This is a genomic window from Streptomyces collinus Tu 365 (assembly GCF_000444875.1).
Classification (GTDB): domain Bacteria; phylum Actinomycetota; class Actinomycetes; order Streptomycetales; family Streptomycetaceae; genus Streptomyces; species Streptomyces collinus_A.
Map to the genome: position 1 here is coordinate 6,010,435 of NC_021985.1, position 57,671 is coordinate 6,068,105.

Below are 57,671 nucleotides of genomic sequence, written 5' to 3' on the forward strand. Positions count from 1 at the left end.
ACTGCTGCCGCCCTACGCCAAGAAGCCCCACCTCTTCCCGCGCAAGACCCACCAGGTCCTCGCGGGCCCGCCGGTGGACCTCTCCCGGTTCTACGACCAGGAGATGACCGCCGACCTCCTGCGCGAGGCCACCGAGGTCATCATGGCGGCGATCACCCGCCTGCTGGAGGAGATCCGCGGCGAGAAGGCCCCCGAGACGCCCTACGACCCCCGCCGCGAGCGGATCGAGCAGCGCCGCAAGACCCGGGCGCAGGCGGAGCGGGCCTCCTTGGCCGGCAGCGAGGACGCGCCCGACGGCGGGACGGCCTCGCTCACCGGGGCGGAGACCGCGCCGGCCGGCACGGAGGTACCGGGCGGCGGCAGCGAAGAGGAGAGCGGCAAGTGAGCAAGCCTGTCCGGGTGGCCGTCATGGGCACCGGCTCGTGGGGCACCGCCTTCGGCATGGTCCTCGCCGACGCGGGCTGCGAGGTCACCTTGTGGGCCCGCCGCACCGAGCTGGCCGAGGCGGTCAACTCCACGCGGACCAACCCCGACTACCTGCCCGGCGTGGAACTCCCGGAGAACCTGCGCGCCACCTCCGACGCCGCCGGGGCCCTGCGGGACGCCGACTTCACCGTCCTCGCCGTCCCCTCCCAGACCCTGCGGGCCAACCTCGCCGAGTGGACGCCGCTGCTCGCGCCCGGCACCGTGCTCGTCTCCCTCATGAAGGGCGTCGAACTCGGCTCCGCCATGCGGATGAGCGAGGTGATCGACGACGTCGCCAAGGTCGGCGCCGACCGCATCGCCGTCGTCACCGGCCCCAACCTGGCCCGCGAGATCGCCGCCCGGATGCCGGCCGCCGCCGTCGTGGCCTGCACCGACGAGGAGGTCGCCCGGCGCCTCCAGGCCGCCTGCCACACGTCGTACTTCCGGCCGTACACCAACACCGACGTGGTCGGCTGCGAACTCGGCGGCGCGGTCAAGAACGTCATCGGGCTCGCCGTCGGCATCGCCGACGGCATGGGCCTCGGCGACAACGCCAAGGGCTCCCTCATCACCCGCGGCCTGGCCGAGACCACCCGGCTCGGCATGGCCCTCGGCGCCGACCCGCTGACCTTCTCCGGCCTCGCCGGCCTCGGCGACCTGGTCGCCACCTGCTCCTCGCCGCTCTCCCGCAACCACACCTTCGGCACCAACCTGGGCCGGGGGATGACGCTGGAGGAGACCATCGCGGTCACCCGGCAGACCGCCGAGGGCGTCAAGTCGTGCGAGTCCGTGGCCGATCTCGCCCGCCGGCACGGTGTCGAGATGCCCATCGCCGAGACGGTCGTCGACATCGTGCACGAGGGCAAGCCGCCGGTGGTCGCCCTCAAGGAGCTGATGTCGCGCAGCGCGAAGCCGGAACGACGCTGAGCGACGCCCCTGCGTCGACGCTGTATCGGGGCTCTGCCTGCGGGTACGCTCAACCCGATATGAGCACCGAGAACCTCCCCCAGAGCCCTGAGCAGCCGTCCCGCAAGCCGCGCGTGGCCGTCGTGTTCGGCGGACGCAGCTCCGAACACGGGATCTCCGTGGTCACCGCGGGCGCCGTCCTCAAGGCCATCGACCGGACGAAGTACGACGTTCTGCCGATCGGCATCACCCGGGACGGCCGTTGGGCCCTGACGGCCGACGAGCCCGAGCGCATGGCCATCACCGACCGCCGGGTGCCGGCCGTCGAGGAACTGGCGGAGTCCGCCGACGGCGGCGTGGTGCTCCCCGTCGACCCGCACAACCGCGAGGTCGTCTACACCGAGCCCGGCGCCGTGCCCAAGGCGCTCGGCGAGGTCGACGTGGTCTTCCCGGTGCTGCACGGCCCCTACGGCGAGGACGGCACCCTCCAGGGCCTGCTGGAGCTGTCCGGGGTGCCCTACGTGGGCTCGGGCGTGCTCGCCTCGGCCGTCGGCCAGGACAAGGAGTACATGAAGCGGGTGTTCACCTCCTTCGGGCTCAAGGTCGGCCCGTACGTGGTGATCCGCCCGCGCGAGTGGGAGCAGGACGAGTCCGCCGCCCGCAAGAAGATCATCGACTTCGCCGGTGAGCACGGCTGGCCGCTGTTCGTGAAGCCCGCGCGCGCGGGCTCCTCCATCGGCATCACCAAGGTCGACGACCTCTCCGGCCTGGACGAGGCGATCGCCGAGGCCCAGGCGCACGACCCGAAGATCCTGGTCGAGGCGGCCCTGCGCGGCCGCGAGATCGAGTGCGGCGTGCTGGAGTTCGAGGACGGCCCGCGCGCCTCGGTCCCGGCCGAGATCCCGCCGCCCCAGGAGCACGCGTACTACGACTTCGAGGCCAAGTACATCGACTCCACGCCCGGCATCGTCCCGGCCCCGCTGACCGGCGAGGAGACCGCCGAGGTGCGGCGGCTCGCGGTCGAGGCCTTCGACGCGGCCTCCTGCGAGGGCCTGGTCCGCGCGGACTTCTTCCTCACCGAGGACGGCGAGTTCGTGATCAACGAGATCAACACCCTGCCCGGCTTCACGCCGATCTCGATGTACCCGCAGATGTGGCAGGCCACCGGCATCGGCTACCCGGAGCTGGTGGACCGCCTGGTGCAGGCCGCGCTGCGCCGCTCGACCGGGCTGCGCTGACCGCGCGCCCGCACCGGCCCACCGTCAGCGCATGGAGGCGATCCCCTTGGGGATCGCCTTCCCGACGGAGGGCGCGAGGCCGGTGAGCACCGGCGTCGCGTCCTGTCCGGACATCCCCCGGGGCAGGCTCACCTGCACATAGGCCACGCGGTTCGCCGTGGTGAAGCGCCAGGTGCCGTCGTCCCGCTTCTCCATCAGCCAGTCGACGCCGTCCACCCCGCCCGCCACGGCGTCGGGGTCCCCGCCCTCGGCCACCTTCGGGTCCACCATCTTCGGCGGCCGCCGGACACCGCAGCGCAGTATGATCGCCGGGCTTCCCCAGCCCGCCGTGTAGGCGGACCGGGGCTCGGGGTCGTCGCGGCCCCGTCCGTCCAGCTTCTCGGGCAGCGCCCGGTGCAGGTCCCGGCAGACCCCGGCCGTCTTGGCGTCGGGGCTGGGAACCGCCACCGTGGCGCTGTCGTCCGCCGAGGAGCAGCCCGCGACCGCGATCAGCAGCGCGGGTGCGAGCAGGCCGAGGGGCCGGTGACGGAAGATGTTCACCGGCCAAGGGTAGACGGGGGCTACAGATGCACGACCGGGCAGGTCAGGGTGCGGGTGATGCCGTCCACTTGCTGGACCTTGGCGACCACCATGCGACCCAGGTCGTCGACCGTGTCGGCCTGGGCGCGCACGATGACGTCGTACGGTCCCGTCACGTCCTCGGCCTGGATCACACCAGGGATCTTGCTGATCGTCTCGGCGACGGTCGACGCCTTGCCGACCTCCGTCTGGATCAGGATGTACGCCTGTACCACGGAACCTCCAGGGCGGCCACGAGGATCATGTGGGGAAAAGGAACGCCACGGTATCGCGTCGCCGCTCCCCGCGGGGAGACCCAGCGGGGACCGGGCTTGCGCGCCAGGGTGCAGGCACGACAGAAGTTGACGGTCACCTCGACGGTATCGGGGACACTGATGACGCGCGACCGGGCACGGACCGGCACAGAAGGGGCTTGAGGGCAATGAAGGGCACAGTGGGTGAGCTAGGTGAGTTCGGGCTCATCAGGGAGCTGACCTCCCGTCTCACCACCACCCCGGTGGTCCGGGTCGGCCCCGGTGACGACGCCGCGGTGGTCGCCGCGCCCGACCGCCGGGTGGTGGCGAGCACCGACATCCTGCTGGAGGGACGGCACTTCCGCCGCGACTGGTCGACGGCCTACGACGTCGGGCGCAAGGCGGCCGCGCAGAACCTCGCGGACATCGCCGCCATGGGCGCCGTGCCGACCGCGCTCCTGCTCGGCCTGGTCGTCCCGGCCGAACTCCCGGTCACCTGGCCCACCGAGCTGATGGACGGCCTGCGCGACGAGTGCCAGGTCGCGGGTGCCGCCGTGGTCGGCGGTGACGTCGTGCGCGGGGACACCATCATGGTGTCGATCACCGCGCTCGGTGACCTGCGCAACCAGGAGCCCGTCACCCGTGGCGGCGCCCAGCCCGGCGACCTGGTGGCCGTCACCGGCTGGCTCGGCTGGTCCGCGGCCGGCTACGCGGTGCTCTCCCGCGGCTTCCGCTCCCCGCGCGCTTTCGTGGAGGCCCACCGGCGTCCCGAACCGCCGTACCACGCGGGCCCGGCCGCCGCCGCGCTCGGCGCGACCGCGATGTGCGACGTGAGTGACGGGCTGATCGCCGATCTCGGGCACATCGCGGAGGCCAGCTCGGTCCGCATCGACATCCGCTCCGGGGCGATCGACATCCCCTCGCAGATGAACGACATCGGCCAGGCCGTCGGCGTCGACCCGTTGCAGTGGGTGCTGACCGGGGGAGAGGACCACGCGATAGTGGCGACCTTCCCGCCCGACGCCAAGCTGCCGGCCCGCTGGAAGGTCATCGGCGAGGTCCTCAACCCCTCGGCGCTGCCCCAGGTCACCGTCGACGGGGCGCCGTGGACCAGCAAGGGCGGCTGGGACCACTTCGGGGACCTGGAACCGTGATCCCGCGCGTGCTCACGGTGGCGGGCTCCGACTCCGGCGGCGGAGCGGGCGTCCAGGCCGACCTGAAGACGATGCTGGCGCTCGGCGTGCACGGCATGAGCGTGATCACGGCCGTGACCGCGCAGAACTCCCTGGGCGTCCAGGGCGCCTGGGAACTGCCGGCGGAGGCCGTACGGGCCCAGTACCGCAGCGTGGTCGACGACATCGGGGTCCAGGCCGTGAAGACCGGCATGCTGGCCTCGGCCGAACTGGTCGAGGCGGTCGCCGAGTTGATCGCCGGCACGGACGCGCCCGCCGTGGTGGACCCGGTCGGCGTCTCCAAGCACGGTGATCCGCTGCTGGCCGCCTCCGCGCTGGACTCGGTGCGCACCGCGCTGCTGCCGGCGGCGACCGTGGCCACCCCCAACCTGGACGAGGTGAGGCAACTCACCGGGGTCGGGGTCGAGTCGGAGGACGATCTGCGCCGGGCCGCGGCGGCCGTGCTGGCGTACGGGCCGCGCTGGGTGCTCATCAAGGGCGGGCACCTGGCGGGCGACGCGGTGGACCTGCTGACCGACGGCTCCGCCGAGCACTGGCTGCGGGCCCCGCGCCACGACAACCGGCACACCCACGGCACCGGCTGCACGCTCGCCTCGGCGATCGCGTCGGGGCTGGCGAAGGGGCTTTCGGTCCCGGAGGCGGCCCATGCGGCCAAGGAGTACGTCACCGGGGCGATCGCGGCCGGGTTCGCCCTCGGAGCGGGCATCGGACCGGTCGACCACGGCTGGCGCACGCGCACCTGAGCACGGACGGCGCCGGGCGCGCGGTACGGATCGGATCAGGGCATCCGATCCGGCGATGTCGGATCAGGCGATGTCCGATCAGGCAATGGCAAAAGCCGGCCCACCCGGAGGTGGACCGGCTTTGTGCAGCGAACCGAACAGTGGCCGCGCGCTCAGCGGTAGCGTCAGCGCGAGACCTTGCCGGCCTTGATGCACGAGGTGCAAGCGTTCACGCGCTTCGGCGTCCCGCCGACCACGGTACGCACACGCTGGATGTTCGGGTTCCAGCGGCGGGACGTACGGCGGTGCGAGTGCGAGATGTTGTTGCCGAAGCCCGGCCCCTTGCCGCAGACGTCGCAGTTGGCAGCCACGGGTCACTCCAAAGACTTCAGATGCACTTACGGTTGATCCCGGCATGCCGGGATCGAGATCATAAGACCTGAGACCTTGAGTGGCGTTGCCAGGGGGAATGGCCCGATCAGATCGGGCAACCGGAGCAGCATACAACGACTGCGTCCGTACAACGAAACTACCATGGCGACTCAGCGCCCCGCTCCCGGCCCTCTTCCGGAGGGCACCCCTCCGGGGTCTACGCTGCGTCCCACGTCCAAGCAGCTCAGGGAGGCGCAGGTGGCGCAGGCGCCGCAGACACTCGATGCTCTCGCGGTACGCACCTGGTGCGGTCTGGCGCTGCGGGCACTGGGGCGGGCCCGCGAGGAGATCGACGCCATCAACGTCTACCCGGTGGCCGACGGCGACACCGGCACCAACCTGTACCTGACCCTGGAGTCCGCGGCCACCGCCGTCGAGGCCGTCTTCGCCGGGTACGGGACGGGCTCGGCGGAGCCGTCCCTCGCGGACGCGGTGCGCGCCATGGCCCACGGGGCGCTCATCGGGGCCCGCGGCAACTCCGGCACGATCCTCGCGCAGCTCCTGCGCGGCATGGCGCAGGAGCTCGCCGGCGACTCCCCGCACGGGCAGGACGGCACCGGCGGCACCGGCAGTGCCGACAGCACCCCGGGCACCTCCGGTACGGACGGCGCGGGGCTGCGGCGGGCGCTGCGGCGGGCCGCCGACTCCGCGCGCGAGGCCGTGGCCCATCCGGTCGAGGGCACCGTGCTGACGGTCGCCTCCGCCGCCGCCGAGGCCGCCGAGGCCGCCGCGGGCGACTGCCGGGCCGTCGCGCGGGCGGCCTACGAGGGCGCCCGGGCCGCCCTGGCGGCCACCCCCGGCCAGCTGACCGTGCTGCGCCGGGCGGGCGTCGTCGACGCGGGCGGCCGCGGACTCGTGGCCGTACTCGGAGCGCTCGTGGAGGCGTGCACCGGGGAGGCGGTCCGCGAGACCCTGCACGCCGCGCAGGCCGCCACCGACGCGCACGCGCGCGTGACGGGCGTCCCCGGCGGCGCCGGGGCCGGGCCCTGGGTCCGCGCGGAAGCCGCCGCCCACGCGGAAGCCGCCCCCCAGGAGGAACCGCACCCCGGCGCGGCCACCGGCACGGGCGGCTCCACTCCCGCGTCCTGCGCCGACGCCACCGGGACGGGCGGCCCCGCCTTCGAGGTGATCTACCTGCTGGAGGCGGACGACACGGCCGTGGCCCGGCTGCGCGCCCGGCTCGACGCCCTCGGCGACTCCCTCGTCGTGGTCGGCGGCGACGGACTGTGGAACGTCCACGTCCACGTCGACGACGCGGGCGCCGCCGTGGAGGCGGGCGTCGAGGCGGGCCGGCCGCACCGGATCCGCATCACCCACTTCGGCCTCGGCGACGTGCACACCGGCGGTGAGCAGCCGCCCCGCGAGCGCGCCCAGCGGGCCGTCGTCGCCGTCGTGCCCGGCGAGGGCCTGGCCGGGCTCTACACCGAGGCCGGCGCGACCGCCGTCCTCGCCCGCCCCGGCGAGCCGCCCGCCAGCGGGGAGCTCGTCCAGGCCGTACGGCGCGCCCACGCACGCGAGGTCGTGCTGCTGCCCAACGACGCCGAGCTGCGCCACACGGCGGCGGCCGCGGCCGAGCAGGCCCGCACCGAGGGCATCCGGGTGGCCCTGATCCCGACCCGCTCGGCGGTCCAGGGCATCGCCGCGCTCGCCGTCCACGAACCGGGACGCCGGTTCGACGAGGACGTCGTCCAGATGACCTCGGCGGCCGGCGCCACCCGGTACGCCGAGGTCGCCGTCGCCGAGCACCGCTCCTGGACCACGGCGGGCATCTGCCAGGCCGGGGACGTGCTGGGCCTGATCGACGGGGACGTGGCGGTGATCGGCCCGGACGTCGCCGCCACCGCCGTCACCGTCCTGGACCGCATGCTCCAGGCCGGCGGCGAGCTGGTCACCCTCGTGGTCGGCGACGAGGCGCCCGAGAGCGTCGCCGACCGCCTGGAGGCACGCGTGCGCGAGTCCTACCTCGCGGTGGACACCGTGGTCTACCGGGGCGGCCGGCAGGGGGCGCTGCTCCTCATCGGCGTGGAGTGAACCGGGGTCACGCCCCGGGCCGCGCCGGCCCGAGGAACCGCTCCGCCTCGGCCCGCCGCGCCCGGACGGTCCCGTCACCGGAGTCGGCGCCCTCGTAGGCCGCGAGCACACCCCGCGCGCGTGCCGCCGCGGCGGCGGTCCGGCCGAGGTCGGCCTCCAGCCCGGCGGCGGCGAGCTCCGCGCCCGTACGGCTGTGCAGCCCCGCCGCCCCGAGCGTGCCGAACAGCCCGGCCGCCCGGTCCAGCTGCACCAGCGCGGCCTCGAACGCCTCCCGCCCGGCTCCCTCGGCCGTTCCGGACCGCTCGGCGGTTTCGGCCTCCTGGGCCGTTTCAGCCGCCTCGGCCGCCTCTGCCCCCAACCGGGCCAAGAGGTCGCCGAACTGGCTGTGGGTGTTGCCGAGTTCCGCCACGAGCCGGTCCCGGTCCGCCGGGTCGGCGGCAGCCCGCAGCGCCTCCTCACAGGCGTGCACCGCGTCCGCCATCAGCTCCCGCGCGCCCCGCTCCCCGGCCTCGCCGCGCAGCGCCAGCCAGGCACGGGCGCGTATCGAGCGCACCAGGAAGACCGGGTTGTCCAGCCCCCGCCACAGCTCGCCCGCGCGCGCGTAGGCACGGTCCGCCTCCTCCAGCAGGCCCGCGTTGCTCAGGGACTCGGCGGCGAGGTGGGCGAGCGTCGCGTGGTCCTGCTGCTCCGGCCAGTGCCGGGCGATGTCGGCGGCCCGCAGCCGGCGCTCCGCCGCCTCCCGGTGCTCGCCCAGCTCGCCCAGGCAGTCCCCGAGCCACCAGAGCGTCTGGACGACGGCCCCGTCGCCGTGCGTCTCCTCGGACAGGTCGGGCAACGCCGACTCCAGCACCTCGGCGGCCTCCGCGTACCGGTCCTGGCGCAGCAGCAGTCCGCCGAGCTGGTGCCGGGCCCAGGCGCCCAGCGTGGCGCTCTGACCCGCCTCGTCGGCCCAGTGCGCGGCCTCCAGGGCGTGCTCCGCCGCCTCGCCGGCCTCGCCGCGGGCACCGATCAGCTCCGCGAGCTGGAGGTTCAGCTGGGCGCGGCCGGCCGGCTCCACATACGGCCCGCCGTGCTCCAGGGCGGATCGCAGCGCCTGCTCGGCCCCGGCCGGGTCCCCGAGCCGGTGCGCCAGCGAGGCCGCCCCCACCTCGTGCTCCACCGCGTACCACGGCAGCCCGGCGGCCACGTACTCGGCGGCGGCCCGCCGGAGCAGCCGTACCGCCTCGGACTCCCGCCCCGAGCGCCCGGCCAGCTCGGCGAGCATCGCCCGCGCCTCGGCCGACCGGGCGGCCGTCCGCACGTCGTCGCCGGTGCGCCCCTCGACCAGGGCCAGCACCTCCCGCACGGCCCCCTCGGCCTCGGCGAGCGCCTCGCGCGCATCCGCCCCCGCCCCCGGGCGTCCGTGGCGCCCTCCGCCGGACCCGCGGCCTCCGGGACCTCCTCGTGCACCCGGCGCATGAGGATCCGCGCCCGGCTCATCACCACCGACGCCGTCTGCCGCACCCCGGTGGCGTCCTCGGCGTACAGCGCGAGCACCTCGTCGTACGGCCCGGCGACCGCCGCCAGCGCCGCGTCCACCTCACCCGTCAGCGCCCGTACGTAGGCCCCCCGCGCGCGTGCCGCCAGGGCCTCCCCGGGATCGCCGGCCTCCGCGTACAGCCGCGCGGCCCGCTCGAACAGGGCGAGGCCCTCGGGGCCACGGGCCATCGCCTCGTGGTCCATGACCTCCGCGCGGGCCCGCGGCTCCAGCTCGGTACCCTCGGCGGCCCGCGCGACCGCCGCCCACGCCTCCAGCGCGCCCGGCCGCAGGCTCTGCGCGAGCCGCCGTGCCTCGGCGATCAGCGCCGGCAGGTCCGGCCGCCCGGTCGGCTCCGTGCGCTCGGCGGTCCGCGCGGCCGCCGGAGCGGCCACGGGCGCCGGACGCGCCCTGCGGACCCCCAGCGGCAGCCGCTCCACCAAGGGCTCCTGGGCCATCCGGGCGCGGGCGCGGTCACCGATGTGCGAGGTGCCGTTGCGCCCGTCGAACCGCGCGGCCAGCTCCAGCGCCTCCACCCGCGCGTGGGCGCCCAGTTCCCGCGCGCTCCACGAACGCCCCGCCGGACCGGGGACCCCCTGCTCACCCAGACCCAGCGCCGACAGCCGCTCCATCAGCAGCGCGACCACGGCCAGGAAGTCCAGCCGGCTGCGCGGGTGCCCGGTGTCCGTGAAGTACGCCGGCCGCTCGGCCAGCAGTTCCAGACCCCGCGCCTCGTTCCCGGTCAGCGCGCAGAACTCCACGTGGTCCGCGTAGGCGCCCCGCATGCTCTCCATCGGGCGGACCAGACGGAACCCGCGCAGGTGATGGGCACGGGCCTCGTCCACGCGGCCCAGCCGCAGCAACGGCACCAGCGACGAGGCGAGCACCGTGTGCGGCTCGTGGGCGCAGCTGTACTCGCCCTGGAGCACCGGCCCCCACAGCCGCAGCGCCTCCTCGTCCCGGCCCCGCTCCACCTGCCAGGCGCCCTGCCCGTGCAGCTCGCAGGCGTGGCAGTCGGCCATCCGGTCCCGGTCCGCGGCCAGCCACGCGGCGTACGCGCGCTCCGCCCGCGGCAGGTCCCCGACGTGCGCGGCCACACTGAACTCCGCGCTGCGCACCGCCCGTTCCGAGTGCCCCGCGAGCCGGTAGCGGTGCTCCATCTCGCCGAGCCACTTCTCCACCGAGGCGAGCGGGATGTGCGGCTGGTCGAGCATGCCCGCCGACACCCACTTGAAGACCCAGTGCAGCGAGTGCGCCTCGTACTCGTCGAAGTCCTCCGGCCGCTCGTCCCACATGCGCAGCAGCCGCGCGAACGGGACGAACATCCGGTCTTTCTCGGAGCTGTAGTTGTAGACCTTCAGCTGGTGCCCCAGGGCCTCGATCACGGCGAGCGGGACGTTCAGCCGCTCGGCCTCGACCAGCAGCTGCTCCGCGCGCGCGTTGCGCGCCGGGCCCTCCGGCCGCTCGGAGTTCTCCGCCATCGCCCGGCGCAGCGCGTCGAAGTCGGTGATCTCGTCCATCAGCGACCGTTCTCCCCGTGAGTGGCCCACTCCAGCAGGCCGATGAACGCCCGGTTGAGCAGCGCGGAGTCGGCCGGCCTGAGCGGCCGCTGCGCCATCAGCAGGGCCTGCCCGTACAGCGACTCGGTCGCGGTGCCGATCAGCTCCCGGTCCCGCAGCGAACTGATCCGGCGGATCAGCGGGTTGAGGTGGTTGAGCACCAGACGCGCGCGGGGGGCGCTGCCGCGCAGCGACCCCAGGATGCCCGCCCACAGCTCGTCCGCCTGCTCCTCCGCCTCGGCCCGCGCCTGCTCGTGCCGGGCCGCCCGGTCGTCCAGGTGCAGCGCGGGCACGGACAGCGGATGGAAGGCGCGCAGCACCACGTCACAGCCCAGCGGGTCGAGCTTCGCGCGCGCGGCCGCCAGGAAACCGGCCAGCGCCAGCTCCTCGGCCGGGTCGACGGCGTCCAGGTGCGCCGTCACGGTGTCCGCGTCCAGCTCGGCGACCACCGTCCCCGGCCGCACCGACGGCAGCGCCTCGACCAGCTCGCTGTCGTACGTGTAGCCGCCGTTGACCACCCCGACGCCCTGCGCCGCGGCGATCGGCGCGACCTGCCGGTACTCCTCGACCGTCCGCGTGAAGTGGACGACCGGGTGCCGCTGCGCGAACTCCTCCAGGGACAGCTGCCCGTCGGTCGTCTCGAACGGCAGCCACGGCAGCATCGTGCGCAGCATGTCCGCGTCGTGCCGGGCCAGGGACTTCACCCCCAGGTGGTGCACGGCGAGGAACGCGGAAAGCCGTTCCGGATCGCCGGCCGCGAGCCCGGTCAGCCAGGACCGAATCCTTTCGCCCAGCGCCTCCCGCACGGCCGCCAGGGTCTCGTCCTCGTACAGCGACTCCCGCGAGGCCGTGGGCCGCAGACTGTCGGTGTCCAGGACGCAGCGCACGAAGAACGCCCACTCGGGCAGCAGCTGCTCGGCCCGCTCGGTGAGCAGCATGCCCTTCAGGTGCACGCGGTGCGTGGCCCGCTGCGCCGGACTGACCGCCGACGGCAGCACATGGGCCACCCCGCGTATCCCGGCCAGCGGCAGGTCCAGGTCGATCGAGTCCAGCGGGGAGAAGCCGAACAGCTCGTGGCAGTGCCGGGCCAGCGCCACCCGGCGCGCGGCCGGGCTCGGGTACGGCCGGTCCCAGGGCGCGGGCAGGTCCGTGACCGCCTCCTCGCCCACCCGGACGTCGTAGGGCAGCAGCGACCCGAAGTCCCGGGCCAGGGCGAGGACACGCTCGGGCGACAGCCACTCGGCCGCGCCCGCCCGGGCCACCAGGTGCACGGTGGTGCCGGGCTCCGGCCGCGCCTCGTCCGGCAGGGTCCGCACGGTGTACGAGCCGTCGTCGCTCGCCGTCCACTCCACGGGCGGCGCCCCGGGCGTACGGGCGCTGCGGCTGACCACGCGGATCCGCTCGGCGACCACGAAGCAGGCCAGCAGGCCGATGCCGAACTGGCCGAGGAAGTCGGACCTGGCCTCCTGGAGGCCGTCCGCCCGCTTGGAACTGCGGCCGATGGTCGCCAGCAGGCTGTGCACGTCCGACTCGGTGAGCCCGACGCCGCTGTCCTCCACGCGCAGCGACCCGTCCGCCGCGTGCAGCCGCACCCGGGCGGGCGCGGAGGGTTCCTCGGCCCGTCGCGCGGTGATGGCGTCCACCGCGTTCTGCAGCAGCTCGCGCAGATAGACCTTGGGGCTGGAGTAGAGGTGATGGGAGAGCAGGTCCACCAGACCGCGCAGGTCGACCTGGAACGTGTGGGGTGACTGGGATGCCTGGGATGACTGTGAGGTCTGGGAGTCCATCGTCGCAGCGCCGGCGGGGGGAGCGTGCCTTCGGCGCGGGGTCGGGCGGTCCCGGGTGGGGCGGTGACCGCGGGGGGGATGGCCGGAGCGCGTCATCCTAGGGCTCCAACGTGCCACCTGACCAGCGGTTTCCCAGACGTTCACAGCATTCGGCGGCGAACGCGCAGGACGGCGTCTACGGCATTGTCACCGCCGTGGTGTGCAATGGATCTCGTGCCCGCACTGGAAGAACCACTGAAACAGCCACTGAAGTCAGTGCTCGGCCCCGCCACCGCGAAGGTGATGGCCGAGCACCTCGGCCTGCACACCGTGGGCGACCTCCTGCACCACTACCCGCGGCGGTACGAGGAGCGCGGCCAGCTCACCCACCTCGCCGACCTCCCCATGGACGAGCACGTCACGGTGGTCGCCCAGGTCGCCGACGCCCGCCTGCACTCCTTCGCGTCCGCCAAGGCGCCCCGGGGCAAGGGCCAGCGCCTGGAGGTCACGATCACCGACGGCAGCGGCCGGCTCCAGCTGGTCTTCTTCGGCAACGGCGTGCACAAGCCGCACAAGGAGCTGCTGCCCGGGACCCGCGCGATGTTCGCCGGCAAGGTCTCCGTCTTCAACCGCCGCCTCCAACTCGCCCACCCGGCCTACGAACTGCTCAAGGGCGACAGCGAGGAGGCCGTCGAGACCTGGGCGGGCACCCTCATCCCGATCTACCCCGCCACCGCCAAGCTGGAGTCCTGGAAGATCGGCAAGGCCGTGCAGACGGTGCTGCCCAGCGCCCAGGAGGCCGTCGACCCGCTGCCCGCCTCCCTCCGTGAGGGCCGGGGCCTGGTCACCCTCCCCGAGGCCCTGCTCAAGATCCACCGTCCGCACACCAAGGCCGACATCGCCGACGCCCGCTCCCGCCTGAAGTGGGACGAGGCGTTCGTCCTCCAAGTGGCCCTGGCCCGCCGCCGCCACGCCGACACCCAGCTCCCGGCCGTCCCCCGCACCGCCCGCCCGGACGGCATCCTCACGGCCTTCGACGACCGCCTCCCCTTCACCCTCACCGACGGCCAGAAGAAGGTCTCCGCGGAGATCTTCACCGACCTCGCCACCGACCACCCGATGCACCGCCTGCTCCAGGGCGAGGTGGGAAGCGGAAAGACGTTGGTGGCCCTGCGCGCCATGCTCGCCGTGGTCGACGCCGGGGGACAGGCGGCCATGCTCGCGCCCACCGAGGTGCTCGCCCAGCAGCACCACCGGTCGGTCACCGAGATGATGGGCGAGCTCGCCGAGGGCGGCATGCTGGGCGGCGCCGAGCACGGCACCAAGGTGGTGCTGCTCACCGGGTCCATGGGGGCCGCCGCCCGCCGCCAGGCACTGCTCGACCTCGTCACCGGGGAGGCCGGCATCGTGATCGGCACCCACGCGCTGATCGAGGACAAGGTGCAGTTCCACGACCTCGGCCTCGTCGTCGTGGACGAACAGCACCGCTTCGGCGTCGAGCAGCGCGATGCCCTGCGCGGCAAGGGCAAGCAGCCGCCGCACCTGCTGGTCATGACCGCCACCCCCATTCCCCGCACGGTCGCCATGACCGTCTTCGGCGACCTGGAGACCTCGGTCCTCGACCAGCTCCCGGCCGGCCGCTCCCCGATCGCCACCCACGTGGTCCCCGCCGCCGACAAGCCCCACTTCCTGGCCCGCGCCTGGGAGCGGGTGCGCGAGGAGGTGACGGGCGGCCACCAGGCGTACGTCGTCTGCCCCCGCATCGGCGACGACACCGACGAGACCGACGGGGCCGGCGACCCGAAGAAGGCGCGCAAGTCCCCCGAGGACGAAGCGGAGAAGCGCCCGCCGCTCGCCGTCCTCGACATCGCCGAACAGCTCGGCCGCGGCCCCCTCCAGGGCCTGCGGGTCGAGGTCCTGCACGGCAGGATGCACCCCGACGACAAGGACGCGGTGATGCGCCGTTTCGCCGCGGGCGAGACCGACGTCCTGGTCGCCACCACGGTCATCGAGGTCGGTGTCAACGTCCCCAACGCCACGGCCATGGTCATCATGGACGCCGACCGCTTCGGCGTCTCCCAGCTCCACCAGCTCCGCGGCCGGGTCGGCCGCGGAGCTGCCCCCGGACTCTGCCTCCTGGTCAGCGAGATGCCCGAGGCGAGCGCGGCCCGCCAGCGGCTGAACGCCGTCGCCTCCACCCTCGACGGCTTCGAGCTCTCCCGCATCGACCTCGAACAGCGCCGCGAGGGCGACGTCCTCGGCCAGGCGCAGTCCGGTGTCCGATCCAGCCTGAGGGTCCTCGCGGTCATCGAGGACGAGGAGGTCATCGCGGAGGCCCGGGAGGAGGCGGCGGCGCTGGTGGCGGCCGATCCGGAGCTGGAGCGGCTGCCGGGCCTGCGGACGGCCCTGGACGCCCTGCTGGACGAGGAGCGGGAGCAGTACCTGGAGAAGGGCTGAGCCGCCGCGGCCCCGCAGGGGCGCGGGGCCCGGACGACCGGCCACAATGAACGAAAAACCGCCCACGAAGAAGGACCCCACATGACCCGCGTGATCGCCGGCCGGGCCGGCGGACGGCGCCTGTCCGTACCCCCGGGCACCGGAACCCGCCCCACCTCCGACCGCGCACGCGAGGGCCTCTTCTCCACCTGGCAGTCCCTCCTCGGCGGCCCCCTGGACGGCGAACGCGTCCTGGACCTCTACGCCGGCTCCGGAGCCGTGGGCCTCGAAGCCCTCTCCCGGGGCGCGAGCCACACCCTGCTGGTGGAGGCCGACGCCCGCGCGGCGAGGACCGTCCGGGAGAACGTGCGGAACCTGGGCCTGCCCGGCGCCGAGGTACGGGCGGGCAAAGCGGAACAAGTCGTCCGTACCGCACCGCCCGCCGAGCCCTACGACCTCGTCTTCCTCGACCCCCCGTACGCGGTCACGGATCACGATCTTCGCGAGATCCTGCTCACACTCCACTCGGAGGGCTGGCTCGCTGAGCAAGCGCTCGTCACCGTGGAGCGCAGCACCAGAGGCGGTGAATTCCGCTGGCCCGACGGCTTCGAGCCGATCCGGGCCCGCCGTTACGGCGAGGGAACGTTTTGGTACGGTCGCGCCGCCTCTACGTGCGAAGACGCACGATGACCGGACCGGAGAGCGAGGGATCACAAGTGCGCCGCGCCGTCTGTCCCGGGTCGTTCGACCCGATCACCAACGGACACCTCGACATCATCGCCCGTGCCTCCCGTCTGTACGACGAGGTGTACGTAGCGGTGATGATCAACCAGTCCAAGAAGGGCCTGTTCGAGATCGAGGAGCGGATCGAGCTGATCCGCGAGGTCACCGCCGAGTACGGCAACGTCCGCGTCGAGTCCTTCCACGGCCTGCTCGTCGACTTCTGCAAGCAGCGCGACATCCCCGCCATCGTCAAGGGCCTGCGCGCCGTCAGCGACTTCGACTACGAACTGCAGATGGCCCAGATGAACAACGGCCTCACCGGCGTCGAGACGCTGTTCGTGCCGACCAACCCGACGTACAGCTTCCTGTCCTCCTCGCTCGTCAAGGAGGTCGCGGCCTGGGGCGGCGACGTCTCCCACCTCGTGCCCGCGCCCGTCCTCCAGGCCCTCAACGGGCGTCTGCGCAAGGACTGAACGGGCTACAGTCGTCCCGTCCGTCTCCAACACAGCTGTAGAGAGTGGCGAGCACAGGTGGACGTCCAGAAGAAGCTCGACGAGATCGTCTCCACGGTCTCCGGCGCCCGGTCCATGCCGATGTCGGCCTCGTGCGTGGTCAACCGCGCCGAGCTGCTCGCGTTGCTCGAAGAGGTGCGCCAGGCGCTGCCGGGTTCCCTCGCGCAGGCGCAGGAGCTGATCGGCGACCGTGAGCAGATGGTCGAGCAGGCCCGCATGGAGGCCGGCCGGATCATCGAGAGCGCGCACGCGGAGCGCGGCTCCCTGGTCTCCGACACCGAGATCGCGCGCCGCTCCCAGGCCGAGGCCGACCGGATCCTCGACGAGGCCCGCCGGGAGGCCGAGGAGGTCCGCGCCGACGCCGACGACTACGTCGACTCCAAGCTCGCCAACTTCGAGGTCGTGCTCACCAAGACCCTCGGCTCGGTCGGCCGCGGCCGCGAGAAGCTGCTCGGCACCGGCCCCGGTCTCGACGAGAACGGCTACGAGGACGAGGACGCCCCCGAGCGCAGCCAGGACCCGGAGACCCTGCGCCACAACGCCGACGCGTACGTCGACGCCAAGCTGGGCGCGTTCGAGGCGGTCCTCGCCAAGACCCTGGAGGCGGTGGGCCGCGGCCGGCAGAAGCTGCACGGCCGGATCGCCACCGACGACCTGGGCGCCCTCGCCGACGACACCACGACCTTCCAGCACTCCAGCGACGCCGACTACCTCGCCGACCTCGCGGCCCTCGCGGACACCCCGGCCGAGCGCCCGGCACCGGCCCAGCAGCCGAGCCGGCCGGAACCGCCGGCCCAGCCGTCCTACGAGCCGCAGCCCGCCTACGGCTACCAGCAGCAGCCCGACCCGTACGGGGGCTTCCCGCAGCAGCCGGACTACGTCCAGCAGGACCCGTACGGCTACCAGCAGGCCGACCCCTACGCGGCCGCCGGCTACGCGCAGGCCGCCGACGGCTCCTTCCAGGGGTACGACCCGCAGCAGGCGGCCTACGACCCGCAGCAGGCGCAGCAGCAGCCGGCGCACCAGTCCACGCAGGGTTACGCCCTCGACGAGACCAGTCTGTTCGACACCGGCATGATCAGCGCGGAGCAGCTGCGCGCGTACGAACAGGGCCGGGGACTGTAGCCGCGACGGCGGCCGGTCGGCGGGACGACCACCGGATTGGGCCCTGAGCGAAAGGTCCAGTATCCTGGCTGTTCGGTCGCGCCTACGTCCGCGATCACCGCTGCCCCGACATCGCGGGCGGCGGCCCTCCGAGCTCGAAGATCGAAAGCAGGAATGGCTTCCAACGCCCGCCTCGACCACCGCAACCCCCTCGTGTTCGACACACACGAGCTGGGTCGGCGTCCTGGCGCGCTGCAGCGCCTGAACCGCACGATCGACGCTCCCGCCGATCTCGGCATCCAGGGGGTCATCGGAGTGCCGGAAGGCGCGCCGGTGGAGCTCGAACTCCGGCTCGAGTCGGTCATGGAAGGGGTGCTCGTCACAGGCACCGCCCGTGCACAGGCCGAGGGGGAGTGCGTAAGGTGTCTGGAGCCGGTCGGGCTGGAGCTCGAAGCGGACTTCCAGGAACTGTTCTCGTACCCTGACGCCGACGACCGGGGCCGCGTGATCGCGGAACCGGGCGACGACGCCGAGGACGACGAGGACAGGTTCTATCTCGAGGACGGCTTGTTCGACCTCGAACCTCTGCTGCGCGATGCGGTGGTGCTCGCACTGCCGATGCAGCCGGTGTGCCAGGAAGACTGCCAGGGCCTGTGCTCCGAGTGCGGAGCGCGGCTCGCGGACGACCCGGACCACCATCACGACGCCGTCGACATCCGTTGGGCGGCTTTGCAGGGACTCGCCGGTTCACTCGAAGACGGCGAGAAGGACGAGATGAGCGGCGCTGACGCGGAAGCGGGCGTCGACGAGAAGCAGGAGAAGTAGCCGTGGCTGTTCCGAAGCGGAAGATGTCGCGCAGCAACACGCGCCACCGCCGGTCGCAGTGGAAGGCTGCGGTCCCCACCCTGGTTGCGTGCGAGCGCTGCCACGAGCCCAAGCAGCAGCACATCGCGTGCCCGTCTTGCGGCACCTACAACAAGCGCCAGGTCCTCGAAGTCTGAGCGGGCTGGTGAGAGGCACTGTGTCCAGTCCCAAGAAGGCGGAAGACGCCCCGGCGGACGCACCCGCCAAGAAGAAATTGGACAATCAGGCCTCGTCCCACACGCTTCTGGAAGGGCGGCTCGGCTACCACGTCGAGTCCGCCCTTCTGGTGCGTGCGCTGACCCACCGTTCCTACGCGTACGAGAACGGCGGTCTGCCGACGAACGAGCGGCTGGAGTTCCTCGGTGACTCCGTCCTCGGGCTCGTCGTCACGGACACGCTGTACCGCACCCACCCCGATCTCCCCGAGGGCCAGCTGGCCAAGCTCAGGGCCGCGGTGGTCAACTCGCGTGCGCTGGCGGAAGTGGGTCGCGGTCTCGACCTGGGCGCCTTCATCCGGCTCGGCCGGGGTGAAGAGGGCACGGGCGGCCGGGACAAGGCGTCCATCCTTGCCGACACCCTCGAAGCGGTGATCGGCGCGGTCTATCTCGACCAGGGCCTCGACGCGGCCTCCGAACTGGTGCACCGCCTGTTCGACCCGCTGATCGAGAAGTCCTCGAACCTCGGAGCCGGCCTGGACTGGAAGACCAGTCTCCAGGAGCTGACCGCGATCGAGGGGCTCGGCGTGCCCGAGTACCTGGTCACGGAGACCGGCCCCGACCACGAGAAGATCTTCACTGCTGCCGCCCGCGTCGGAGGCGTCTCGTACGGCACCGGCACCGGCCGCAGCAAGAAAGAGGCGGAGCAGCAGGCCGCCGAGTCCGCGTGGCGGTCCATCCGGGCCGCGGCGGACGAGCGGGCCAAGGCGGCCAAGGAGGCCGCCGAGGACGACACGTCGTCCGCGCCCGCCTGATCCGAGCACCACCCGAGCGCCCGCCCGGAGTCTCCACTCCGGGCGGGCGCTCGGTTCGTCCCACCGGTCCGTACGGGGGTTGTCGATGCCTGAGTTGCCCGAGGTCGAGGTCGTCCGGCGCGGCCTGGAGCGGTGGGTCGCCCACCGCACGGTCGCGGACGTCGAGGTGCTGCACCCGCGCGCGGTGCGCCGGCACGTCGCCGGCGCCGACGACTTCGCGCACCGTCTCAAGGGTCACCACATCGGCACGCCCAGCCGGCGCGGCAAGTACCTGTGGCTGCCGCTGGAGGAGACCAACCAGTCCGTCCTGGCCCACCTGGGCATGAGCGGCCAGCTGCTGGTGCAGCAGCACCAGGCGCCGGACGAGAAGCACCTGCGCATCCGGGTCCGGTTCGCCGACGGCCTCGGCACCGAGCTGCGCTTCGTGGACCAGCGCACCTTCGGCGGCCTGTCGCTGCACGACAACACCCCCGACGGCCTGCCCGACGTCATCGCGCACATCGCCCGCGACCCCCTGGACCCGCTGTTCGACGACGAGGCGTTCGCCGTCGCGCTGCGCCGCAAGCGGACCACCGTCAAGCGGGCCCTGCTCGACCAGTCGCTGATCAGCGGGGTCGGCAACATCTACGCGGACGAGGCGCTGTGGCGCGCGCGCATCCACTACGAACGCCCGACGGCGAACCTCACCCGCCCGGTCACGGCCGAACTGCTCGGACACGTCCGGGACGTGATGAACGCGGCGCTGGCCGTCGGCGGCACCAGCTTCGACAGCCTGTACGTCAACGTCAACGGGGAGTCGGGCTACTTCGACCGGTCCCTGGACGCGTACGGGCGTGAGGGACTGCCGTGCAGGCGGTGCGGTACGCCGATGCGGCGCCGGCCGTGGATGAACCGGTCCAGCTACTTCTGCCCGAAGTGTCAGAGGCCGCCGCGCGTCCCGTCGTAACGCACGCGGGCCGCGAGCACGTCGTCCATCGAGCCCTCCACGCAGTGGATGAGGGCGAGCAGCCGCTCGGCGACCCGGCGGCCCAGGGGGGTCAGTTCGTAGTCGACGCGGGGCGGGTTGGTGGGCTGCGCCTCGCGGTGCACCAGGCCGTCGCGCTCCAGCGCGTGCAGGGTCTGCGACAGCATCTTCTCGCTCACACCGTCCACCCGGCGGCGCAGCTCGTTGAAGCGCAGCGAGCCCTCGTACAGCGCGCCGAGCGTCAGTCCGCCCCAGCGGCCCGTGACGTGCTCCAGTGTGCCGCGCGACGGGCAGGCCTTGGCGAACACGTTGTACGCGAGGTCGTCCTGCCCCTGCTGCTCCTCGGTGATGCCGCTCATAGCACGAGCGTACGCCAGTGCAGCGCTGACCGACAGGTTGCACTAACTAGAAGTTAGTGCTTTCCTTTCGTCAGTGGCGTTGAGCTGCCCACCCGGGCCGCCTCTGTGCCACGTTCCGACTTCCGTGTGTTCGAGGAGCCCCATCGTGACCACCCCCGTCGTCTCCATCGCCTACCACTCCGGCTACGGCCACACCGCCGTGCTCGCCGAGGCCGTGCGCACGGGCGCCGCCGACGCCGGCGCCGAGGTGCACCTGATCAACGTCGACGAGATCACCGACGAGCAGTGGGAGACGCTCGACCGCTCCGACGCGATCGTCTTCGGCTCGCCCACCTACATGGGCACCGCCTCCGGCGCCTTCCACGTCTTCGCCGAGGCCTCCTCCAAGCGCTGGTTCGGCCAGGACTGGAAGGACAAGCTGGCCGCCGGCTTCACCAACTCCGGCTCCAAGAGCGGCGACAAGCTGCACACCCTGCAGTTCTTCCAGATCCTCGCCGGCCAGCACGGCATGCACTGGATCAACCTCGGCCTGCACCCCGGCTGGAACAGCAGCGAGGCCTCCGAGCACGACCTCAACCGCCTCGGCGTCTTCGCCGGCGCCGCCGCCCAGACCAACGTCGACGAGGGCCCGGACGCCGTCCACAAGGCGGACATCGCCACCGCCGAACACCTCGGCCGCCGGGTGACCGAAACGGCCCGCACCTTCGCCCTGGGCCGCGCCGCGGCGTAGGGCGCGGGCAGGGGCGGGAGCAGTGCCGCGGGCGGGCGCGGGCGTGGTGGCGGCGGCGGTGGCGAGCGCACAGGCGCGGCCGGCGGGGATTCCCGCCCCGCCCTCAGGCGTCGGCGATCCGCAGTTCGCACCCCGCGACGCCGTCCGCGGCGAAGAGCAGGAGCCGTTCCCCCTCCTCCTCCAGCTCGACGCGCCGGTGCCCGCTCACCGGATGGAAGAGCTGGACGTCGAGGGTCGTCGCCCCGCCCGCGCCGTCGATCCGCCACATCCCGGCGACGAACCCGTCGACCAGGATCGTCCCGGGAATCAGGCCGTTCCTCGTCGCGATGGCCCTGCGGTGCTGGTCGCCGATGATCCGGGTGCGGTCCGCGTGGGAGAGGATCGCGTTGTCGTAGGGGGCCAGGTAGCGCACCGGCGCGGGTGTGCCGGCGTCCGGGCGCGGTGCGCCGGGCAGGTCCCACAGCTCCCGGCCCTCCTCGTCACGGAAGGAGACCAGCCGCGGGCGCAGGCGCTCGATCACCGCCCGCAGCCGGGTGAGCCCCGACCACGCCTGCACGTCCCTGACGGTGGCGGGGCCGAACGCGGCCAGGTAGCGCAGGACCAGGGAGTCCAGGTCGGGCTCGGCATCCAGCGGGGCGCCGAGCCAGTCCTCCGCGGTGGCGTACGTCGTCCGCCCGCTTCGGCCCCAGACGCCGCGGGGAGGTGTCTGGACGACCGGCAGCAGATTGCGCACGACGTTGCCGAGCGCCGCGGCGGAGCGGTCGGGCCAGGTCTCCCGCAGTGCGGCGCTCAGGTCGCCGACGGTCAGCGGGGACCGTTCCAGGAGCGCCCGCCCGGCCGCCGCGACCTCGGCCGGATCCAGTCCGTCGAGTTCCTTGCCGAAGGTGGTGGCCAGACTCCGTTCCATGAACGGCTGGAGACAGGGCCGGAGCCGGCGGCAGTCGGCGGCGGTGACCAGATGGACGGTGCCCCGCATCAGCGCGATCCGCACGGCCCGCCGCTCGGTGAGCAGTCCGGCCAGCTCGGCGGGACGGAAACCGGCCAGCCGGGTCCACAGGCCGAAGTACGGCGGCACGGGCGCCTGAGCCTGCAGCCCCACGAGCCGCTCCAGCGCCTCCTCCGCCGGCATCGCCCACCGCGCCAGCAACAACTGACGCGCGAGAAAGGCACGGTTCAGAGCCCACCGATCGAGCACCCCGGCGGACCGGGGCGGGGTGACTGCCATCCGACCTCTCACGAATCGGAGCCGAAGCCCTGCCGGGCGGAACGAGCTCTACTGCCATGGGCGCGACGGTCACCGAGGTGATGCACGCTGGTCACGTGGCACCGACGGTTGGCGTCGATCGCCTGCGGTCGGTGTGGTCGTGGTCATCTCTGCTGTACAACACGGATCAACAGGCTGGCATACCCGTGGACAAGCAGGAGAGGTTTTTACTCCCCAGGGACTACAAGCAGTTGTGCCAGGCTTTCGGTGCCGGGGAGTTCTCGCAGGTGGTGTCGGTGCTGTGCGCCGACGAGACCCGCGTGGCAGATCTGTTGAGGACGTGGCGCCTACTGCTGTCGAATGACGACAGTTCGGACGGCCCGTTCGCGCCCTACCGGATCCATGCGCCCGGGAAGACGGGGGGCCTGATTCCCTGGGGTATGTCGCGTGCGGCCGATGCGTTCTACTGGCAGGTCACGGACGGCCCGATCGACGCATGGCCGGTCCTCGCCAAGACGGAGGACTCCGAGAACTGGCACCGTTACGAGATGACCGCCACGGAGTTCCTGTACCGCATCCTCGCCGATCCCGGATTCCGGCCCTACACCGTGGCCCAGTCGGCGCCGGGGCTGTCCTTCGAGCCCGCCTGAACAGCCGGTGAGTGGAAAGGATGGCTACCGATGACGGCCCTGAGACGGCTCAGGACACCTTCTAGGGCGCTGACCTGCGGTTATCTCAATAGCCGAAGTCCTGCGTCCACCAAGGGCCGCCGGAGCCGAAGTGGACGCCGACCCCCAGGGTCTTGTAGTCGCAGTTCAGTATGTTGGCACGGTGGCCGGGGCTGTTCATCCACGCGGCCATCACGGCCGCCGCGTCCGCCTGGCCGCGGGCTATGTTCTCGCCGCCGAGGTCGGTGACGCCGGCCTTCGCCGCCCGGTCCCACGGGGAGGCCCCGTCGGGGTCGGTGTGGTCGAAGAAGCCCCGCGCGGCCATGTCACCGCTGAACGTCTCGGCCAGCTTGGACAGCGAGGAGTTCGCCGCCAGTGCGCTGCACCCGACCTTGGCCCGCTCCTCGTTGACGAGCTTCAGCACCTCCGCCTCGACCGCGTTCTCGCGCGAGACCGTCACCGGCGGCGTGCTCGCCGTGGGCGCCTTGCCCGCCGTACGGGAGGGTGCGGGCGCGGCCGCCGTACCGGCCGGAGCCGGCTTCGTCGAGGCCGGCCTCGACGGCACCCGGGTGGGCGTCTTCGTCGGCGCCTTCGTGGCCGTCTTCGACGGGGAGGGGGACGCCGAGGCGGACCTGGAGGCGGAGGCCGACGGCTTCGGCGCCGCGGGCGGCGAGGCCGGGTGGCGGGTGGCGCCGCTCGTGGCCGAGCCGCCGGACGGCCCGGTCGCGGTGCCCGAGGTGCCGCCCTGCTCGGCGGCCGTGTTGCCGGGGGAGGCCCCGGCCTGTACCCGGTCGCCGCCCGTGGTGTGCGTGGCGCCGCCGAGCTGGTAGTTCTGCAGGCCGGGCACCATGCCGGTGGCCACCGCCGCCGTACCGGCGAGCGCCACGGCGGCGGATATCCCGAGCAGGCTGCTGCGTACCGGCCTCCCGGCCTTCTTGCGGCGCCCGTGAACGTCGGAGGGGTCGCGGTCCGACGCGAAGTCGTTCCAGTCCGAGGGGTCGCCGTACTGAGCGAAGCCGAAAGCCGGGGAGTCGTCCGTCCCGAAGTCGTCCGGCGCGGAGTCGTCCGCCCTGAAGGCGCTCGCCCCGAAGTGGTCGCCGGCGGAGCGGCCGTCGTCCAGGGGGAAGCCGTTCCCGGCGGGGGACGGCGACGGCTCGTCGCCGGTCGCGTAGAGGTACGCCGTGCTCGCGGCGTTGGTCTCGGCGTACGCCTCCGGGTTCAGGTAGGGCGCGATGCCCCTGGGCCGCTCACCGGCGGACGAGTCCAGTGGGTGCTCGCCGCCCGTCGCCGAGTCGTACGTGTGCGTGACCCCGTTGGCGCGGCCCTTGGCGGCGCGGCCGGCGGCGGAGCGTCGGTGGCGTCCCATGCCCTTGCCCTCTTCCTCGTCCGCGGTCGACCCGTCCCCTGGTGGCGGTGACTCCCTCTGGCCAACCGAACTCACTCGATCGAGCGAGTTTCATATGAGATTCATTGGTTTTGGACGGTACCGCATCGCTCCCGGGCGGGATGTGTCCCAGACGACACCGGCCGGTTAGGTTGCACCCATGAGCGAGGATGTTCGACTGGTCGCCTGGGTGCGCGGACGCGTCCAAGGTGTGGGTTTCCGCTGGTTCACGCGGGCCAAGGCGCTGGAGATCGGCGGCTTGAGTGGTTTTGCTCTCAATCTGGGCGACGGCCGCGTGCAGGTCGTCGCCGAGGGCGCGCGGCACGGCTGCGAGGGACTGCTCGACTGGCTCCAGGGCGACGACACGCCCGGACGCGTCGACGGAGTCACCGAGATCTGGGACACACCCCGTGGCGGCTACGACGGCTTCGCCATCCGCTGAACCGATTCTGTAAATCCCCGCAGGCCCCGGGGGTGCAAGGTGTCAGAGGCATATGCCCCAAGCAGAAATGGCCTGGTGGTTGCCAAGAAGGGCGTGGCGTGGCAGGCTCCGCTGGAACAGCTGATCGTCACGCCCTGAGGGCCCCGTGGAAACAGCAGCGCCGCCGCCGGACGGCCGCGCGCGCCGGGTTCGCCCACCAATACAGGGCGTGATCGTGTTGACCGTCAAACTTTTTGGTGAGACGCTGAAAGCCCCGCGCACCTTAGCTGTTTGGCATGTAAGAACCGCAGAGCAACACCCAGTGTGCCAAGCACCACGGGTGCGAATCCCTCACGACCCAACCGCATCGGTCGGTCACTCATTGTGGAGGACCATCCATCATGGCAAAGGCGCTTCTCGGTTACGTCGGCGGCTCCGACCCGCGACTCCTCGCCGAGATGCGACGGCTCCAGCAGCGCGTACAGGACCTGGAATCCGAACTCGGACGCATCCAGGCGGAGAACGAGGCGCTGACGGCTGCCGCTTCTCACGACAGGATCATGGAGAGCATCGACGCACACCAGGCGGAGCCTGCGCTCACCTGATCGCTGCATTGCTCCACGACAGCACACGCAGCGGTTGGGGTGCCCGTATCAACCGCACAGTGTCAGGCAATCGCAACCCGGTTGTCAGAGTTGCAAGGGACGCTTCGGCGTCCCTTCTTTCTTTCTTTCCCCCGCGCATCCTTTCACTGTCTTAACGTCTGGTGTGCCCTGTCTGTTCAATGGCGAAACCGTGCGGTTGCGAGTGTTCGTGGAGTGGGATAGCGGCGCCGGGTAGAGTCCAGCGCCGTGCACCTCAAGGCCCTGACCCTCCGCGGATTCAAGTCGTTCGCCTCCGCGACCACGCTCCGGTTCGAGCCGGGGATCACCTGCGTCGTCGGCCCGAACGGCTCGGGCAAGTCCAACGTCGTGGACGCGCTGAGCTGGGTCATGGGCGAGCAGGGCGCCAAGTCGCTGCGCGGCGGCAAGATGGAGGACGTCATCTTCGCCGGCACCACCGGGCGGCCGCCGCTCGGCCGCGCCGAGGTGTCCCTGACCATCGACAACTCCGACGGGGCGCTGCCCATCGAGTACGCCGAGGTCACCATCACGCGGATCATGTTCCGCAACGGCGGCAGCGAGTACCAGATCAACGGCGACACCTGCCGGCTGCTCGACATCCAGGAACTGCTCTCCGACTCCGGCATCGGCCGCGAGATGCACGTCATCGTCGGCCAGGGTCAGCTCGACTCCGTCCTGCACGCCGATCCGATGGGCCGCCGCGCCTTCATCGAGGAGGCGGCCGGTGTCCTCAAGCACCGCAAGCGCAAGGAGAAGGCGCTCAGGAAACTGGACGCGATGAAGGCCAACCTCGCGCGCGTGCAGGACCTCACCGACGAGTTGCGCCGCCAGCTGAAGCCGCTCGGCCGGCAGGCGGCGGTCGCCCGCCGGGCCGCCGTCATCCAGGCCGACCTGCGCGACGCCCGGCTGCGGCTGCTCGCCGACGACCTCGTCCGGCTGCGCGAGGCGCTGGCGGCCGAGATCGCCGACGAGGCGGCGCTGAAGGAGCGCAAGGAGGCCGCCGAGCAGGAGCTGCGCAAGGCGCTCCAGCGGGAGGCACTGCTGGAGGACGAGGTGCGCCGGCTCAGCCCGCGCCTGCAACGGGCCCAGCAGGCCTGGTACGAGCTGTCCCAGCTGGCCGAACGGGTGCGCGGCACCATCTCGCTCGCGGACGCCCGGGTCAAGAGCGCCACCTCCGCGCCCCCCGAGGAGCGGCGCGGCCGCGACCCCGAGGACATGGAGCGCGAGGCCGCCCGGATCCGTGAACAGGAGGCCGAGCTGGAGGCGGCCCTGGAGGCGGCCCAGCGGGCCCTGGACGACACCGTCTCCCACCGCGCCGAACTGGAGCGCGAACTCGCGGTGGAGGAGCGCCGGCTCAAGGACGTCGCGCGCGCCATCGCCGACCGCCGTGAGGGCCTGGCCCGCCTCTCCGGTCAGGTCAACGCGGCCCGCTCGCGCGCCGCGTCCGCCCAGGCCGAGATCGACCGGCTGGCGGCGGCCCGGGACGAGGCCCAGGAGCGCGCGGTCCGCGCCCAGGAGGAGTACGAGACGCTGAAGGCCGAGGTCGACGGCCTCGACGCCGACGACGTGGAGCTGGCCGAGCGGCACGAGACGGCCAAGCTGCGGCTCGCCGAGGCCGAGTCGGCGCTCGGCGAGGCCCGCGAGGCGGTCACCGCGGCCGAACGCCGGCGCGCCGCGACCCAGGCCCGCCACGAGGCACTGGCCCTGGGCCTGCGCCGCAAGGACGGCACCGGGATACTGCTCGGCGCCCGGGACCGGCTCACCGGAGTCCTCGGACCGGCGGCCGAACTGCTGACGGTCACCCCCGGCCACGAGGTCGCCCTGGCCGCCGCCTTCGGCGCCGCGGCGGACGCGATCGCCGTCTCTACCCCGGCCTCGGCGGCCGAGGCGATCAGACTCCTGCGCAAACAGGACGGCGGCCGCGCCGCCCTGCTCCTGGCGGCACCCGTGGAGCGCACTGGCGCGCGCACGACGGGGAACATCCGCACGGCACCCGACCCGGGCGGACCGGGCTCCGCCGCCGAAGCGGCTCGGGCCGCCCACCCGAGCGGCTCCGTCAGCCTCCCCGCCCAGCCGGCCGCCGAGAACACCGCGATCGCACGTCCCGCGGGCGACGACACCCTCCCCTACCCCGGCGGGACGCCCTTCGCGGCCGACCTCGTTCGTGGGCCCGCCGGGCTCATGCCCGCCGTGCGGCGGCTGCTGCGCGGGATCGTCGTCGTGGGGACCTTGGAGGACGCCGAGGACCTGGTCCAGGCGCGCCCCGAGCTGACCGCCGTCACCGCCGAGGGCGACCTGCTCGGTGCGCACTTCGCGCACGGTGGGTCGGCCGGGGCGCCCAGCCTGCTGGAGGTGCAGGCGTCCGTGGACGAGGCCGCCGCCGAGCTGGCCGAGCTGGCCGTCCGGTGCGAGGAGCTGGCCGGAGCGCAGCGGGCGGCGGCCGAGCGGCGCAGTGAGAGCGCCGCGCTCGTGGAGGAGCTGGGGGAGCGCCGTCGGGCCGCCGACCGGGAGAAGTCGTCCGTGGCCCAGCAGCTCGGCCGGCTCGCCGGGCAGGCACGGGGCGCGGCGGGGGAGGCGGAGCGGTCCGCCGCGGCCGCCGCCCGCGCGCAGGAGGCGCTGGAGAAGGCCGTGGGGGAGGCCGAGGAACTGGCCGAGCGGCTGGCCGTGGCCGAGGAGATGCCGGTCGAGGAGGAGCCGGACACCTCGGTGCGCGACCGGCTCGCCGCCGACGGAGCCAACGCACGGCAGACCGAGATGGAGGCCCGGCTCCAGGCACGGACCCACGAGGAGCGGGTCAAGGGGCTCGCCGGACGCGCCGACTCCCTCGACCGCGCGGCCCGCGCGGAGCGCGAGGCACGCGCGCGTGCCGAACAGCGGCGGGCCCGGCTACGGCACGAGGCCGCCGTCGCCGAGGCCGTGGCGTTCGGCGCCCGGCAGCTCCTGGCCCATGTCGAGGTCTCCCTCGAGCGGGCCGAGCGGGAGCGGGCCGCCGCCGAGGCCGCCAAGGCCCTGCGGGAGCAGGAGCTGACCGCCGCCCGGGGCGCGGGCCGCGACCTCAAGAGCGAGCTCGACAAGTTGAAGGATTCAGTTCACCGCGGCGAGGTACTCGGAGCGGAGAAGCGGCTGCGTATCGAGCAGCTGGAGACCAAGGCGCTGGAGGAGCTCGGTGTCGAACCGGCGGGGCTCGTCGCGGAGTACGGCCCGCGCGAGCTCGTGCCGCCCTCGCCCGCCGCCGAGGGTGAGGAGCTGCCCGAGGACCCCGAGCACCCGCGCAACCGGCCCAGGCCGTTCGTCCGGGCCGAGCAGGAGAAGCGGCTCAAGGCCGCCGAACGGGCCTATCAGCAACTGGGCAAGGTCAACCCGCTGGCACTGGAGGAGTTCGCGGCGCTGGAGGAGCGGCACAAGTTCCTCAGCGAACAGCTGGAGGACCTGAAGAAGACCCGCGCCGATCTGCTTCAGGTGGTGAAGGAGGTGGACGAACGCGTCGAGCAGGTGTTCACCGAGGCCTACCGGGACACGGCCCGCGAGTTCGAGGGCGTCTTCGGCCGTCTCTTCCCGGGCGGCGAGGGCCGGCTCGTGCTGACCGACCCCGACAACATGCTCACCACGGGCGTGGATGTCGAGGCCCGCCCGCCGGGCAAGAAGGTCAAGCGGCTCTCCCTGCTCTCGGGCGGCGAACGGTCGCTGACCGCGGTGGCACTGCTGGTGTCGATCTTCAAGGCCCGGCCGAGCCCGTTCTACGTGATGGACGAGGTCGAGGCGGCGCTGGACGACACCAACCTCCAGCGGCTGATCCGGATCATGCAGGAGCTGCAGGAGGCCTCGCAGCTCATCGTGATCACGCACCAGAAGCGCACCATGGAGGTCGCCGACGCGCTCTACGGCGTGTCCATGCAGGGCGATGGTGTGTCGAAGGTCATCTCGCAGCGGCTTCGCTGACACGTGCTCTCTACACCTATCGCCATCTGTCCTACGCCGTGATTTCACTTCTTGAAGTCAAGTCGCCACGCCGTCTCGCCAAAGTCACAGAGCAGAGACTATTGACTTCGAAACTTGAAGGCATAGTCTCTGCAACGTTGCTTTTACCTTCAGGTCTCACCTGTAAGGGCTTACCCCCACGTCGGCAGCGCTGCCGACGGCCCGAGGAGTTGTACACGTGACCAGCACAGCGCAGGCACCTCAGCCAGGAGCCGGGACGGCTCACCCCGAACATCTCGGGCACGTCATCTTCATCGCGGCGGCGGCCGCCATGGGCGGTTTCCTCTTCGGCTACGACAGCTCGGTGATCAACGGCGCCGTCGAGGCCATCCGCGACCGCTACAACATCGGTCCCGCCGCTCTTGCGCAGGTCATCGCCATCGCCCTGATCGGCTGTGCCATCGGCGCGGCCACCGCCGGCCGCATCGCCGACCGGATCGGCCGCATCCGCTGCATGCAGATCGCCTCGGTCCTGTTCACGATCAGCGCGGTCGGCTCGGCGCTGCCCTTCGCGCTGTGGGACCTCGCCTTCTGGCGCATCGTCGGCGGGTTCGCCATCGGCATGGCCTCCGTCATCGGCCCCGCCTACATCGCCGAGGTCGCTCCGCCCGCCTACCGCGGCCGGCTCGGCTCCTTCCAGCAGGCCGCGATCGTCGTCGGCATCGCCATCTCCCAGCTCGTCAACTGGGGCCTGCTCAACGCGGCCGGCGGCAACCAGCGCGGTCAGCTCATGGGCCTCGAGGCCTGGCAGGTCATGCTCGGCGTGATGGTGATCCCCGCCGTCCTGTACGGCATGCTCTCCTTCGCGATTCCGGAGTCCCCGCGCTTCCTGCTCTCCGTCGGCAAGCGTGAGCGGGCCAAGGAGATCCTCGCCGAGGTCGAGGGCAAGGGCGTCGACCTGGACGCGCGCGTCGGCGAGATCGAGCACGCGATGCGCAGCGAGCACAAGTCGACGTTCAAGGATCTGCTCGGCGGCGGCTTCTTCTTCAAGCCGATCGTCTGGGTCGGCATCGGCCTGTCGGTCTTCCAGCAGTTCGTCGGCATCAACGTCGCGTTCTACTACTCCTCGACGCTGTGGCAGTCGGTCGGCGTCGACCCGACGCAGTCGTTCTTCTACTCCTTCACGACGTCGATCATCAACATCGTCGGCACCGTGATCGCGATGATCTTCGTGGACCGCATCGGCCGCAAGCCGCTCGCGCTCATCGGCTCGGCCGGCATGGTCGTCGGCCTGGCGCTGGAGGCGTGGGCGTTCTCCTACGACCTGGTCGACGGCAAGCTCCCCGCCACCCAGGGCTGGGTCGCCCTGATCGCCGCCCACGTGTTCGTCCTCTTCTTCGCCCTGTCCTGGGGCGTGGTGGTCTGGGTCTTCCTCGGCGAGATGTTCCCGAACCGGATCCGCGCCGCCGCCCTGGGCGTGGCCGCCTCCGCGCAGTGGATCGCCAACTGGGCCATCACCGCGAGCTTCCCGTCGCTGGCCAGCTGGAACCTGTCCGCCACGTACATCATCTACACCGTCTTCGCGGCGCTCTCCATCCCGTTCGTCCTCAAGTTCGTCAAGGAGACGAAGGGCAAGGCCCTGGAGGAGATGGGCTGACCCGTCCCGTGAACTCGGGGAGAAGGGCCAAGTCCCCGCTGCCCCTCTCCTCGTACTCGCCGCCGTCCCCGGCCCGGCCACTGCCCGGACCGGGGACGGCGGTCCTTCATGTACAGCCCCCGGTCAGCCGCCCAGTGCGGGCAGCACCCGCTCGGCGAGGAGCCGCAGGCTCCGCCACCCCTCCTCCACGGGCATGCCCCCCGCCAGGGGATGCAGTACGAGACTGTCCGCGCCCAGCGCCAGGCACTCGTCCGGGGTGAGGATCCGGTACACGCCCTCCGCGCGCAGCTCGGCCACCGACGTGGCCGCCGACCGCACCGCGGAGCGGATCTGCCCCGACTGCCAGGAGGCGTACGTCCGCGCCTCGTGCAGGAAGTGCCCGCCGTACTCGGCCCACGCCCGGTCCGGGTCCTCGGCGAGGTGCAGCAGCGGGGTCTCGGCGGCCGGCATCATCGTCCAGCCCTCGGTGCCGTACTCCGCGAGCCGCTCCTTGTAGTAGGCCTCCAGCTCCGGCAGGTGCGCGCTCGGGAAGAACGGCAGGCCGAGCCGGGCGGCCCGGCGGGCCGCCGCCCGAGAGGAGCCGCCCACCAGCAGCAGCGGATGCGGGTCGGTGTACGGGCGCGGGGTGAGCCGTACCGTACGGCCCCGGTACTCGAACTCCTCGCCGGTCCACGCCTTCAGCAGGGTCTCCAGCAGCTCGTCCTGCAGCCGGCCCCGCCGCTTCCAGTCCACGCCGAACAGGGCGTACTCCTCGGGCCGGTAGCCGATCCCGGCGACGGTCACCAGCCGCCCGCCGCTCAGCAGGTCCAGCACGGCGATCTCCTCGGCCAGCCGCAGCGGGTCGTGCAGCGGGCCGATGACGGCCGACACCGTGACCGCGATGTTCCGGGTCGCCCCGAACACCGCGCCCGCGAAGGCGAACGGCGAGGGCAGCCAGTTGTTGTCGGCGCCGTGGTGCTCCTCGGTCTGCACGGTGGTGATCCCGTGCCCGTCCGCGTACGCGGCCATGTCCAGGGCGGCCCGGTAGCGGGCGGCGAGCGAGGCACGGCCGGCACCGGGTTCGACGAGGTTGAAACGTACGACCGTGACGGGCATGGGAAGTCCCCCTCCGGTGCGGCGGTTGGAGGGGGACGGTAGCTGACGTGTCGTCAGATTGCCAGGAACGGGACGGCCCGTCCGGCGTCAGACACCGGCCGTCGCGGACTCCTCGGCGGTCTCGGCCGCGGACGCGGCGGACCCGGTGGTCCCGGCGCTCTCGGAGTCCGGCGCCGCGGTCACCACCGCCGGCTTCGGCAGCACCAGGTACAGCAGGCCCGAGATCACGATGGTCGCCACCCAGCCGAGGCCGTACTCGCCGATGACGTTGTTCTTCGCCAGCGGTCCGGTGAACCAGTCCGAGGTGGTGAACATCAGCCCGGCGGCCAGGCCGATCGCCCAGGCCGCCACCGCGGCGGGGGAGAAGCCGCCCCGGTACCAGTAGGCGCTGGTGCGGGTGGTGTCCGTCATGGCCCGCCCGTCGTACTCGGTGCGGCGCAGCATGTCGGCGCCGAACACGCCGACCCAGGCGGAGAAGGCCACCGCCAGCAGGGAGAGGAAGGCGATGAAGGAGCCCAGGAAGCTCGTCGCCACCAGCATCAGCACCCCGCCGAAGACCAGCGAGATCACGGCGTTGACCGAGACCGCCCAGTGCCGCGGCACCCGGAAGCCCAGGGTCTGCGCGGTGAAGCCCGCCGAGTACATGGACATCGAGTTGATCAGCAGCATGCCGATCAGCGCGATCAGCAGGTACGGCACGGCCAGCCAGGTCGGCAGGATCTCGCCGACGAAGGAGACCGGGTCGGAGGCCGAGGCCAGGTCGGGGGTGGAGACCGCCATCACCGCGCCCATGAGCACCATCGGCAGCACCACGATCCCGGCGCCGCCCACCGCCGTGCCCACGATGGCCTTCGAGGAGGCCGTGCGCGGCAGGTAGCGGGTGAAGTCGGGCGCCGACGGGATCCAGCTGACCCCGCCCGCCGCGATCATGCCGACACCGGTGATCACCGCGGCGGTGGAGCCGGCGCCCTGGTGGGTCACCTTCGACCAGTCGGTGTGCACGGCCAGGTACACCAGCACCAGCACCGAGAAGACGCCGAAGAAGTAGGTGGCGTACTTGTTGCACTTCTGCACGGCGTTGATGCCCAGGCCGGAGATCGCGAAGGTCGCCACCACGAAGACCAGCAGCATCACCATGTCCAGCACGCCGTCGGCGCGGACGCCGAGCACGATGTCCAGAATGGTGAGCATGGCGTAGGCGCCGGTCACCGCGTTGATCGTCTCCCAGCCCCAGCGCGCGACCCAGATCAGCGCACCGGGCAGCAGGTTGCCGCGCTGCCCGAACACCGCGCGCGACAGCGCCATGCCGGGCGCCCCGCCGCGCTTGCCCGCGATCCCGATCAGACCGACCAGGCCGTACGACACGACCGGCGCGGCGACCGCGACGACGAGGGCCTGCCAGATGTCCAGGTGGTACGCCACCACCAGGCTCGCGCCCATGGTCAGCAGCAGCACGCTGATGTTGGCGCCGACCCAGGTGGGGAACAGGCCCCGGGTGCGCGCGGTGCGCTCGTGGTCGGGCACCTGCTCGATGCCGCGGGTCTCGAGGGCGCCGTCGGTCTCGGCTGTCTTGCGCATGCGGAGAGTGCCTCGGGGGTGGGGGAGGGGGACGGGTGGACTCTACGCGCGTCGACGGAGCCCCGGCCATCGTACTTTGTGCCGAGTCATTCCCCAAAGGGTCGTTTGTCCCTCGGAGGAAGACACAAGCGGGGTCACGCGGAACCCATGACTGATACTGGACGGGTTATGGAAACCATCATCCTTGCTGTAGTCATCGCCGTGGTCGTGCTCGGTGCGCTCGGCGGGCTCGTCGTCGGCAGCCGGCGCAAGAAGCCGCTGCCCCCGCCGCCGCCCGCCGCGCCCGACATCACCGCGCCCCCGGCCGAGCCGCACGTCGGCGACGAGGCCGAGACGCCGCGCGACGAACCGCGCCGGACGATCGAGGAGGTGGATCTCCCGGGCGGCCCGCCGGTCGTCGTGGAGGAGCCCCCCGTTGGCCCCGGCCTCGAAGCTCCGGAGATCGAGATCCCGGAGCCCACCGCAGGCCGGCTGGTCCGTCTGCGCGCCCGACTGTCCCGCTCGCAGAACGCCCTGGGCAAGGGTCTGCTGACCCTGCTGTCCCGCGAGCACCTCGACGACGACACGTGGGAGGAGATCGAGGACACGCTGCTCACCGCCGACGTCGGTGTGCAGCCCACCCAGGAGCTGGTCGAGCGGCTGCGCGAGCGCGTCAAGGTGCTCGGCACCCGCACCCCCGTGGAGCTGCGCGGCCTGCTGCGCGACGAGCTGCTCAAGCTGGTCGGCACCGACGTCGACCGCACCGTGAGGACCGAGCCCGAGGACCGCAAGCCGGGCATCGTGATGGTCGTCGGCGTCAACGGCACCGGCAAGACCACCACCACCGGCAAGCTGGCCCGCGTCCTGGTCGCCGACGGCCGGACCGTCGTGCTCGGCGCCGCCGACACCTTCCGTGCCGCCGCCGCCGACCAGCTCCAGACCTGGGGCGAGCGCGTCGGCGCCTACACCGTGCGCGGCCCCGAGGCCGGCGACCCGGCCTCCGTCGCCTTCGACGCGGTCAAGGAGGGCAAGGAGATGGGGGTCGACGTCGTCCTCATCGACACCGCCGGCCGCCTGCACACCAAGACCGGCCTGATGGACGAGCTGGGCAAGGTCAAGCGGGTCGTGGAGAAGCACGCGCCGCTGGACGAGGTGCTGCTCGTCCTGGACGCCACGACCGGCCAGAACGGCCTCGTGCAGGCCCGCGTCTTCGCGGAGGTCGTGGACATCACCGGCATCGTGCTGACCAAGCTCGACGGCACCGCGAAGGGCGGCATCGTCGTCGCGGTCCAGCGGGAGCTGGGCGTGCCGGTCAAGCTGATCGGGCTCGGCGAGGGCGCGGACGACCTGGCGCCGTTCGAGCCGGAGGCGTTCGTGGACGCGCTGATCGGTGAGTGAACCCTCCTGGCCCTGAACCCGCCGGTTCGAAGAAGCGCCCGCCCCCAAGGTGCAGTTGGGGACGGGCGCTTCGTCCTGTGGGGCGCCGCGCCTCGCTCCGGGGCCCGTCCCGGTCCGGCGCCTCGCCTCGGTCCGGGCGGCCTGTCCCGGTCGGGGCGGCCTGTCCCGGTCCGGCGCGTCGCCTCTGGGGCGTCCCGCGCTCCGGCTTGCGTGGCGCTCCGCCTCGCGCGGCACTCCTGCTTACGCGGCGCCTCGCCTCGTACGGCGCGCGTCGGTCAGGCGCGTGACCGCGACCGGTGGGCCACGTACGCCAGGGTGCCCAGCAGCAGTCGGGCCGCCGGCGGCCGGGTCGCCGAGTCAAGGGCGGGCGGGCGCAGCCAGCGCACCGGGCCGAGGCCGCCCCGGTCGGAGGGCGGGGCGGTGACGTACGTGCCCGGGCCGAGGCCGCGCAGGTCCAGGGCGGTGGGATCGTCCCAGCCCATGCGGTAGAGCAGCCTCGGCAGCTCGGCGGCGGCGCCGGGCGCGACGAAGAAGTGGACGCGGCCGTCCGGGGTCGCGGTGACCGGGCCGAGCGGGAGCCCCATGCGCTCCAGCCGGACCAGGGCGCGGCGGCCGGCGGGCTCGGCGACCTCGATGACGTCGAAGGCGCGGCCGACGGGCAGCATCACGGCGGCGCCCGGGTACTCGGACCAGGCCCTGGTCACCTCGTCCAGCGTCGCCCCGGCCGGCACCGGCGCCGCGAAGCCCAGCGGGTGCGCGCCCGGCTCCGGGCAGTCCGCCCGCCCGCAGGAGCAGGCACCCGCCGCGGCCCGCGCGCCCGGCACCACGTCCCAGGCCCACAGGCCGGTGAACTCGGCGACGGCGGTGCACTCCGACGTGCGGCCGCGCCGACGCGTGCCGGAGCGGATCTCGCGGATGCCGCCGATCGTGAAGCCCATGCCCCCTCCAACGGGTCCAGCGCGCCGGTGGTTACGAAACGGAGCGAGATGGAAGCGGAACGTGACGCTACGGCTTCGACTTCCCCCGCTCCGGCGAGGCCAAGGCGGCGCCTTGCGGCACTTCGGGTCGCGCACCGCAGCTCGCGCGCCCCAGTGCGCTCCACTCCGCCTACTTCCGGCCGTCCTATGTCAAGTGAATCGCGAGAGGGCGACCGTGAGTTCATTCGAAGGGGTGGCGAATGGTGGCGTTTCAAGGATCGCCATGGCTGGAGCCGTGATCGTAGGATTACTGTGAGTGTGCGAGGCCTGAAGGCACATGCACCCGTGGGTATGCCGGTGGCAAGTCGTCGGCTCGTTCGAAGGGTGAGAACCGGCGGACGGGAGGCCGTATTTACCGGCATTCTGATAGGGCTTGGCGCAGTCGGCGACAAGTGGTCTCAGGGATGGGGGCGTTCCAGTGGGCGGCAACGGCGGTATCGGAGAGAACGCTGACAAGCGCCCCAACGAGCTGCTCGGCTCGTGGTTCGTGCGCAGCGGCTGGTCCAAGGGCGAGCTGGCCCGCCAGGTGAACCGCAGGGCCCGCCAGCTCGGCGCCAACCACATCTCCACCGACACCTCCCGGGTGCGCCGCTGGCTGGACGGGGAGAACCCGCGCGAGCCGATCCCGCGGATCCTCTCCGAGCTGTTCTCCGAGCGCTTCGGCTGTGTGGTCTCCGTCGAGGACCTGGGCCTGCGCGCCACCCGCCAGTCACCCTCCGCGTCCGGCGTCGACCTGCCCTGGACGGGCCCGCAGGCGGTGGCCCTACTCAGCGAGTTCTCGCGCAGCGACCTGATGCTGGCGCGGCGCGGCTTCCTCGGGACGTCGCTGGCCCTGTCGGCGGGCCCGTCCCTCATCGAGCCCATGCAGCGCTGGCTGGTGCCGACGCCGTCCGCGCCGGTCCCGTCCGAGCCCGAGTCGCCGCTGGACTCCCGCAGGCCAGGCCGGCTGTCCAAGCCCGAGCTCGACCTGCTGGAGTCCACCACCCGGATGTTCCGGCAGTGGGACGCCCAGTGCGGCGGTGGCCTGCGCCGCAAGGCCGTCGTCGGGCAGCTCCACGAGGTCACCGAACTCCTCCAGGAGCCGCAGCCCGAGGCCACCGCCCGCAAGCTCTTCAAGGTCGCGGCCGAGCTCGCCGAGCTCGCGGGCTGGATGTCGTACGACGTCGGTCTCCAGCCCACCGCGCAGAAGTACTTCGTGCTCGCCCTGCACGCCGCCAAGGAGGCCGGCGACAAACCGCTCGGCTCGTACGTCCTCTCCAGCATGAGCCGCCAGATGATCCACCTCGGCCGGCCCGACGACGCCCTGGAGCTGATCCACCTCGCGCAGTACGGCAGCCGTGACTGCGCCGGCCCGCGCACCCAGTCCATGCTGTATGCGATGGAGGCCCGCGCGTACGCCAACATGGGCCAGCCCGGCAAGTGCAAGCGGGCCGTGCGGATGGCCGAGGACACCTTCGCGGAGGCCGACGAGTGGGACGAGCCGGACCCCGACTGGATCCGCTTCTTCTCCGAGGCCGAGCTGTACGGGGAGAACTCCCACTCCTTCCGTGACCTCGCCTACGTCGCCGGCCGCAGCCCCGCCTACGCCTCACTGGCCGAGCCGCTGATGCAGCGGGCGGTGGAGCTGTTCGCCAAGGACGCCGAGCACCAGCGGTCGTACGCGCTCAACCTGATCGGCATGGCCACCGTGCACCTGCTCCGGCGCGAGCCCGAGCGCAGCACCGACTTCGCCTCACAGGCCATGGAGATCGCCCGGAAGGTCCGCTCCGAGCGTGTGAACACTCGTATCCGAAAGACGGTCGACACCGCGGTGCGCGACTTCGGCGACCTGACCGCCGTGGCCGATCTGACCGACCAGCTCGCCGCCGACCTGCCGGAGGCCGCGGAAGCGGTCTGACCACGCCGGACCCACCAGCTCCGGCCGCGGCCGGTCCTCCCGAACTGCCCGACTCGGCTCCCCCATGCCAGGTCATCGAGAGGCCCGCCGCGGCCGGTTTCCGCTGCCCGGGGACGTCCTCGCAGGACGGCGGTCCCGCTGACCGGCACCCCGCGCTTCACCGACGCGTAACACACAGGGCGTCTTCGTCACCCCGGCGAAACAACGGGGGGCTTCCACCGAAACCGCGCTGCGCCAGTCTCAGGGCGCATAACCGGCCAGCCCCTCATCCGACCGGACCGCCCAGGCACCGCCCGCACGGGGCCGCACAACCGACGAGGAGACGCCGATGGCACCAGCCATCACGCTTGCCGCGGAGGCACCCAGACTGTCTGCCGCGAACACAGGCTTCATGCTCATCTGCTCCGCCCTGGTGCTGCTCATGACCCCGGGCCTGGCCTTCTTCTACGGAGGCATGGTCCGCGTCAAGAGCACCCTCAACATGCTGATGATGAGCTTCGTCAGCTTGGGCATCGTCACCATCCTCTGGGTGCTCTACGGCTTCTCGCTCGCCTTCGGCACGAGCAACGGCCTCATCGGGTTCAACTCCCACTGGCTCGGGCTCAGCGACATCGGGCTCACCGAGCTGTGGGACGGCTACACCATCCCGATCTTCGTCTTCATGGTCTTCCAGCTCATGTTCGCGATCATCACCCCGGCCCTGATCAGCGGCGCCCTCGCGGACCGCGTGAAGTTCTCGGCGTGGTCGCTGTTCGTCGTGCTGTGGGTCACGATCGTCTACGTGCCGGTCGCCCACTGGGTCTGGGGCGCCGACGGCTGGGCCTACAAGCTCGGCGTGATCGACTTCGCGGGCGGCACGGCGGTCCACATCAACGCCGGCGCGGCGGCCCTCGGCGTCATCCTCGTCATCGGCAAGCGCGTCGGCTTCAAGAAGGACCCGATGCGCCCGCACAGCCTCCCGCTGGTCATGCTCGGCGCGGGTCTGCTGTGGTTCGGCTGGTTCGGCTTCAACGCCGGCTCGTGGCTCGGCAACGACGACGGCGTGGGCGCGCTGATGTTCGTCAACACGCAGGTCGCGACCGCCGCCGCCATGCTCGCCTGGCTCGCCTACGAGAAGATCAGGCACGGCGCGTTCACCACGCTGGGCGCCGCCTCCGGCGCGGTCGCCGGCCTGGTCGCGATCACCCCGTCCGGCGGTGCCGTCTCCCCGCTCGGCGCGATCGCCGTCGGCGCCATCGCCGGTGTCGCCTGCGCCGCGGCCGTCGGCCTGAAGTTCCGCTTCGGCTACGACGACTCGCTCGACGTCGTCGGCGTCCACATGGTCGGCGGCATCATCGGCTCCCTGCTCATCGGCTTCTTCGCCACCGGCAAGGGCCAGTCCGCCGCGACCGGCGTCCTCTACGGCGACCACAGCTGGACCCAGCTCTGGAAGCAGTGCGCCGGCGTCGGCGCCGTCCTCGCCTACTCCCTGGTCGTCTCCGCGGTCCTCGCCTTCCTGCTCGACAGGACCATCGGGATGCGGGTCACCGAGGACGAGGAGATCTCGGGCATCGACCAGGCGGAGCACGCCGAGACCGCGTACGACTTCAGCGGCGCGGGCGGTGGCGTCATCGGCTCCGTCGCCGCCTCCGCGGCCGCCGCGCAGACCAAGCAGACCAAGAGGGTGGACGCATGAAGCTCATCACCGCCGTCGTCAAGCCGCACCGGCTCGACGAGATCAAGGAGGCCCTTCAGGCCTTCGGCGTCCACGGACTGACGGTCACCGAGGCCAGCGGTTACGGTCGTCAGCGGGGCCACACCGAGGTCTACCGCGGTGCCGAGTACACCGTCGATCTCGTCCCCAAGATCCGTATCGAGGTGCTGGCCGAGGACGACGAAGCCGAACAGCTGATCGAGGTCGTCGTCAAGGCGGCCCGGACCGGCAAGATCGGTGACGGCAAGGTCTGGTCGTTGCCGGTCGAGACCGCCGTCCGGGTCCGGACCGGCGAGCGCGGCCCCGACGCGCTCTGACACGACGGAAGAACGGGAGTCGCCGGGTGACGGGTACGGATGTGCGGAACGAAGCGGATGACTCGGGACCCAGCGGCTACGCGGCGGCCCGGCTGCGCCTCCTCTGCGAGGAGGGGCGGTCCGGGCCGCCGCGCCGTGCCGCCCTGGCCAAGCTGACCGACGACTGGCTCGCCGGACTGTTCACCGCCGGGGCCCGGGACCTCAGGGGCGTCTCGCTCGTCGCCGTCGGCGGCTACGGCCGCGGCGAGCTGTCCCCGCGCAGTGACCTGGACCTGCTGCTGCTCCACGACGGGAACGCGCCCGACGCGGTCGCCGCCCTCGCCGACCGCCTCTGGTACCCCGTCTGGGACCTCGGCCTCGCCCTCGACCACTCCGTGCGCACCCCGGCCGAGGCCCGCAGGACGGCCGGCGAGGACCTGAAGGCCCACCTCGGCCTCCTCGACGCCCGCCACCTCGCCGGCGACCTCGGCCTCACCGCGGCCCTGCGCACCACCGTCCTCGCCGACTGGCGCAACCAGGCACCCAAGCGCCTCCCCGAACTGCGGGACCTGTGCGCCGAGCGCGCCGAACGCCAGGGCGAGCTCCAGTACCTCCTGGAACCCGACCTCAAGGAGGCCCGCGGCGGCCTGCGGGACGCCACCGCCCTGCGCGCCGTCGCCGCCTCCTGGCTGGCCGACGCCCCGCGCGAGGGCCTCGCCGACGCCCGCCGGCGCCTCCTCGACGCCCGGGACGCCCTGCACCTGGTGACCGGCCGGGCCACCGACCGGCTGGCACTGCAGGAACAGGACCAGGTGGCGGCCGGCCTGGGCCTGCTCGACGCCGACACCCTGCTCCGGCAGGTCTACGAGGCGGCCCGCGTGATCTCGTACGCCGGCGACGTCACCTGGCGCGAGGTGGGCCGCGTGCTGCGGTCGCGGTCCGTCCGCCCGCGGCTGCGCGCCATGCTGGGCGGCGGCAGGCCGGTCGCCGAACGCTCACCGCTCGCCGAGGGCGTGGTGGAGCAGGAGGGCGAGGCGGTGCTCGCCCGCTCCGCGCGCCCTGACCGCGACCCCGTGCTCCCGCTGCGCGCCGCGGCCGCCGCCGCGCAGGCAGGACTCCCGCTCTCCCTGCACGCCGTACGGCGCCTGGCCGCCGTGGCCCGGCCGCTGCCCACGCCCTGGCCCGCCGAGGCGCGCGAACAACTGGTGACCCTGCTCGGTTCCGGCCGCCCCACCGTCGACGTCTGGGAGGCGCTGGAGGCGGAGGGCCTGATCAGCCGGCTGCTGCCCGACTGGGAGCGGGTCCGCTGCCGCCCGCAGCGCAACGCCGTCCACATCTGGACCGTGGACCGGCACCTGATCGAGACCGCGGTCCGCGCCTCCGAGCTGACCCGCCGGGTCGGCCGCCCGGACCTGCTGCTGGTCTCCGCGCTGCTGCACGACATCGGCAAGGGCTGGCCCGGCGACCACTCCGTGGCCGGCGAGATCATCGCCAGGGACGTGGCCGCCCGGATCGGCTTCGACCCCGCCGACGCCACCGTCCTCGCCACCCTCGTCCGGCACCACCTGCTGCTCGTCGAGACGGCCACCCGGCGCGACCTGGAGGACCCGGCGACGGTCCGCGCGGTCGCCGACGCCGTCGGCACCCAGAGCACCCTGGAACTGCTGCACGCCCTCACCGAGGCGGACGCCCTCGCCACCGGCCCCGCCGCCTGGTCCTCCTGGCGCGGCTCCCTCGTCGCCGACCTGGTCCGGCGCGTCGGCGCCGTCCTGGCCGGGGACGGCCCCGACGAACCCGAACCCGCCGCGCCCACGGCCGAGCAGGAGCGGCTGGCCATCGAGGCATTCCGCACCGGCAGCCCGGTCCTCGCGCTGCGCGCCCAGCCCGAACCGGCCGGCGAGGAGGAGGCCCCCGGCGCGCCCGAGCCGCTCGGCGTGGAACTGGTCATCGCCGTCCCGGACCAGCCGGCCGTGCTGCCCGCCGTCGCCGGCGTCCTCGCCGTGCACCGCCTGACCGTCCGCACCGCCGAGCTGCGCACCCTGCGCCTGCCCGACGACGTCGACGACGGAGCGCTCCTGCTGCTGAACTGGCGGGTGGCCGCCGAGTACGGCTCCCTGCCCCAGGCGGCCCGGCTGCGCGCGGACCTGGTCCGCGCCCTGGACGGCTCCCTCGACATCGCCGGCCGCCTCGCCGAGCGGGACGCCGCCTATCCGCGCCGCCGCGGCTGGGTGGCACCGCCCCCGCGCGTCACGGTGGCCCCGGCCGCCTCGCACCACGCCACGGTGATCGAGGTGCGCACGCAGGACGCGCCCGGCCTGCTGTTCCGCATCGGCATGGCCCTGGAGAAGGCCGGGGTGCGGGTGCGCAGCATGCACGTCAGCACCCTCGGGGCCAACGCCGTCGACGCCTTCTACGTCACCACCGGCACGGGCGCGCCGCTGCCGGACGGGGACGCGGCATCGCTGGCGCGCGTGCTCGAGGAGACCCTGCGGGCATGACCCTGCCCCGGTGAGTTCGGCGCCGGGATACCCTTGAGGGCGATTCCAAGAAGCCACCGACCCCGAGGACCGCGAGCGCCGTGTTCGACACTCTCTCCGATCGCCTGTCAGCGACTTTCAAGAACCTGCGCGGCAAGGGACGGCTCTCCGAGGCGGATGTCGACGCCACGGCACGTGAGATCCGTATCGCGCTCCTCGAAGCGGACGTGGCGCTGCCCGTCGTGCGTTCCTTCATCAAGAACCTGAAGGAGCGCGCGCTCGGCGCCGAGGTCTCCCGGGCGCTGAACCCGGCCCAGCAGGTCCTGAAGATCGTCAACGAGGAACTGGTCACCATCCTCGGCGGCGAGACCCGGCGGCTGCGCTTCGCCAAGCAGCCCCCCACCGTCATCATGCTGGCGGGTCTCCAGGGTGCCGGTAAGACCACCCTGGCGGGCAAGCTCGGCAAGTGGCTCAAGGACCAGGGCCACTCGCCGCTGCTGGTCGCCGCCGACCTCCAGCGCCCGAACGCCGTCAACCAGCTCAGCGTCGTCGCCGACCGCGCCGGCGTCGCCGTCTACGCCCCGGAGCCGGGCAACGGCGTGGGCGACCCGGTCAAGGTCGCCAAGGACTCCATCGACTTCGCGAAGTCCAAGGTCCACGACATCGTGATCGTGGACACCGCCGGCCGTCTCGGCATCGACCAGGAGATGATGCAGCAGGCCGCGGACATCCGCGACGCCGTCTCCCCGGACGAGATCCTGTTCGTCGTCGACGCGATGATCGGCCAGGACGCCGTCAACACCGCCGAGGCCTTCCGCGACGGCGTCGGCTTCGACGGCGTGGTCCTCTCCAAGCTCGACGGTGACGCCCGCGGTGGTGCGGCGCTCTCGATCCGCCAGATCACCGGCAAGCCGATCATGTTCGCGTCGAACGGCGAGAAGCTGGACGACTTCGACGCGTTCCACCCGGACCGGATGGCCTCCCGCATCCTCGACATGGGTGACCTGCTCACCCTGATCGAGCAGGCGGAGAAGACCTTCAGCCAGGAAGAGGCCGCTCAGATGGCCTCGAAGCTGGCGTCCAAGAAGGGCCAGGACTTCACCCTGGACGACTTCCTGGCCCAGATGGAGCAGGTCCGCAAGATGGGCTCCATCTCCAAGCTGCTCGGCATGCTCCCGGGCATGGGCCAGATCAAGGACCAGATCCAGAACATCGACGAGCGTGACGTCGACCGCACCGCCGCGATCATCAAGTCGATGACCCCGGTCGAGCGCCAGGACCCGACGATCATCAACGGCTCCCGCCGCGCCCGTATCGCCAAGGGCTCGGGCGTCGAGGTCAGCGCGGTGAAGAACCTGGTCGAGCGGTTCTTCGAGGCTCGCAAGATGATGTCCCGGATGGCCCAGGGCGGCGGCATCCCCGGCATGCCGGGGATCCCGGGCATGGGCGGCGGCCCCGGCCGGAGCAAGAAGCAGCCGAAGAAGGCCAAGGGCAAGCAGCGCTCCGGCAACCCGATGAAGCGCAAGCAGCAGGAGCTGGAGGACGCCCAGCGCCGCGAGGCGGCGGGCCAGGGCGGCGCCTTCGGCCTGCCCCAGCAGGGCGGTCAGGACTTCGAACTGCCGGACGAGTTCAAGAAGTTCATGGGCTGATCCGACCCCGCACCACACGTCGTCGAGGGCGCCCCCCGGACCCGGGGGGCGCCCTCAGCGCGTGCCGTGGTCCGTCATGTGCCGTAACGTCCTGGTATGAGCAATGCCGCGCCGCCACGCCAGGCCCCTGACCAGCCGTGGCGCGCCGAGGGCACACCGGACGAGCCGCCGAGGCGGTCCGGGGGCCCGAGACTGCGCGGCGGCCGGTGGTGGGGTCTGCTCGTCACCGCGGTGATCGTCTTCCTGCTCGCCTACTTCGGCCTGAACTACCTCGGCCAGGGCAACGAGCCGACGATCTCGTACACCGAGTTCAGCCGGGAGGTCGGCGCCGGCAACGTCGCCACGATCTACTCCAAGGGCGACGCGATCCAGGGGCAGCTCAAGAGCCCCCGCGCCAACCCCGAAGGCGGCGGCACCTACAGCAAGTTCAGGACGCAGCGGCCGGCCTTCGCGACCGACAAGCTGTGGCAGGAGCTCAGCAGCCACGGCGTCACGGTGACCGCGCGACCGGTGGTGCAGGAGCGCAGCTTCCTGTCCAACCTGCTGATCTCGCTCATCCCCATCGTGATCCTCGCCGCGGTCTGGATCTTCTTCGCCCGGCGGATCGGAGCGGGACTGGGCGGGGCCGGCGGCATGTTCGGCCGGAAACCGCCGCCCAAACCGGTCGGGCCCCGCCCCGACAGCAAACGCACCACCTTCGCGGACGTGGCCGGGATCGACGAGGTCAAGGGCGAACTGGACGACGTCGTCGACTTCCTGGAGCACCCCGACGCCTACCGCAGGATGGGCGCCAAACTGCCCCGCGGGGTGCTGCTCGCGGGCCAGCCCGGCACCGGCAAGACCCTGCTGGCCCGCGCGGTCGCCGGCGAGGCGGGCGTGCCGTTCTTCTCCGCCTCGGCGTCCGAGTTCATCGAGATGATCGTCGGTGTCGGCGCGTCCCGGGTCCGCGAGCTGTTCGCCGAGGCCCGCAAGGTGGCGCCGTCCATCATCTTCATCGACGAGATCGACACCATCGGACGGGCGCGCGGCAGCGGCGCCTCGATGAGCGGCCACGACGAGCGCGAGCAGACGCTGAACCAGATCCTCACGGAGATGGACGGCTTCTCGGGCTCCGAGGGCGTGATCGTCATCGCCGCGACCAACCGCGCGGACATCCTCGACCCGGCACTGACCCGGCCGGGCCGCTTCGACCGGGTGGTCAACGTGGCCCCGCCGGACCGCGGCGGACGCGAGGCGATCCTGCGGATCCACACCCGGGACATCCCGCTCGCCCCCGACGTGGACCTGCCCCAGATGGCACGGGTGACCCCCGGTATGACAGGTGCGGATCTGGCCAATCTCGCCAACGAGGCCGCCCTGCTCGCGGTCAAGCGCAAGCAGGACCAGGTGACCGCCGGCGACCTGTCCGAGGCGCTGGAGAAGGTGCAGCTCGGCGCCGAACGCACCCTCGTGATGCCCGAGGAGGACCGCCGCCGCACCGCCTACCACGAGAGCGGCCACGCCCTCCTCGGCATGCTCCAGCCGGGCGCCGACCCCGTCCGCAAGATCACCATCGTGCCGCGCGGCCGGGCCCTCGGCGTGACAATGTCCACCCCCGAGGTGGAGCGCTACGCGCACTCGGAGGAGTACCTGCGCGGCCGCATCATCGGCGCCCTCGGCGGAATGGCCGCGGAGGACGTCGTGTACGGCGTCGTCACCACGGGCGCCGAGAACGACCTCGAGCAGGTCACCAACATCGCGCGCGGGATGGTGGCCCGCTGGGGCATGAGCGAGCGCGTCGGCCGCCTGTCCGCCCTCCCGAGCGACGCCCAGCAGGCGTACGGCCTCGCGGCAGCCCCCCACACCCTCGACGTGATCGACGGGGAGATGCGCCGGATCGTCGACGAGTGCTACGAGGAGGCCCTCCACAAGCTCCGCGAGCACCGCGGCCGGCTCGACGCCCTGGCCGGGGCGCTCCTGGAGAGCGAGACGCTGGAGGAGGCGGAGGCCTACCGGATCGCCGGCATCCCGCGCCTGGCCAAGGAGTCCGAGACGGCGTGAGCCCGCACCGCCCCCGCCGAACGCCCCGGATCGGCCGCGCCGCCCGCTACGGCACGCGCGCGATGAGGTAGCGGAACACGTTGGGCATCCACACCGTGCCGTCCTCGCGCCGGTACGGGTGCAGCGCCTCCGTCAGCTCCTTGGTCACCTGCTTGCGGTCGGTCGCCGCGACCGCCGCGTCGAACAGGCCCGTCGACAGCAGCCCGCGCAGGGCGCTGTCGGTGTCGGCGTACCCGAACGGGCACGACACCCGCCCCGAGCCGTCCGGCTTCAGCCCGGCCCGGTGGGCGACCTCCTCCAGGTCGTCACGGCGGGCGGGGCGCCACCGGCCAGCGCCGCGCAGCGGATCGGCCAGCTTCGTCGCCACCCGCAGCACCGAGGAGGTGGCGCAGCGCTCCGGCGGGCCCCAGCCGGCCAGCACCACGGCCGCGCCGTGGCCCGCCCGCGGCAGCGCCGCCGCCAGCAGCTCGCCCAGCCCCTCGGCGTCGCCCGCCCGGCAGCCGATCGGCTCGAAGACGGTCACCACGGTGTACGGGGGCGTCCGGGCGCCGGCCGCGTCTCCGGGGGAGCCCGCCACGAGCCGCACACCGGCACGCGCGCGCGTGCCGCGCGGCCCGTCCGGCTGCAGGCGCTCGCGCGCCAGGGCGAGCCGTTCGGGGCACGAGTCGACACCGGTGACCGAAGCCCCCCGGGAGAGGGCCATCAGCAGGGCGAGCCCGGAGCCGCAGCGCAGACCCAGGAGCCTGGTGCCCGGGCCCACTTCAAGTCGCTCGTGGACGGTCTCGTAGAGCGGCACCAGCATCCGCTCCTGGATCTCGGACCAGTCACGCGCGCGTGCGCACAGGTCCACGCGGGGTGGTGCGGAAGCCGCGTGTGACAGGTGTTCCCGCACGAGCGTAGGTGTCATAGGTAAGCGCCCCATTCCGCCGACAGTTCGTCGCAGTGCCCGATTGCGTGGCCCCCGTGCCGTGCGCTCGCACTATCCACGTATGCCAGGTAACTCCCGGCTCGCGGTGCCGTCCAGGGGTCGTGGGGCCCCGCTTGGGTCCGGTGCGCCTGTGTGGCGAGATTTCACGTCCGCGCAACCTGCGCGACCCGCCGGATGCCGGGGCGGGCGCGGGCCCGGGGTAACGTCGCGGGCGTCGCGGGCGCTGAGTGAGACAACGAGCCGTACGCGAGAGCGACCGAAACGCACCTTGCGCATCGCCGGATCCCAGCAGCACCGGGACGTACACGCCGGGCCGTACGTCACGCTACGCACCGGCTTGGTACGAGGTGTGAGGCTTCTCCGCAGATCAGCGCACCCGCCCTCGTCAGGACACATCAGTGGCAACTGACGGGTACGTGCAAATTATTTGGGATGGCCCGGAATAGGAACACAGGGGCACCCACGCTCGTTGTCATTACGTGAGCACGACACAGACACCACCTGTTCTCGCCGCAGAGCTGGCGCAGGCGTGGGCCGATATCCAGCGGTACCACCCCGAGCTGCCTGACCTTGCCGCGCCAGAGTCCCTGATCGGGGAGTCGTCGTCCGCGTGCGGGCACGAGCTCTCCTTCGAGCGACTGCTTCACGAGGCAGTCCATGGCATCGCCGCCGCCCGCGGGGTCCGCGACACCTCCCGCGCCGGCCGCTACCACAACCGCCGATTCCTCGCCATCGCCGAGGAGCTGGGCCTGGACCACCCCGAGGAGCCGCATCCCAGCAGCGGCTTCTCGCTGGTCACGCTCAACCCCGAGGCCAAGCGCCGTTACCGCCCCACCATGGAGCGGCTCCAGCGCGCCCTGAAGGCCCACACGGCGGCCACCTCCGCCGACACCTCCCGCACGTTCCGCGGCCCGGCCGCCCGGCACGGCTCCTCCGGTGGCGGGGTCCGTGTCAAGGCGGTCTGCGACTGCGGGCGCAACGTCCGGGTGGTCCCCTCGGTGCTGGCCCAGGCCCCCATCGTGTGCGGCGGCTGCGGCAAGCCGTTCCGCATCCCGGAGGTCGTGGGAGCGGCGGCGAGCTAGGGGTACGGCTGCTCGTGGCAGCCGTACCCGGCTTCCCCGCCGGGGCTCGCGCACCCGACGTGACTCACCTCCGCGCCGGGTGCCTCCTCGGCATGCCCTGACGGGGCCGCCTGCCCTCGCCGCCGCCCTCGTCCGCACCCTCCGCCAGAAGCGACCCGCCGGGTATGGCACAATGGCTAGCTGTACTCGACAGTCGCACAGGACCCCTCTCTCCTCCGGCTGACGCGTCCATCGGGCACTCGGGTACCGCAACCCCACGCGGCCGTCTCGCCGTGCCCAACCACGTCAAAATCAGGAGAATCCACTCCCGTGGCAGTCAAGATCAAGCTGAAGCGTCTGGGCAAGATCCGTTCGCCTCACTACCGCATCGTCGTCGCCGACTCCCGCACCCGCCGTGACGGCCGTGCGATCGAGGAGATCGGCAAGTACCACCCGACCTACAACCCGTCGGTCATCGAGGTGGACGCCGACCGCGTCGCGTACTGGCTGGGTGTCGGCGCGCAGCCGACCGAGCCCGTCCTCGCCATCCTGAAGAAGACCGGCGACTGGCAGAAGTTCAAGGGCGAGCCCGCCCCGGCGCCGCTGCTCGTCGCCGAGCCGAAGGCCACCCGCCCGTCGTTCGAGGCGCTCGGCGGTGACGACGAGGGCAAGGGTGAGGCCATCACCCAGAAGAAGAAGGCTGAGAAGAAGGACGAGGCCGCGGCTGAGTCCGAGTCGACCGAGGCCTGAGCAGCATGCTCGAAGAGGCGCTTGAGCACCTCGTGAAGGGCATCGTCGACAACCCTGACGATGTGCAGGTCGCCTCGCGTGACCTGCGCCGCGGGCGCGTGCTCGAGGTCCGGGTGCACCCCGAGGACCTCGGCAAGGTGATCGGCCGCAACGGCCGCACCGCGCGCGCTCTGCGCACCGTCGTGGGCGCCATCGGCGGCCGTGGTGTCCGTGTCGACCTCGTCGACGTGGACCAAGTCCGCTGACGCTTTCGCAGCACCGGCTCGGGCCGGGGAGGGCCACTGGGCCGTCCCCGGCCCGTAGTCGTATGACAGGAGAACAAGCACAGTGCAGCTGGTAGTCGCACGGATCGGCCGTGCCCATGGCATCAAGGGCGAGGTCACCGTCGAGGTACGCACCGACGAGCCCGAACTCCGGCTCGCGCCCGGCGCGGTACTCGCCACCGAACCCGCCTCCACGGGACCGCTCACCATCGAGACCGGCCGTGTGCACAGCGGCCGGCTGCTGCTGCGCTTCGCGGGCGTGAGCGACCGCACCGGCGCCGAGGCCCTGCGCAACACCCTCCTGATCGCCGAGATCGACCCGGAGGAGCTGCCCGAGGGCGAGGACGAGTACTACGACCACCAGCTCATGGACCTCGACGTGGTGACCGAGGACGGCACCGAGGTCGGCCGGATCACGGAGATCTCCCACCTGCCCTCCCAGGACCTGTTCATCGTGGAACGCCCGGACGGCAGCGAGGTCATGATCCCGTTCGTGGAGGAGATCGTCACCGAGATCGACCTGGAGGAACAGCGGGCCGTCATCGCCCCGCCCCCGGGCCTGATCGACGACCGCGCGGAGATCGCGTCCTCCCGCGAAGAGGACGAGTCGTCCCGCGACGAGGACGCGTCCTCCCGCCACGAGGACGAGTCCTGATGCGCCTCGACGTCGTCACGATCTTCCCCGAGTACCTGGAACCGCTGAACGTCTCCCTCGTCGGCAAGGCACGCGCGCGCGGCCGGCTGGACGTGCACGTCCACGACCTGCGGGAGTGGACGTACGACCGCCACAACACGGTCGACGACACCCCCTACGGCGGCGGCCCGGGCATGGTCATGAAGACCGACCCCTGGGGCGACGCCCTGGACACGGTCCTCGCCGACGGCTACGAGTCCGGCGCCCGGACCCCCGCGCTGATCGTCCCCACCCCGAGCGGCCGCCCCTTCACCCAGGAACTCGCCGTCGAGCTGTCCGAGCAGCCCTGGCTGATCTTCACACCGGCGCGCTACGAGGGCATCGACCGGCGGGTCATGGACGAGTACGCGACCCGGATGCCGGTCCACGAGGTCTCCATCGGCGACTACGTGCTCGCCGGCGGCGAGGCGGCCGTCCTGGTGATCACCGAGGCCGTGGCCAGGCTGCTGCCCGGCGTCCTCGGCAACGCCGAGTCCCACCGGGACGACTCCTTCGCGCCCGGCGCGATGGCGAACCTCCTGGAGGGCCCCGTCTACACCAAGCCGCCCGTCTGGCGCGGCCGGGACATCCCGGACGTGCTGCTCAGCGGCCACCACGGCAAGATCGCCCGCTGGCGCCGCGACGAGGCGCTCCGGCGCACCACGGCCCACCGGCCCGACCTGATCGAGCACTGCGAGCCCAAGGCCTTCGACAAGAAGGACCGCGAGATGCTCTCCATCCTGGGCTGGGCCCCGGACCCGGAGGGCGAGCCGTACGGCCGATTTTGGCGCAGGACCGGGGCCGTGGAAGAATAGACCGCTGTTGTGCGCCCGTCCGGCGTGCGCCCCTGCCACAGGGGGACACGACGCCCGTCCCGACCCGCACGGCAGACCTCTTGTACACCTAGTTCCCGTTGATGACCTGTGGCATCAGCGAAGAAAGCAGACGAAATGTCTCACCTGCTCGACACCGTCGACGCCGCGTCGCTGCGCAGCGACATCCCGGCCTTCCGCCCGGGTGACACCGTCAACGTGCACGTCCGCGTCATCGAGGGCAACCGCTCCCGTGTGCAGCAGTTCAAGGGCGTGGTGATCCGTCGCCAGGGCTCCGGCGTCCGCGAGACCTTCACGGTCCGCAAGGTCTCGTTCTCCGTCGGCGTCGAGCGCACCTTCCCGGTGCACACCCCGATCGTCGAGAAGATCGAGCTGGTCACCCGTGGTGACGTGCGCCGCGCCAAGCTGTACTACCTCCGTGAGCTGCGCGGCAAGGCCGCGAAGATCAAGGAGAAGCGCGACAGCTGAGCGCTTTACGGAGGTCACAGCGGAGCCGGATAGCATCTCGCTCCGATGGACACCGAAGCACAGCCGACGGAACGCGACCGCTCCTCCCTTCCCGGTACACCGGGTTCGGAGGGCCGGTCGCGTTTCGCGTTGCCGGCGTGGGCCGCCGACCGGCTGCCGGGCGGCAAGATCAGCCTCACCCTCCTCGCCTGCCTGGGGTTTTTGCTCCTCCTCAACGCTTTCGTGGTGCAACCGTTCCAGATTCCGAGCGGATCCATGGAACAGGGATTGAGGATCGGTGACCGCGTCCTCGTAAATAAGTTGGCGTACCGTTTCGGTGCCCAGCCGCGCCGCGGCGACGTGGTTGTCTTCGACGGGACCGGGTATTTCGGGGACGCCGACTACATCAAACGCGTTGTCGGGGTGGGGGGAGACCATGTGGTGTGCTGCGACACGAAGGGAAGGATCGAGGTGAACGGCCGACCGGTCGACGAGACGGCGTTCCTCCATCCCGGGGACACCCCGTCCGCCGTCCCCTTCGACGTCGTCGTGCCCGCGGGCCGTCTGTTCCTCCTCGGGGACCACCGCGGTGACTCCCGCGACTCCCGCGACCACCTCGGCTCACCCGGCGGCGGCATGGTGCCCGTCGGCGACGTCATCGGCCGGGCCGACTGGATCGTCTGGCCGTACGACCGGCTGACCCGGCTGCACCGCCCGTCCGCGTACGCGCGCGTGCCCGCCGCGGAGGGTGCGCATGGGTAACCGCGGCAGGCCACGTGGGGTGTCCAGCACGCCGGCCGACAACCTGCTGCCCACCGGGACGCGCCGGACCTCTGCCGCGGCCGGCCCCGGCCCCGGCCCCGGCCGCAGCCGCGCCGAGCGGCGCAGGCTCCAGCGCAAGGTGAAGCGCAAGCGCAGGCGTTCGGCTGTTCGGGAGATCCCCCTTCTGGTCGGTGTCGCCGTCCTGATAGCGCTGGTCCTCAAGACCTTCCTCGTCCAGGCGTTCGTGATCCCGTCGGGCTCGATGGAGCAGACGATCCGGATCGGCGACCGCGTCCTGGTCGACAAGTTCACCCCGTGGTTCGGCTCCAAGCCCCAGCGCGGGGACGTCGTGGTGTTCCACGACCCGGGCGGCTGGCTGGCCGACGAACAGACCGCGCCCAAGCATGACCCGATCGTCGTCAAGCAGGTCAAGGAAGGCCTCACGTTCATCGGCCTGCTGCCCTCGGACAACGAGAAGGACCTGATCAAACGGGTGATCGGGGTCGGCGGCGACCACGTCAAGTGCTGTGACGCGCAGGGCCGGGTCACCGTCAACGGCGTCCCCCTCACCGAGGGCCCCTACCTGTATCCGGGCAGCGCCCCGTCCGCCACGCCCTTCGACATCACCGTGCCCAAGGGGCGCCTGTGGGTGATGGGCGACCACCGGGACAACTCCGCCGACTCCCGCGCCCACCAGAACACGCCGTACGGCGGCACGGTCTCCGAGAACTCGGTGGTCGGGCGCGCCATGGTGATCGGCTGGCCCGTCGGCCACTGGACGCGCCTCGACGAACCTAAAACCTTCGCAAGCGTGGTGAACTCCGTGTCGGGGTCGACCGCGGCCCCTGTGCTGTCGCATAGGGTTGCCTCCGACGATCCGAACGCAATGACCCGGCTCCCGACCCCTGCGGAACTCCCGCTCGTTATGGGAGTGGTGGGCCTGCACCGTGGATGGGGCAGGCGGCGGCACAGAGTAAGGAGTTGGCGTGGGGGATGTGGCGGTTGGCGCACGGTCGGGACACGACGGCGAGGAGCACCGCGGGCACCCCGTGGAGGCGAACGTCCCCGGTCCGGACGGCGCCCTGACCTCCGGGAACTCGGAGTTCTCGGCGACGGGAGACGACACGCCGGAGGGACGGCGCCCCGAAGCCGGGAGCGACGGTACGGACGCGGGCGCGCGCCCGCCGAAGAAGCCGCGCTCGTTCTGGAAGGAACTGCCGATCCTCATCGGCATCGCGCTGGTCCTCGCCCTGCTGATCAAGACGTTCCTGGTCCAGGCGTTCTCGATCCCGTCGGACTCGATGCAGAACACCCTCCAGCAGGGTGACCGTGTCCTGGTCGACAAGCTCACCCCGTGGTTCGGCTCCAAGCCCGAGCGCGGTGAGGTCGTCGTCTTCCACGACCCGGACGACTGGCTGGCCGGCGAGCCGACGCCCAATCCGAACCCGGTGCAGAAGGTACTCAGCTGGATCGGCCTGATGCCGTCCGCCGAGGAGAAGGACCTGATCAAGCGGGTGATCGGCGTCGGCGGTGACACCGTCGAGTGCAAGGGCACCGGTCCGCTGACGGTCAACGGCAAGGCGCTGAACGAGCCGTACGTCTACCCGGGCAACACCCCCTGCAGCCAGGACGACCAGGGCGGCCAGTTCAAGGTCAAGGTCCCCAAGGGCTACATCTGGGTGATGGGCGACCACCGCCAGAACTCCCGCGACTCGCGCTACAACCAGTCCGACAAGCACCACGGCATGGTCCCCGTCGACAAGGTCGTCGGCCGCGCCATCGTCAAGGCCTGGCCGATCAACCGCTGGGGCACCCTGCCCGTCCCGGACACCTTCGACCAGCCCGGCCTGAACCAGCAGTCCTCCGCCGCGGCCTCCCTCTCGGTGGCCCCCGGGGGTGTCGCCGTGGCTGCGGTGCTGCCGGTGGTGCTGTGGCGGCGCAGGCGGACCGAGCCGGTGGCGGCCGGGAAGCGCTGAACACGCCGGTCGTGAAGGTGCCGGTCCGGAATGTGCGGGCGGCGAAAGAGGGGCTGCCCCTGCTCGGTACCGCCGGGTAGGGTGCGGGTCCATGGGTGGCGAGAGCACGACGCGTACGGCCCCGCGCAGCGGGAGCACAGGCACGGCACAGGCCGGTGGCAGCCGGCTCGGGCATCGGCTGTCCGGGCTGGCCGTGGCGCTGGGCCTGGTGATGTTCCTCGGCGGATTCGTCTGGGGAGCCCTGATCTACCGGCCGTACACCGTGCCCACCAGTTCGATGACCCCGACGATCGACATCGGCGACCGGGTGCTGGCCGAGAAGGTCGACGGCGGCGACGTCAAGCGCGGTGACGTCGTCGTCTTCCGCGACAAGGACTGGGTCGCCAACGCCAAGGTGGTCAAGCGGGTCGTCGCGGTCGGCGGCGACACCGTCTCCTGCTGCACCGAAGGCAAGCTCACCGTCAACGGCAAGCAGATCGACGAGCCGTACCTGCCCGAGGGCAGTCTGGCCGAGATCAAGGACTTCCCGACGGTGACCGTCCCCGAGGGCCGTCTCTTCCTGCTCGGCGACGAGCGCCAGGGCTCCCTGGACTCCACCGCCCACCTCACCGACGCGGCCCGGGGCACGGTGGCCCGCGATGCCGTCTCCGCCCGCGTCGACGCCGTCGTCTGGCCCATGAAGGGCATGCTCAAGCGGCCCACCGGCTTCGAGGCGCTGGGCGCCCTCTCCCAGCCGGGCCCGCTGCGGGCCATCGGACTGCTGATCGTCGCCGGTGCCGTCCTGGTCCTCGGCGGCGGCGCCTACGGCCCGGTCGCCAAGCGGCTGGGCCGCTCCCGCGCCCGTGGCTGACTCCACCGGGCCCACGCCGGCCGGTGAGGACACCTGCCGGGGCGGTCTGCGCAGGGTCGCCCGGGTGGTCCTGCTCGACCCCCGCGACCGCATCCTCCTGCTGCACGGCCACGAGCCGGACGACCCGGCCGACGACTGGTGGTTCACCCCCGGCGGCGGAGTGGAGGGCGACGAGACGCGCGAAGAGGCCGCTCTCAGGGAACTCGCCGAGGAGACCGGTGTCACCGACGTCCGGCTCGGCCCCGTGCTGTGGCGCCGGCGGTGCTCCTTCCCGTTCGCCGGCCGCCGCTGGGACCAGGACGAGTGGTACTACCTGGCCCGCACCACCCAGACGGCCACCGCGGCGCTGGGCCTGACCGAGCTGGAGCGGCGCAGTGTCGCCGGAGCGCGCTGGTGGACGTGTCAGGAACTGACCCGGTCACATGAGACGGTGTATCCGACCAGACTCGCCGGGCTGCTGCGCACGCTGCTCGACGAAGGTCCCCCGGCCAGACCCGTGACCCTCGACACGGAAATCGTCTGAGGGTCCGTCGGACTGGCGCACAATGGTGGGATCGCACGGCTGAAGGGGAACATGCCATGAGCGCCGAGGACCTCGAGAAGTACGAGACCGAGATGGAGCTGAAGCTCTACCGGGAGTACCGAGATGTCGTCGGTCTGTTCAAATACGTGATCGAGACAGAGCGGCGTTTCTATCTCACCAACGACTACGAGATGCAGGTGCACTCGGTACAGGGCGAGGTGTTCTTCGAGGTCTCCATGGCCGACGCCTGGGTCTGGGACATGTACCGGCCGGCCCGCTTCGTGAAGCAGGTCCGCGTCCTGACCTTCAAGGACGTGAACATCGAGGAGCTCAACAAGAGCGACCTCGAACTTCCGGGCGGCTGACACGCCCGCGGAATCCTCATTTCGGGTGACGAGGTTTTCCACAACCGCCGGGTAGCACACCAAGATCCACTTCTGTGCCCGTGATGCGTGACGGTTGGCGCCGGAGGTGGTGCCGACATGAGCAGGGCACGCAGGGGACTCGGCAGGTACGGCGAGGATCTGGCCGCGCGGCGGCTGACCGAGGCCGGTATGACGATCGTGGAGCGCAACTGGCGCTGCGGACGGTCCGGCGAAATCGACATCGTGGCCCGGGACGGGACCACGCTTGTCGTCTGCGAGGTGAAGACCCGCAGGTCAGGATCGTTCCAGCACCCAATGGCCGCGGTGACGCCCGCGAAGGCGCGACGGCTGAGGGACCTCGCCGAACGCTGGATCCAGAGCCACGGCGGAGCCCCGCCGGGAGGCGTCCGCATCGACCTGGTCGGCGTCCTCCTGCCCCGCCGGGGCGCCGCGACCGTCGAGCACGCGCGGGGGGTGTCCTGACATGGGATTCGCCCGTACGTGCTCGGTGGCCCTGGTGGGCGTCGAGGGAGTGGTCGTCGAGGTCCAGGCCGACCTGGAACCCGGCGTGGCGGCCTTCACCCTGGTGGGCCTGCCCGACAAGAGCCTGACGGAGAGCCGCGACCGGGTCCGCGCCGCGGTGGTGAACTCGGGCGGCGAGTGGCCGCAGAAGAAGCTCACCGTAGGCCTCAGCCCGGCCTCCGTGCCGAAGGCCGGCTCCGGGTTCGACCTGGCCGTCGCCTGCGCGGTGCTCGGCGCCGCCGAACGTATCGACCCCAGGATCCTCGCCGACCTCGTCATGATCGGGGAACTGGGCCTCGACGGCCGGGTGCGGCCGGTGCGCGGCATCCTGCCCGCCGTCCTCGCGGCCGCCGAAGCGGGCTACGAGCAGGTGGTCGTCCCCGAGTGCGCCGCCGCCGAGGCGTCCCTGGTCCCCGGCGTGTCCGTGCTCGGCATCCGCAGCCTGCGCCAGCTGATCGCCGTCCTCACCGACGCACCCGTGCCCGAGGAGGAGCCCGACGACCAGGGACGCCCCGACCCCCTGCTGGCCGGCCTGCGGGTGCCGGGCACGGGAGCGGCCACCGGCATGCACAGCACCGGCGCCGCGCACTACGACCAGGGCCAGGACCTGGCCGACGTCGTGGGCCAGACCTCGGCGCGCACGGCCGTGGAGGTGGCCGCGGCCGGCGGGCACCACCTGTTCCTCGAAGGGCCGCCGGGCGCGGGCAAGACCATGCTCGCCGAGCGGCTGCCGGCCGTGCTGCCCCGGCTCACCCGCGAGGAGTCGCTGGAGGTCACGGCGGTGCACTCGGTGGCCGGGCTGCTGCCCCCGGGCAAGCCGCTCGTCGACGCCGCGCCCTACTGCGCCCCGCACCACTCGGCCACGATGCAGTCGCTCGTCGGCGGCGGCCCGGGCGTCGCCCGCCCCGGCGCCGTCTCCCTCGCCCACCGGGGCGTGCTCTTCCTCGACGAGGCGCCCGAGTTCCACGGCCAGACGCTGGACGCCCTGCGGCAGCCCCTGGAGTCCGGGCACGTGGTGATCGCGCGCAGCGCGGGCGTGGTCCGGTTCCCCGCCCGGTTCCTGATGGTCCTGGCGGCCAACCCCTGCCCCTGTGGACGCTTCTCGCAGCGGGACGCCCTGTGCGACTGCCCGCCGTCGGCGATCCGCCGCTACCAGGCCAGGCTCTCCGGCCCCCTGCTGGACCGGGTCGACCTGCGGGTCGAGGTCGACCCGGTCACCCGCGCCCAGCTCACCGACCCCGGTGCCCGGGGCGAGTCCACCGCCGCCGTGGCCGGGCGGGTCCGGGCGGCCCGGGAGCGGGCGGCCGCCCGGCTCGCCGGGACCCCGTGGCGCACCAACGGCGAGGTACCCGGACGGGAGCTGCGCGGCCGCTTCCATGCCGCCGCCGGAGCGATGGACGAGGCCGAGCGCAATCTCGAACGCGGTGTGCTCACGGTCCGCGGGATCGACCGGGTGCTGCGC

At 72.3% G+C, this 57,671-nt stretch carries 51 protein-coding genes and 2 pseudogenes (2 of these 53 only partly in view); 41 read left to right on the forward strand and 12 right to left on the reverse strand.

From position 1 onward, the window contains the following. The 3 genes in view from B446_RS26215 to B446_RS26225 are tightly spaced (at most 59 nt apart) and all read left to right on the forward strand, a layout consistent with a single transcriptional unit that may run on beyond the window. On the forward strand, positions 1–385 hold the final stretch of the coding sequence (locus B446_RS26215; protein WP_020942447.1) for a lysophospholipid acyltransferase family protein. The gene continues 482 nt to the left of window position 1, outside the view; only the last 385 of its 867 coding nucleotides appear in the window; the start codon falls outside the window, past its left edge; the stop codon is at positions 383–385. Beyond that, positions 382–1,392: an NAD(P)H-dependent glycerol-3-phosphate dehydrogenase gene (locus B446_RS26220; protein ID WP_020942448.1), complete on the forward strand. Its 1,011-nt coding sequence runs from the start codon at positions 382–384 to the stop codon at positions 1,390–1,392. Before B446_RS26215 ends, B446_RS26220 begins: the two co-directional genes overlap by 4 nt. Positions 1,393–1,451: 59 nt before the next feature. Further along, entirely contained in the window at positions 1,452–2,609 is a 1,158-nt protein-coding gene (locus B446_RS26225) for a D-alanine--D-alanine ligase family protein (protein ID WP_020942449.1), read from the forward strand. Between the two features lie 24 nt (positions 2,610–2,633). Here the strand turns inward: B446_RS26225 and B446_RS26230 are convergent, their stop codons facing one another. Further along, positions 2,634–3,149 carry a DUF3515 domain-containing protein gene (locus B446_RS26230; RefSeq protein WP_020942450.1) on the reverse strand — a complete coding sequence of 172 codons (516 nt, stop codon included), beginning with the start codon at positions 3,147–3,149 and terminating at the stop codon, positions 2,634–2,636. A 20-nt stretch (positions 3,150–3,169) separates the two neighbouring features. After that, positions 3,170–3,403: an Lrp/AsnC family transcriptional regulator gene (locus tag B446_RS26235; RefSeq protein WP_003997603.1), complete on the reverse strand. Its 234-nt coding sequence runs from the start codon at positions 3,401–3,403 to the stop codon at positions 3,170–3,172. Positions 3,404–3,609: 206 nt separating this feature from the next. Here B446_RS26235 and B446_RS26240 point away from each other — a divergent pair, with 206 nt between their 5' ends. Further along, positions 3,610–4,575, forward strand: coding sequence for a thiamine-phosphate kinase (locus B446_RS26240; RefSeq protein ID WP_020942451.1), 966 nt, complete (start codon positions 3,610–3,612; stop codon positions 4,573–4,575). Then, entirely contained in the window at positions 4,572–5,357 is a 786-nt protein-coding gene (gene thiD, locus B446_RS26245; protein ID WP_020942452.1) for a bifunctional hydroxymethylpyrimidine kinase/phosphomethylpyrimidine kinase, read from the forward strand. Before B446_RS26240 ends, thiD begins: the two co-directional genes overlap by 4 nt. 164 nt (positions 5,358–5,521) lie before the next feature. On the opposite strand, the gene rpmB is transcribed toward thiD, so the two are convergent. Beyond that, positions 5,522–5,707, reverse strand: a complete 186-nt coding sequence (gene rpmB, locus B446_RS26250) for a 50S ribosomal protein L28 (RefSeq protein ID WP_003993230.1) — start codon at positions 5,705–5,707, stop codon at positions 5,522–5,524. A gap of 259 nt (positions 5,708–5,966) precedes the next feature. On the opposite strand from rpmB, the gene B446_RS26255 reads away from it, so the two are divergent. Further along, entirely contained in the window at positions 5,967–7,799 is a 1,833-nt protein-coding gene (locus B446_RS26255; RefSeq protein ID WP_020942453.1) for a DAK2 domain-containing protein, read from the forward strand. A gap of 7 nt (positions 7,800–7,806) precedes the next feature. Here B446_RS26255 and B446_RS26260 read toward each other — a convergent pair. Next, positions 7,807–10,835: pseudogene (locus B446_RS26260) on the reverse strand (tetratricopeptide repeat protein). Next, positions 10,835–12,661, reverse strand: a complete 1,827-nt coding sequence (locus B446_RS26265; RefSeq protein WP_020942455.1) for an HSP90 family protein — start codon at positions 12,659–12,661, stop codon at positions 10,835–10,837. The pseudogene B446_RS26260 and the gene B446_RS26265 overlap by 1 nt, the downstream one beginning before the upstream one ends. Before the next feature lie 204 nt (positions 12,662–12,865). Between B446_RS26265 and recG the strand changes: the two genes are divergently transcribed. The 8 genes from recG (at position 12,866) to mutM (ending at position 20,195) form a co-directional block, all read left to right on the forward strand. Then, complete coding sequence (gene recG / locus B446_RS26270; protein WP_043476481.1) at positions 12,866–15,097, forward strand: ATP-dependent DNA helicase RecG; 2,232 nt, start codon at positions 12,866–12,868, stop codon at positions 15,095–15,097. A gap of 81 nt (positions 15,098–15,178) precedes the next feature. Beyond that, positions 15,179–15,766, forward strand: a complete 588-nt coding sequence (rsmD, locus tag B446_RS26275; RefSeq protein WP_020942457.1) for a 16S rRNA (guanine(966)-N(2))-methyltransferase RsmD — start codon at positions 15,179–15,181, stop codon at positions 15,764–15,766. A 26-nt stretch (positions 15,767–15,792) separates the two neighbouring features. After that, complete coding sequence (gene coaD, locus B446_RS26280) at positions 15,793–16,272, forward strand: pantetheine-phosphate adenylyltransferase (RefSeq protein WP_020942458.1); 480 nt, start codon at positions 15,793–15,795, stop codon at positions 16,270–16,272. Positions 16,273–16,329: 57 nt separating this feature from the next. Next, positions 16,330–17,436, forward strand: coding sequence for an ATP synthase F0 subunit B (locus tag B446_RS26285; RefSeq protein ID WP_020942459.1), 1,107 nt, complete (start codon positions 16,330–16,332; stop codon positions 17,434–17,436). A gap of 153 nt (positions 17,437–17,589) precedes the next feature. Further along, complete coding sequence (locus B446_RS26290; RefSeq protein WP_020942460.1) at positions 17,590–18,240, forward strand: YceD family protein; 651 nt, start codon at positions 17,590–17,592, stop codon at positions 18,238–18,240. Positions 18,241–18,242: 2 nt separating this feature from the next. After that, positions 18,243–18,416 (forward strand): 50S ribosomal protein L32, encoded by a 174-nt coding sequence (rpmF, locus tag B446_RS26295; protein WP_003951102.1) that lies wholly within the window; start codon positions 18,243–18,245, stop codon positions 18,414–18,416. Between the two features lie 8 nt (positions 18,417–18,424). Then, positions 18,425–19,249: a ribonuclease III gene (gene rnc, locus B446_RS26300; RefSeq protein WP_193384500.1), complete on the forward strand. Its 825-nt coding sequence runs from the start codon at positions 18,425–18,427 to the stop codon at positions 19,247–19,249. Positions 19,250–19,334: 85 nt separating this feature from the next. Further along, a complete protein-coding gene (gene mutM / locus B446_RS26305; protein WP_020942462.1) occupies positions 19,335–20,195 on the forward strand; it encodes a bifunctional DNA-formamidopyrimidine glycosylase/DNA-(apurinic or apyrimidinic site) lyase in 861 nt (286 codons plus the stop codon). Here the strand turns inward: mutM and B446_RS26310 are convergent. Then, positions 20,168–20,572: a winged helix-turn-helix transcriptional regulator gene (locus B446_RS26310; RefSeq protein WP_020942463.1), complete on the reverse strand. Its 405-nt coding sequence runs from the start codon at positions 20,570–20,572 to the stop codon at positions 20,168–20,170. The two genes, mutM and B446_RS26310, sit on opposite strands and share 28 nt — an antisense overlap. 145 nt (positions 20,573–20,717) lie before the next feature. Between B446_RS26310 and B446_RS26315 the strand changes: the two genes are divergently transcribed. Further along, positions 20,718–21,302: a flavodoxin family protein gene (locus B446_RS26315; protein ID WP_020942464.1), complete on the forward strand. Its 585-nt coding sequence runs from the start codon at positions 20,718–20,720 to the stop codon at positions 21,300–21,302. Positions 21,303–21,405: 103 nt separating this feature from the next. On the opposite strand, the gene B446_RS26320 is transcribed toward B446_RS26315, so the two are convergent. Continuing rightward, on the reverse strand, positions 21,406–22,431 hold the full coding sequence (locus B446_RS26320) for a winged helix DNA-binding domain-containing protein (RefSeq protein ID WP_020942465.1): 1,026 nt from the start codon (positions 22,429–22,431) through the stop codon (positions 21,406–21,408). A gap of 152 nt (positions 22,432–22,583) precedes the next feature. Here B446_RS26320 and B446_RS26325 point away from each other — a divergent pair, with 152 nt between their 5' ends. Continuing rightward, positions 22,584–23,156, forward strand: a complete 573-nt coding sequence (locus B446_RS26325; RefSeq protein WP_020942466.1) for a hypothetical protein — start codon at positions 22,584–22,586, stop codon at positions 23,154–23,156. A gap of 85 nt (positions 23,157–23,241) precedes the next feature. On the opposite strand, the gene B446_RS26330 is transcribed toward B446_RS26325, so the two are convergent. Continuing rightward, the gene (locus tag B446_RS26330) at positions 23,242–24,540 is read right to left on the reverse strand and encodes a CAP domain-containing protein (RefSeq protein ID WP_020942467.1); all 1,299 of its coding nucleotides are present in this window, start codon (positions 24,538–24,540) and stop codon (positions 23,242–23,244) included. Positions 24,541–24,718: 178 nt separating this feature from the next. Here B446_RS26330 and B446_RS26335 point away from each other — a divergent pair, with 178 nt between their 5' ends. The 4 genes from B446_RS26335 (at position 24,719) to B446_RS26350 (ending at position 31,177) form a co-directional block, all read left to right on the forward strand. Beyond that, positions 24,719–25,000, forward strand: coding sequence for an acylphosphatase (locus B446_RS26335; protein WP_020942468.1), 282 nt, complete (start codon positions 24,719–24,721; stop codon positions 24,998–25,000). Between the two features lie 380 nt (positions 25,001–25,380). Further along, on the forward strand, positions 25,381–25,584 hold the full coding sequence (locus B446_RS26340) for a hypothetical protein (RefSeq protein ID WP_020942469.1): 204 nt from the start codon (positions 25,381–25,383) through the stop codon (positions 25,582–25,584). A 246-nt stretch (positions 25,585–25,830) separates the two neighbouring features. Further along, on the forward strand, positions 25,831–29,541 hold the full coding sequence (locus tag B446_RS26345) for an AAA family ATPase (protein ID WP_020942470.1): 3,711 nt from the start codon (positions 25,831–25,833) through the stop codon (positions 29,539–29,541). A gap of 217 nt (positions 29,542–29,758) precedes the next feature. After that, entirely contained in the window at positions 29,759–31,177 is a 1,419-nt protein-coding gene (locus B446_RS26350) for a sugar porter family MFS transporter (protein WP_020942471.1), read from the forward strand. 123 nt (positions 31,178–31,300) lie between these two features. On the opposite strand, the gene B446_RS26355 is transcribed toward B446_RS26350, so the two are convergent. Beyond that, complete coding sequence (locus B446_RS26355) at positions 31,301–32,272, reverse strand: LLM class flavin-dependent oxidoreductase (RefSeq protein WP_020942472.1); 972 nt, start codon at positions 32,270–32,272, stop codon at positions 31,301–31,303. Positions 32,273–32,359: 87 nt separating this feature from the next. Next, entirely contained in the window at positions 32,360–33,850 is a 1,491-nt protein-coding gene (locus B446_RS26360) for a cytosine permease (RefSeq protein WP_020942473.1), read from the reverse strand. Positions 33,851–34,018: 168 nt separating this feature from the next. Here B446_RS26360 and ftsY point away from each other — a divergent pair, with 168 nt between their 5' ends. Continuing rightward, positions 34,019–35,227, forward strand: a complete 1,209-nt coding sequence (gene ftsY, locus B446_RS26365) for a signal recognition particle-docking protein FtsY (RefSeq protein WP_020942474.1) — start codon at positions 34,019–34,021, stop codon at positions 35,225–35,227. 275 nt (positions 35,228–35,502) lie between these two features. Here the strand turns inward: ftsY and B446_RS26370 are convergent, their stop codons facing one another. Continuing rightward, positions 35,503–36,165 (reverse strand): bifunctional DNA primase/polymerase, encoded by a 663-nt coding sequence (locus B446_RS26370; RefSeq protein ID WP_020942475.1) that lies wholly within the window; start codon positions 36,163–36,165, stop codon positions 35,503–35,505. Between the two features lie 457 nt (positions 36,166–36,622). Between B446_RS26370 and B446_RS26375 the strand changes: the two genes are divergently transcribed. From B446_RS26375 to ftsH, 6 genes are all read left to right on the forward strand, one after another. Then, positions 36,623–38,101, forward strand: coding sequence for a hypothetical protein (locus B446_RS26375; protein ID WP_020942476.1), 1,479 nt, complete (start codon positions 36,623–36,625; stop codon positions 38,099–38,101). A 328-nt stretch (positions 38,102–38,429) separates the two neighbouring features. After that, positions 38,430–39,776: an ammonium transporter gene (locus tag B446_RS26380; protein WP_043476487.1), complete on the forward strand. Its 1,347-nt coding sequence runs from the start codon at positions 38,430–38,432 to the stop codon at positions 39,774–39,776. Beyond that, entirely contained in the window at positions 39,773–40,111 is a 339-nt protein-coding gene (locus B446_RS26385; RefSeq protein WP_020942478.1) for a P-II family nitrogen regulator, read from the forward strand. Before B446_RS26380 ends, B446_RS26385 begins: the two co-directional genes overlap by 4 nt. Before the next feature lie 26 nt (positions 40,112–40,137). Beyond that, the gene (locus B446_RS26390) at positions 40,138–42,588 is read left to right on the forward strand and encodes a [protein-PII] uridylyltransferase (protein WP_020942479.1); all 2,451 of its coding nucleotides are present in this window, start codon (positions 40,138–40,140) and stop codon (positions 42,586–42,588) included. Between the two features lie 80 nt (positions 42,589–42,668). Next, positions 42,669–44,216: a signal recognition particle protein gene (gene ffh / locus B446_RS26395; protein ID WP_020942480.1), complete on the forward strand. Its 1,548-nt coding sequence runs from the start codon at positions 42,669–42,671 to the stop codon at positions 44,214–44,216. Positions 44,217–44,312: 96 nt separating this feature from the next. Further along, a complete protein-coding gene (ftsH, locus tag B446_RS26400; protein WP_078614800.1) occupies positions 44,313–46,256 on the forward strand; it encodes an ATP-dependent zinc metalloprotease FtsH in 1,944 nt (647 codons plus the stop codon). A gap of 46 nt (positions 46,257–46,302) precedes the next feature. On the opposite strand, the gene B446_RS26405 is transcribed toward ftsH, so the two are convergent. Continuing rightward, on the reverse strand, positions 46,303–47,163 hold the full coding sequence (locus B446_RS26405; protein ID WP_078614801.1) for a class I SAM-dependent methyltransferase: 861 nt from the start codon (positions 47,161–47,163) through the stop codon (positions 46,303–46,305). Positions 47,164–47,663: 500 nt separating this feature from the next. Between B446_RS26405 and B446_RS26410 the strand changes: the two genes are divergently transcribed. The 14 genes and pseudogenes from B446_RS26410 to B446_RS26470 all read left to right on the forward strand — a co-directional run. Next, positions 47,664–48,266: a hypothetical protein gene (locus B446_RS26410; RefSeq protein WP_020942483.1), complete on the forward strand. Its 603-nt coding sequence runs from the start codon at positions 47,664–47,666 to the stop codon at positions 48,264–48,266. A 309-nt stretch (positions 48,267–48,575) separates the two neighbouring features. Continuing rightward, positions 48,576–48,995, forward strand: coding sequence for a 30S ribosomal protein S16 (gene rpsP / locus B446_RS26415; protein ID WP_020942484.1), 420 nt, complete (start codon positions 48,576–48,578; stop codon positions 48,993–48,995). A gap of 5 nt (positions 48,996–49,000) precedes the next feature. Next, positions 49,001–49,240 carry an RNA-binding protein gene (locus B446_RS26420; RefSeq protein ID WP_020942485.1) on the forward strand — a complete coding sequence of 80 codons (240 nt, stop codon included), beginning with the start codon at positions 49,001–49,003 and terminating at the stop codon, positions 49,238–49,240. Positions 49,241–49,322: 82 nt separating this feature from the next. After that, the gene (gene rimM / locus B446_RS26425; RefSeq protein ID WP_020942486.1) at positions 49,323–49,913 is read left to right on the forward strand and encodes a ribosome maturation factor RimM; all 591 of its coding nucleotides are present in this window, start codon (positions 49,323–49,325) and stop codon (positions 49,911–49,913) included. After that, the gene (trmD, locus tag B446_RS26430; protein WP_020942487.1) at positions 49,913–50,746 is read left to right on the forward strand and encodes a tRNA (guanosine(37)-N1)-methyltransferase TrmD; all 834 of its coding nucleotides are present in this window, start codon (positions 49,913–49,915) and stop codon (positions 50,744–50,746) included. The genes rimM and trmD overlap by 1 nt, the downstream gene beginning before the upstream one ends. A 135-nt stretch (positions 50,747–50,881) precedes the next feature. Further along, a complete protein-coding gene (gene rplS, locus B446_RS26435) occupies positions 50,882–51,232 on the forward strand; it encodes a 50S ribosomal protein L19 (RefSeq protein WP_020942488.1) in 351 nt (116 codons plus the stop codon). Between the two features lie 45 nt (positions 51,233–51,277). Further along, complete coding sequence (lepB, locus tag B446_RS26440) at positions 51,278–51,973, forward strand: signal peptidase I (protein WP_020942489.1); 696 nt, start codon at positions 51,278–51,280, stop codon at positions 51,971–51,973. Then, a pseudogene (gene lepB / locus B446_RS37395) lies at positions 51,966–53,069 on the forward strand (signal peptidase I); the annotation flags it as partial. The gene lepB (B446_RS26440) and the pseudogene lepB (B446_RS37395), both read left to right, overlap by 8 nt. Next, positions 52,960–53,949: a signal peptidase I gene (lepB, locus tag B446_RS39890; RefSeq protein ID WP_078614802.1), complete on the forward strand. Its 990-nt coding sequence runs from the start codon at positions 52,960–52,962 to the stop codon at positions 53,947–53,949. The pseudogene lepB (B446_RS37395) and the gene lepB (B446_RS39890), both read left to right, overlap by 110 nt. A gap of 91 nt (positions 53,950–54,040) precedes the next feature. Further along, entirely contained in the window at positions 54,041–54,799 is a 759-nt protein-coding gene (gene lepB / locus B446_RS26450; protein WP_043476490.1) for a signal peptidase I, read from the forward strand. Further along, positions 54,792–55,322 carry an NUDIX hydrolase gene (locus B446_RS26455; RefSeq protein ID WP_020942493.1) on the forward strand — a complete coding sequence of 177 codons (531 nt, stop codon included), beginning with the start codon at positions 54,792–54,794 and terminating at the stop codon, positions 55,320–55,322. Before lepB (B446_RS26450) ends, B446_RS26455 begins: the two co-directional genes overlap by 8 nt. Before the next feature lie 56 nt (positions 55,323–55,378). Further along, a complete protein-coding gene (locus B446_RS26460; RefSeq protein ID WP_003965949.1) occupies positions 55,379–55,687 on the forward strand; it encodes a DUF2469 domain-containing protein in 309 nt (102 codons plus the stop codon). Between the two features lie 87 nt (positions 55,688–55,774). Continuing rightward, positions 55,775–56,170: a YraN family protein gene (locus B446_RS26465; RefSeq protein ID WP_078614803.1), complete on the forward strand. Its 396-nt coding sequence runs from the start codon at positions 55,775–55,777 to the stop codon at positions 56,168–56,170. Between the two features lies 1 nt (position 56,171). Then, positions 56,172–57,671, forward strand: the 5' portion of a protein-coding gene (locus B446_RS26470) for a YifB family Mg chelatase-like AAA ATPase (protein WP_020942495.1). Its footprint extends 126 nt past the window's final position; 1,500 of the gene's 1,626 nt are visible here — the first part of the coding sequence; its start codon is at positions 56,172–56,174; its stop codon lies beyond the right edge, outside the window.

What these genes read in the sequence shown, in the direction of transcription:
- B446_RS26320 (WP_020942465.1), bottom strand. Translation starts at nt 22,431, where the DNA reads ATGCCGGCGGAGGAGGCGCTGGAGCGGCTCGTGGGGCTGCAGGCTCAG.
- B446_RS26325 (WP_020942466.1), top strand. Translation starts at nt 22,584, where the DNA reads ATGGGCGCGACGGTCACCGAGGTGATGCACGCTGGTCACGTGGCACCG.
- B446_RS26360 (WP_020942473.1), bottom strand. Translation starts at nt 33,850, where the DNA reads ATGCGCAAGACAGCCGAGACCGACGGCGCCCTCGAGACCCGCGGCATC.
- lepB (WP_020942489.1), top strand. Translation starts at nt 51,278, where the DNA reads ATGGACACCGAAGCACAGCCGACGGAACGCGACCGCTCCTCCCTTCCC.
- B446_RS26420 (WP_020942485.1), top strand. Translation starts at nt 49,001, where the DNA reads ATGCTCGAAGAGGCGCTTGAGCACCTCGTGAAGGGCATCGTCGACAAC.
- B446_RS26310 (WP_020942463.1), bottom strand. Translation starts at nt 20,572, where the DNA reads ATGAGCGGCATCACCGAGGAGCAGCAGGGGCAGGACGACCTCGCGTAC.
- B446_RS26265 (WP_020942455.1), bottom strand. Translation starts at nt 12,661, where the DNA reads ATGGACTCCCAGACCTCACAGTCATCCCAGGCATCCCAGTCACCCCAC.
- B446_RS26335 (WP_020942468.1), top strand. Translation starts at nt 24,719, where the DNA reads ATGAGCGAGGATGTTCGACTGGTCGCCTGGGTGCGCGGACGCGTCCAA.
- B446_RS26290 (WP_020942460.1), top strand. Translation starts at nt 17,590, where the DNA reads ATGGCTTCCAACGCCCGCCTCGACCACCGCAACCCCCTCGTGTTCGAC.
- trmD (WP_020942487.1), top strand. Translation starts at nt 49,913, where the DNA reads ATGCGCCTCGACGTCGTCACGATCTTCCCCGAGTACCTGGAACCGCTG.
- rplS (WP_020942488.1), top strand. Translation starts at nt 50,882, where the DNA reads ATGTCTCACCTGCTCGACACCGTCGACGCCGCGTCGCTGCGCAGCGAC.
- recG (WP_043476481.1), top strand. Translation starts at nt 12,866, where the DNA reads ATGGATCTCGTGCCCGCACTGGAAGAACCACTGAAACAGCCACTGAAG.
- B446_RS26385 (WP_020942478.1), top strand. Translation starts at nt 39,773, where the DNA reads ATGAAGCTCATCACCGCCGTCGTCAAGCCGCACCGGCTCGACGAGATC.
- B446_RS26380 (WP_043476487.1), top strand. Translation starts at nt 38,430, where the DNA reads ATGGCACCAGCCATCACGCTTGCCGCGGAGGCACCCAGACTGTCTGCC.
- B446_RS26460 (WP_003965949.1), top strand. Translation starts at nt 55,379, where the DNA reads ATGAGCGCCGAGGACCTCGAGAAGTACGAGACCGAGATGGAGCTGAAG.
- mutM (WP_020942462.1), top strand. Translation starts at nt 19,335, where the DNA reads ATGCCTGAGTTGCCCGAGGTCGAGGTCGTCCGGCGCGGCCTGGAGCGG.
- B446_RS26340 (WP_020942469.1), top strand. Translation starts at nt 25,381, where the DNA reads ATGGCAAAGGCGCTTCTCGGTTACGTCGGCGGCTCCGACCCGCGACTC.
- lepB (WP_043476490.1), top strand. Translation starts at nt 54,041, where the DNA reads ATGGGTGGCGAGAGCACGACGCGTACGGCCCCGCGCAGCGGGAGCACA.
- B446_RS26225 (WP_020942449.1), top strand. Translation starts at nt 1,452, where the DNA reads ATGAGCACCGAGAACCTCCCCCAGAGCCCTGAGCAGCCGTCCCGCAAG.
- B446_RS26405 (WP_078614801.1), bottom strand. Translation starts at nt 47,163, where the DNA reads ATGACACCTACGCTCGTGCGGGAACACCTGTCACACGCGGCTTCCGCA.
- B446_RS26370 (WP_020942475.1), bottom strand. Translation starts at nt 36,165, where the DNA reads ATGGGCTTCACGATCGGCGGCATCCGCGAGATCCGCTCCGGCACGCGT.
- ftsY (WP_020942474.1), top strand. Translation starts at nt 34,019, where the DNA reads ATGGAAACCATCATCCTTGCTGTAGTCATCGCCGTGGTCGTGCTCGGT.
- ftsH (WP_078614800.1), top strand. Translation starts at nt 44,313, where the DNA reads ATGAGCAATGCCGCGCCGCCACGCCAGGCCCCTGACCAGCCGTGGCGC.
- rsmD (WP_020942457.1), top strand. Translation starts at nt 15,179, where the DNA reads ATGACCCGCGTGATCGCCGGCCGGGCCGGCGGACGGCGCCTGTCCGTA.
- B446_RS26355 (WP_020942472.1), bottom strand. Translation starts at nt 32,272, where the DNA reads ATGCCCGTCACGGTCGTACGTTTCAACCTCGTCGAACCCGGTGCCGGC.
- B446_RS26330 (WP_020942467.1), bottom strand. Translation starts at nt 24,540, where the DNA reads ATGGGACGCCACCGACGCTCCGCCGCCGGCCGCGCCGCCAAGGGCCGC.
- B446_RS26240 (WP_020942451.1), top strand. Translation starts at nt 3,610, where the DNA reads ATGAAGGGCACAGTGGGTGAGCTAGGTGAGTTCGGGCTCATCAGGGAG.